Annotated in this window: 52 protein-coding genes, 2 tRNA genes, 1 pseudogene and 1 other annotated feature (1 of these 56 cut by a window edge); of the genes and pseudogenes, 33 read left to right on the top strand and 22 right to left on the bottom strand. The window is 61.1% G+C overall.

Annotated elements, in window-relative coordinates:
- The 4 genes from BW967_RS12170 to pdxH all read right to left on the bottom strand — a co-directional run.
- Positions 1-24 (bottom strand) — tRNA-Pro (locus tag BW967_RS12170) (it extends 53 nt beyond the left edge of the window).
- 48 nt (positions 25-72) lie between these two features.
- Positions 73-516, bottom strand: a complete 444-nt coding sequence (locus BW967_RS18395) for a DUF192 domain-containing protein (protein ID WP_083952200.1) — start codon at positions 514-516, stop codon at positions 73-75.
- Positions 517-539: 23 nt separating this feature from the next.
- Positions 540-1,070: a cold-shock protein gene (locus tag BW967_RS12160; RefSeq protein ID WP_076485510.1), complete on the bottom strand. Its 531-nt coding sequence runs from the start codon at positions 1,068-1,070 to the stop codon at positions 540-542.
- Between the two features lie 179 nt (positions 1,071-1,249).
- Entirely contained in the window at positions 1,250-1,873 is a 624-nt protein-coding gene (gene pdxH / locus BW967_RS12155; RefSeq protein ID WP_076485354.1) for a pyridoxamine 5'-phosphate oxidase, read from the bottom strand.
- A gap of 139 nt (positions 1,874-2,012) precedes the next feature.
- On the opposite strand from pdxH, the gene fabI reads away from it, so the two are divergent.
- From fabI to trpE, 6 genes are all read left to right on the top strand, one after another.
- Complete coding sequence (fabI, locus tag BW967_RS12150; RefSeq protein WP_076485353.1) at positions 2,013-2,834, top strand: enoyl-ACP reductase FabI; 822 nt, start codon at positions 2,013-2,015, stop codon at positions 2,832-2,834.
- A gap of 18 nt (positions 2,835-2,852) precedes the next feature.
- Positions 2,853-3,470, top strand: coding sequence for a LysE family translocator (locus BW967_RS12145; protein WP_076485352.1), 618 nt, complete (start codon positions 2,853-2,855; stop codon positions 3,468-3,470).
- Positions 3,471-3,480: 10 nt separating this feature from the next.
- Positions 3,481-3,987 carry a xanthine phosphoribosyltransferase gene (gene gpt / locus BW967_RS12140; RefSeq protein WP_076485351.1) on the top strand — a complete coding sequence of 169 codons (507 nt, stop codon included), beginning with the start codon at positions 3,481-3,483 and terminating at the stop codon, positions 3,985-3,987.
- Between the two features lie 184 nt (positions 3,988-4,171).
- On the top strand, positions 4,172-5,353 hold the full coding sequence (locus BW967_RS12135; protein ID WP_076485350.1) for an aminotransferase: 1,182 nt from the start codon (positions 4,172-4,174) through the stop codon (positions 5,351-5,353).
- 79 nt (positions 5,354-5,432) lie between these two features.
- Positions 5,433-7,286, top strand: coding sequence for a SurA N-terminal domain-containing protein (locus BW967_RS12130; protein WP_076485349.1), 1,854 nt, complete (start codon positions 5,433-5,435; stop codon positions 7,284-7,286).
- Between the two features lie 11 nt (positions 7,287-7,297).
- On the top strand, positions 7,298-8,806 hold the full coding sequence (gene trpE / locus BW967_RS12125) for an anthranilate synthase component I (protein ID WP_076485348.1): 1,509 nt from the start codon (positions 7,298-7,300) through the stop codon (positions 8,804-8,806).
- Between the two features lie 34 nt (positions 8,807-8,840).
- Here trpE and BW967_RS12120 read toward each other — a convergent pair whose 3' ends face one another.
- Positions 8,841-10,253, bottom strand: a complete 1,413-nt coding sequence (locus BW967_RS12120) for a divergent polysaccharide deacetylase family protein (RefSeq protein WP_076485347.1) — start codon at positions 10,251-10,253, stop codon at positions 8,841-8,843.
- Between the two features lie 142 nt (positions 10,254-10,395).
- Between BW967_RS12120 and BW967_RS12115 the strand changes: the two genes are divergently transcribed.
- The 6 genes from BW967_RS12115 to lexA all read left to right on the top strand — a co-directional run bounded on the left by BW967_RS12115 (position 10,396) and on the right by lexA (position 15,245).
- Complete coding sequence (locus BW967_RS12115) at positions 10,396-10,983, top strand: anthranilate synthase component II (RefSeq protein WP_076485346.1); 588 nt, start codon at positions 10,396-10,398, stop codon at positions 10,981-10,983.
- Positions 10,980-11,990, top strand: coding sequence for an anthranilate phosphoribosyltransferase (trpD, locus tag BW967_RS12110; RefSeq protein ID WP_076485345.1), 1,011 nt, complete (start codon positions 10,980-10,982; stop codon positions 11,988-11,990). Before BW967_RS12115 ends, trpD begins: the two co-directional genes overlap by 4 nt.
- Positions 11,987-12,781, top strand: a complete 795-nt coding sequence (gene trpC / locus BW967_RS12105; protein ID WP_076485344.1) for an indole-3-glycerol phosphate synthase TrpC — start codon at positions 11,987-11,989, stop codon at positions 12,779-12,781. Before trpD ends, trpC begins: the two co-directional genes overlap by 4 nt.
- On the top strand, positions 12,775-13,248 hold the full coding sequence (moaC, locus tag BW967_RS12100; RefSeq protein WP_076485343.1) for a cyclic pyranopterin monophosphate synthase MoaC: 474 nt from the start codon (positions 12,775-12,777) through the stop codon (positions 13,246-13,248). The genes trpC and moaC overlap by 7 nt, the downstream gene beginning before the upstream one ends.
- Positions 13,245-14,423, top strand: a complete 1,179-nt coding sequence (locus tag BW967_RS12095; RefSeq protein WP_076485342.1) for a molybdopterin molybdotransferase MoeA — start codon at positions 13,245-13,247, stop codon at positions 14,421-14,423. The genes moaC and BW967_RS12095 overlap by 4 nt, the downstream gene beginning before the upstream one ends.
- A gap of 105 nt (positions 14,424-14,528) precedes the next feature.
- Complete coding sequence (gene lexA / locus BW967_RS12090; RefSeq protein ID WP_076485341.1) at positions 14,529-15,245, top strand: transcriptional repressor LexA; 717 nt, start codon at positions 14,529-14,531, stop codon at positions 15,243-15,245.
- 46 nt (positions 15,246-15,291) lie between these two features.
- Here the strand turns inward: lexA and BW967_RS12085 are convergent, their stop codons facing one another.
- A complete protein-coding gene (locus BW967_RS12085) occupies positions 15,292-17,424 on the bottom strand; it encodes a ComEC/Rec2 family competence protein (protein ID WP_245826544.1) in 2,133 nt (710 codons plus the stop codon).
- 109 nt (positions 17,425-17,533) lie between these two features.
- Here BW967_RS12085 and gltX point away from each other — a divergent pair, with 109 nt between their 5' ends.
- From gltX to BW967_RS12040, 9 genes are all read left to right on the top strand, one after another.
- The gene (gene gltX, locus BW967_RS12080; RefSeq protein WP_076485340.1) at positions 17,534-18,934 is read left to right on the top strand and encodes a glutamate--tRNA ligase; all 1,401 of its coding nucleotides are present in this window, start codon (positions 17,534-17,536) and stop codon (positions 18,932-18,934) included.
- Positions 18,935-19,006: 72 nt separating this feature from the next.
- Positions 19,007-20,302 carry a citrate synthase gene (gene gltA, locus BW967_RS12075; protein WP_076485339.1) on the top strand — a complete coding sequence of 432 codons (1,296 nt, stop codon included), beginning with the start codon at positions 19,007-19,009 and terminating at the stop codon, positions 20,300-20,302.
- 144 nt (positions 20,303-20,446) lie between these two features.
- Positions 20,447-20,890 (top strand): SRPBCC family protein, encoded by a 444-nt coding sequence (locus BW967_RS12070; protein WP_076485338.1) that lies wholly within the window; start codon positions 20,447-20,449, stop codon positions 20,888-20,890.
- Positions 20,891-20,979: 89 nt separating this feature from the next.
- Positions 20,980-21,294, top strand: a complete 315-nt coding sequence (locus BW967_RS12065; protein WP_076485337.1) for a hypothetical protein — start codon at positions 20,980-20,982, stop codon at positions 21,292-21,294.
- 95 nt (positions 21,295-21,389) lie between these two features.
- Positions 21,390-22,049, top strand: coding sequence for an SDR family NAD(P)-dependent oxidoreductase (locus BW967_RS12060; RefSeq protein WP_076485336.1), 660 nt, complete (start codon positions 21,390-21,392; stop codon positions 22,047-22,049).
- 109 nt (positions 22,050-22,158) lie between these two features.
- Positions 22,159-22,947 carry a 5'/3'-nucleotidase SurE gene (gene surE / locus BW967_RS12055; protein ID WP_076485335.1) on the top strand — a complete coding sequence of 263 codons (789 nt, stop codon included), beginning with the start codon at positions 22,159-22,161 and terminating at the stop codon, positions 22,945-22,947.
- Entirely contained in the window at positions 22,944-23,594 is a 651-nt protein-coding gene (locus BW967_RS12050; RefSeq protein ID WP_076485334.1) for a protein-L-isoaspartate(D-aspartate) O-methyltransferase, read from the top strand. Before surE ends, BW967_RS12050 begins: the two co-directional genes overlap by 4 nt.
- A gap of 81 nt (positions 23,595-23,675) precedes the next feature.
- Complete coding sequence (locus tag BW967_RS12045; protein WP_083952196.1) at positions 23,676-24,851, top strand: peptidoglycan DD-metalloendopeptidase family protein; 1,176 nt, start codon at positions 23,676-23,678, stop codon at positions 24,849-24,851.
- Positions 24,852-25,031: 180 nt separating this feature from the next.
- Positions 25,032-26,711 (top strand): putative transporter, encoded by a 1,680-nt coding sequence (locus BW967_RS12040; protein WP_083952194.1) that lies wholly within the window; start codon positions 25,032-25,034, stop codon positions 26,709-26,711.
- Positions 26,712-26,875: 164 nt separating this feature from the next.
- Here the strand turns inward: BW967_RS12040 and BW967_RS12035 are convergent, their stop codons facing one another.
- From BW967_RS12035 to BW967_RS12020, 4 genes are read right to left on the bottom strand one after another with little or no spacing between them, the layout of a single operon-like run.
- Complete coding sequence (locus BW967_RS12035) at positions 26,876-27,715, bottom strand: ATP-binding protein (protein WP_076485333.1); 840 nt, start codon at positions 27,713-27,715, stop codon at positions 26,876-26,878.
- On the bottom strand, positions 27,712-28,533 hold the full coding sequence (gene tatC / locus BW967_RS12030; protein ID WP_076485332.1) for a twin-arginine translocase subunit TatC: 822 nt from the start codon (positions 28,531-28,533) through the stop codon (positions 27,712-27,714). Before tatC ends, BW967_RS12035 begins: the two co-directional genes overlap by 4 nt.
- The gene (tatB, locus tag BW967_RS12025; RefSeq protein WP_076485331.1) at positions 28,530-28,952 is read right to left on the bottom strand and encodes a Sec-independent protein translocase protein TatB; all 423 of its coding nucleotides are present in this window, start codon (positions 28,950-28,952) and stop codon (positions 28,530-28,532) included. The genes tatC and tatB overlap by 4 nt, the downstream gene beginning before the upstream one ends.
- A gap of 15 nt (positions 28,953-28,967) precedes the next feature.
- Entirely contained in the window at positions 28,968-29,180 is a 213-nt protein-coding gene (locus tag BW967_RS12020; protein WP_076485330.1) for a twin-arginine translocase TatA/TatE family subunit, read from the bottom strand.
- 170 nt (positions 29,181-29,350) lie between these two features.
- Between BW967_RS12020 and BW967_RS12010 the strand changes: the two genes are divergently transcribed.
- From BW967_RS12010 to BW967_RS12000, 3 genes are all read left to right on the top strand, one after another.
- Entirely contained in the window at positions 29,351-29,737 is a 387-nt protein-coding gene (locus BW967_RS12010) for a helix-turn-helix transcriptional regulator (RefSeq protein WP_076485328.1), read from the top strand.
- A 9-nt stretch (positions 29,738-29,746) separates the two neighbouring features.
- A complete protein-coding gene (locus BW967_RS12005) occupies positions 29,747-30,370 on the top strand; it encodes a MarC family protein (RefSeq protein WP_076485327.1) in 624 nt (207 codons plus the stop codon).
- Positions 30,371-30,453: 83 nt separating this feature from the next.
- Positions 30,454-31,029, top strand: a complete 576-nt coding sequence (locus tag BW967_RS12000) for a retropepsin-like aspartic protease family protein (protein WP_076485506.1) — start codon at positions 30,454-30,456, stop codon at positions 31,027-31,029.
- Between the two features lie 36 nt (positions 31,030-31,065).
- Here the strand turns inward: BW967_RS12000 and BW967_RS11995 are convergent, their stop codons facing one another.
- Complete coding sequence (locus BW967_RS11995; protein WP_076485505.1) at positions 31,066-32,034, bottom strand: magnesium transporter CorA family protein; 969 nt, start codon at positions 32,032-32,034, stop codon at positions 31,066-31,068.
- 158 nt (positions 32,035-32,192) lie between these two features.
- On the opposite strand from BW967_RS11995, the gene BW967_RS19035 reads away from it, so the two are divergent.
- Together BW967_RS19035 and BW967_RS11990 are read left to right on the top strand one after the other, a co-directional pair.
- On the top strand, positions 32,193-32,324 hold the full coding sequence (locus BW967_RS19035; RefSeq protein WP_258223572.1) for a hypothetical protein: 132 nt from the start codon (positions 32,193-32,195) through the stop codon (positions 32,322-32,324).
- A gap of 125 nt (positions 32,325-32,449) precedes the next feature.
- A complete protein-coding gene (locus BW967_RS11990) occupies positions 32,450-32,851 on the top strand; it encodes an ArsR/SmtB family transcription factor (protein WP_076485326.1) in 402 nt (133 codons plus the stop codon).
- Positions 32,852-32,923: 72 nt separating this feature from the next.
- Here BW967_RS11990 and BW967_RS11985 read toward each other — a convergent pair whose 3' ends face one another.
- From BW967_RS11985 to BW967_RS11975, 3 genes are all read right to left on the bottom strand, one after another.
- Entirely contained in the window at positions 32,924-34,177 is a 1,254-nt protein-coding gene (locus BW967_RS11985; RefSeq protein ID WP_076485325.1) for a calcium-binding protein, read from the bottom strand.
- Positions 34,178-34,345: 168 nt separating this feature from the next.
- Complete coding sequence (locus BW967_RS11980) at positions 34,346-37,552, bottom strand: efflux RND transporter permease subunit (RefSeq protein ID WP_076485324.1); 3,207 nt, start codon at positions 37,550-37,552, stop codon at positions 34,346-34,348.
- Positions 37,553-37,598: 46 nt separating this feature from the next.
- Positions 37,599-38,579: an efflux RND transporter periplasmic adaptor subunit gene (locus BW967_RS11975; RefSeq protein ID WP_076485323.1), complete on the bottom strand. Its 981-nt coding sequence runs from the start codon at positions 38,577-38,579 to the stop codon at positions 37,599-37,601.
- Positions 38,580-38,805: 226 nt separating this feature from the next.
- Here BW967_RS11975 and serS point away from each other — a divergent pair, with 226 nt between their 5' ends.
- Complete coding sequence (gene serS, locus BW967_RS11970) at positions 38,806-40,095, top strand: serine--tRNA ligase (RefSeq protein ID WP_076485322.1); 1,290 nt, start codon at positions 38,806-38,808, stop codon at positions 40,093-40,095.
- Between the two features lie 70 nt (positions 40,096-40,165).
- Here the strand turns inward: serS and BW967_RS11965 are convergent, their stop codons facing one another.
- Positions 40,166-41,218 (bottom strand): extracellular solute-binding protein, encoded by a 1,053-nt coding sequence (locus tag BW967_RS11965; RefSeq protein WP_076485321.1) that lies wholly within the window; start codon positions 41,216-41,218, stop codon positions 40,166-40,168.
- 158 nt (positions 41,219-41,376) lie between these two features.
- Between BW967_RS11965 and BW967_RS11960 the strand changes: the two genes are divergently transcribed.
- The 6 genes from BW967_RS11960 (at position 41,377) to BW967_RS11935 (ending at position 48,306) form a co-directional block, all read left to right on the top strand.
- Positions 41,377-42,792: a cryptochrome/photolyase family protein gene (locus BW967_RS11960; protein WP_076485504.1), complete on the top strand. Its 1,416-nt coding sequence runs from the start codon at positions 41,377-41,379 to the stop codon at positions 42,790-42,792.
- A gap of 114 nt (positions 42,793-42,906) precedes the next feature.
- Positions 42,907-43,383 (top strand): TrgA family protein, encoded by a 477-nt coding sequence (locus BW967_RS11955; RefSeq protein WP_076485320.1) that lies wholly within the window; start codon positions 42,907-42,909, stop codon positions 43,381-43,383.
- Positions 43,384-43,416: 33 nt separating this feature from the next.
- A complete protein-coding gene (locus BW967_RS11950; RefSeq protein ID WP_076485319.1) occupies positions 43,417-44,556 on the top strand; it encodes an NUDIX domain-containing protein in 1,140 nt (379 codons plus the stop codon).
- Positions 44,557-44,630: 74 nt separating this feature from the next.
- A complete protein-coding gene (locus BW967_RS11945) occupies positions 44,631-45,659 on the top strand; it encodes a cysteine synthase A (protein ID WP_076485318.1) in 1,029 nt (342 codons plus the stop codon).
- Positions 45,659-48,130 (top strand): DUF3772 domain-containing protein, encoded by a 2,472-nt coding sequence (locus BW967_RS11940; protein ID WP_076485317.1) that lies wholly within the window; start codon positions 45,659-45,661, stop codon positions 48,128-48,130. The genes BW967_RS11945 and BW967_RS11940 overlap by 1 nt, the downstream gene beginning before the upstream one ends.
- A gap of 86 nt (positions 48,131-48,216) precedes the next feature.
- Positions 48,217-48,306, top strand: a tRNA-Ser gene (locus tag BW967_RS11935).
- Between the two features lie 154 nt (positions 48,307-48,460).
- Here BW967_RS11935 and BW967_RS11930 read toward each other — a convergent pair.
- The 7 genes and pseudogenes from BW967_RS11930 to BW967_RS11900 form a co-directional block, all read right to left on the bottom strand.
- Complete coding sequence (locus BW967_RS11930) at positions 48,461-51,646, bottom strand: Eco57I restriction-modification methylase domain-containing protein (RefSeq protein ID WP_076485316.1); 3,186 nt, start codon at positions 51,644-51,646, stop codon at positions 48,461-48,463.
- A gap of 227 nt (positions 51,647-51,873) precedes the next feature.
- The gene (locus tag BW967_RS18730) at positions 51,874-52,371 is read right to left on the bottom strand and encodes a helix-turn-helix domain-containing protein (RefSeq protein ID WP_076485315.1); all 498 of its coding nucleotides are present in this window, start codon (positions 52,369-52,371) and stop codon (positions 51,874-51,876) included.
- A gap of 121 nt (positions 52,372-52,492) precedes the next feature.
- Positions 52,493-53,044, bottom strand: coding sequence for a helix-turn-helix domain-containing protein (locus tag BW967_RS18540; RefSeq protein WP_139327831.1), 552 nt, complete (start codon positions 53,042-53,044; stop codon positions 52,493-52,495).
- On the bottom strand, positions 53,044-53,274 hold the full coding sequence (locus tag BW967_RS11920) for a helix-turn-helix transcriptional regulator (RefSeq protein ID WP_217696381.1): 231 nt from the start codon (positions 53,272-53,274) through the stop codon (positions 53,044-53,046). Before BW967_RS11920 ends, BW967_RS18540 begins: the two co-directional genes overlap by 1 nt.
- Positions 53,275-53,304: 30 nt before the next feature.
- Positions 53,305-53,991 carry a hypothetical protein gene (locus BW967_RS18950; protein WP_076485314.1) on the bottom strand — a complete coding sequence of 229 codons (687 nt, stop codon included), beginning with the start codon at positions 53,989-53,991 and terminating at the stop codon, positions 53,305-53,307.
- A 1-nt stretch (position 53,992) separates the two neighbouring features.
- Positions 53,993-55,282 carry a tyrosine-type recombinase/integrase gene (locus BW967_RS11910; RefSeq protein WP_076485313.1) on the bottom strand — a complete coding sequence of 430 codons (1,290 nt, stop codon included), beginning with the start codon at positions 55,280-55,282 and terminating at the stop codon, positions 53,993-53,995.
- Between the two features lie 669 nt (positions 55,283-55,951).
- A pseudogene (locus BW967_RS11900) lies at positions 55,952-56,944 on the bottom strand (IS3 family transposase); the annotation flags it as partial.
- Positions 56,783-56,899 (bottom strand) — a sequence feature (AL1L pseudoknot). (Overlaps the previous pseudogene by 117 nt.)

The raw sequence follows: 56,944 nt of genomic DNA, 5'->3' as shown, positions 1-56,944 counted from the left end.
GCTACCAGGCTGCGCTACGCCCCGATGCGCCCTCTCTATATGTCGCGCGCGGCGCTGAAAAGAGGAAATGCCTCACGGCAGCGGTTGCAGCACCATCCCGGGCAGCAAACCAAGCCTGGCGGCCTGCCCGCCACCGATCTCAAGCACATATTGTGCGGGGCCGCGCGACGGGATCGGCGTTTCATCAAGCGGGCGCGCATTGGCATGCACATTGGTAATGCGCCCGGCGTCATCGACAAAAATCATATCAAGCGGAATGAGCGTGTTGTGCATCCAAAACGCCACTGGGCGCGGGGACGGATAGACAAAAAGCATCCCCGCCCCGGGCTTGAGCTGGGTGCGCCCCATCAGCCCCTGCGCCCGCTTCTCGTCCGTATCGGCAATCTCAACGCTGAAGCGCGCAACCAACCCACCTTCTGGCGACAACACACATAGCGGCACCGCATTTTCTTGCGCATGGACCGCATCAACATGCGAACAGCCCGCAGGCTGTGCTTGCACAAGCCCCGGGCTCATCAGAAGGCAAAGAACGAAAAGGATTAGGGGCGCAACGCCACTTCCCAGCTGATGACTTGCGCCGCCATGCGGCCACGCCGTCCCTCGATTACGCGCAGACATACGGCCTCCCCCGGCGCCAGATCGGCGAAACCAGACCGGCGCAACACCTCAACATGAATGAACACATCTTCAGGCCGGGCGAAGACATTTGCAAAGCCAAAACCTTTGGCCTTGTCGAACCATTTGACGCGCGCCGGTTCAAGCGGCAGTTCCGCCACCATCGCCGGGTCGGCATCGCCCAGATCCTCGATCGGGGCAAGACGTGTTTCCGGATCGGGTGGAGAGATTTCGAGCACTTCAATCGCCTGCGCGCCGCGCGGCGTCGCCTGCACGATCACGCGGATGCCAGCATTGTCAGCAACGGAGCCTTGACCAAAGTTCCGCAGAACATTGGCGTGAAGCAAGATATCCGGACCACCCTCACCATCGAGGATGAAACCGAAGCCCTTACCCGCATCGAACCATTTCACGCGCCCGCTGACTTCGCGGGAAGTGCTCTCTGTCTCGACCATATGCTGCCGTCCACTTGTTATGCGCTGGCCATGTTCGGTCTCTTGCGCTTGCAGGCCCACTTGTCACATCTCTTCGGGGAGATTCAAGCCGAAATCGCCTGTCCTTAAAGGCAATTAACCATTCACGAAGCGTGAACTGTGCGGCTTTGCAGGGTCGGGTGACGTTAACGGCACACGCTTTACGGGTTGAGCCGAACAACCTCCCAAGTATCGGTTGAATTTACCCGAGCCCACCGGAATCGGTCATGCAAACGGAAGGCACCATCCGCCCAAAACTCGATTTCGGTCGGAATCAGCCGATAACCACCCCAAAAAGGCGGTCGTTTCGGGTTCGGACCATGCTGAGCCGTCACTTTTGCAACTTCCGCCATCAGCGACCCACGCGAGCTAAGTGGTTGACTTTGCTTAGATGCCCAAGCACCCAGTCGCGATTTGAGAGACCGTGTTGCATAATAGGAATCCGCTTGCACCCCATCTTCACGGCTCACCTGTCCACGCACGCGGATCTGTCTGCGCAGGCTTTTCCAGTGCATCACAAATGCAGCTTTGCCCGCCTGATCGAGCTCACCCGCCTTAGTTGATCCATAATTGGTGTAAAACAGAAAGGCCCCACCCGAGGGGGCATCGGTGCCTTCGATCTCTTTTAGAAGCACCATTCGTGCATTTGGCATCCCTGATGCATCAACCGTCGAAAGCGCGATCGCATTCGGGTCGTTGAGCTCGGTTTTCTCGGCTTCCGTCAGCCAAGCCTGCGCCAAAACGAAAGGGTCCTCGCCCGCGAAGATTCCGGTTCTGTCACTCATCGCCTGCTCCTTCTTGCTGCAAAGCGCCCACAGGCTGCGACGACGCGGCCCCCCTACCCCAACGTCAAGCTGCCTTGATGCCGTTTCATTCTTCGCCTAATGCTTGCGCACTTACCAGAGGGAAGCGGGAGAAACCGATATGACGACGGGCCTGATGGCGGGAAAACGTGGTCTCATCATGGGGCTGGCCAATGACAAGTCGATCGCCTGGGGCATCGCGAAAGCGCTCTCCGATGCGGGGGCGGAACTGGCCTTCTCCTACCAAGGCGATGCGCTGAAAAAACGCGTCGAGCCGCTGGCGGCCTCCCTTGGCACGCCGCTTTTGTTTGAATGCGACGTGGCCAATGAAGACAGCCTCGATGCGCTGTTTACGGGTCTGAAAGACGCTTGGGGCACGGTGGATTTTGTGGTCCACGCGATTGGCTTCTCGGATAAGAACGAGTTGCGCGGCCGCTATGTGGACACCTCGCGCGGCAACTTCACCATGACGATGGACATCTCGGTCTATTCCTTCACCGCCGTTTGCGCCCGTGCGGCGGAGCTGATGCCCAACGGTGGCTCGCTGCTCACGCTCACCTATTACGGCGCCGAACAGGTGATGCCGCACTATAACGTGATGGGCGTCGCGAAAGCCGCGCTGGAGGCTTCTGTCAAATATATTGCCGAAGACCTTGGCAAAATCGGCATCCGCTGCAACGCGATTTCGGCCGGGCCGATCAAGACACTCGCCGCCTCGGGCATTGGCGACTTCCGCTACATCATGAAGTGGAACGAGCTGAACTCGCCGCTGCGCCGCAACGTGACGCAAGAAGAAGTCGGCAAAGCCGCGCTTTACCTGTGTTCGGATCTCGGCTCGGGCACCACCGGCGAAAACCTGCACGTGGATGCGGGCTATCACGTTGTCGGCATGAAAGCGGTGGATGCGCCCGACATTGATGTGGTAACGGGCCGCAAGGACTAAGCCCGGAGACCCAGAAAAATGACGCTCGCCGCCTTCGTTGCGATCTATTTCGTGCATTTGGCGGCGGCGATGAGCCCCGGCCCTGCCGTACTTTTGGGCGTGCGCACCAGCCTGCGAGAAGGCTTTGTGCGCGGCACATGGCTGGCGGTAGGGATCGGCCTTGGCGCTTGTGTTTGGGCGGCGGCAGCCATGTTTGGGCTGGCGATCTTGTTCAAGATCGCCCCCGCGCTGCTCACCACGCTCAAATTCGCGGGCGCGGCCTATCTGCTCTATCTGGCTTTCAAAATGTGGCGCCATGCCGCCGAGCCGATGACCACGGAGTTGGATGAGGTTGTCTCGGCACGCTCCAACCTTGGGCTGGTTTGGCAAGGCATTGCCACGCAGCTTGCCAACCCCAAACCCGCCGTTTTCTTTGGCACGATTTTCCTCACCTTCATTCCGCCCCATGCGCCTGTCTGGGCCTATGCAGTGATTTTGGGGATCGTGTTCTTCAATGATGCGGGCTGGAACGTGGTGATGGCGCGTATCTTTTCACTCGCGCGGTCGCGGGCGATTTATATCGGCCTGAAAACGCATATCGACCGCGTCTTTGGCGGGCTTTTGGGGCTGTTGGGCCTCAAGCTCGCGCTCACCTAAGGGGGCATCCATGGCCGAATTTCTGCCGCATGAAAAAGGCTTTCACGTAAGCTGGGACCAGTTGCACCGCGATGCGCGGGCGCTCGCGTGGCGGCTTGATGGCAAAGGCCCGGGCAACGGCCATTGGCGCGCGATCGTCGGCATCACCCGCGGCGGCATGGTGCCCGCCGCCATCGTTGCGCGCGAACTCAACATCCGGGTGATCGATACGATCTCGGTCAAAGGCTACAATCACCAAACCCAATCGGATCCGATGGTGATCAAAGCCCCGCAAGAAGATCTGATGGGCGATGGCGGCGAAGGCATTTTGATTGTCGATGATCTGGTCGACAGCGGCAAAACGCTGGAACTGGTGCGCAAACTCTACCCCAAAGCGCATTTCGCCACCGTCTACGCCAAACCCAAAGGCCGCGAACAGGTGGACACCTTCATCACCGAGGTGAGCCAAGACACGTGGATTTTCTTCCCCTGGGATATGGCGCTGCAATACGTTCAACCCTATCGCGGCACCGATTGAGGCGCAGCCTCCGGCGGAGGTATTTTTGCCAAGAAGAACCCGCACCGGCGCTCCGCAAAAGGCGCCGGTTTCATTTTGAATGCTTTGACTTTCATCTTGCCGCAAATATCCCCGCCGGAGGCGCCACCTCTTGCCAAGGACTTGGCCCAATGCTCATGTGGCGCAACATTTGCCAGAGGATGCCATGACCCTTTCGCCGCTCAACCCCGCGCTTGCAAACACCTTTGCCCCTCCGGTGATGGAGGCGCGGCGCTGGATTGAGGGGGTCACTTTTCCGCCCGAACGGCCCTTGCTCAATGTCAGCCAAGCCGCGCCGGTAGAGCCGCCGCCGCTTGCCCTGCGCCAAGCGATTGCCACCGCATCACTCGAAAACCCTGCCGCGCATCTTTATGGCCCGGTGCTGGGCCTTCCCGAATTGCGTGCAGAAGTCGCGGCGCAATGGTCGGCGGCCTATGGGGAAGAGGTGGCCGTGAACCAAGTTGCGATCACCCAAGGCTGCAACCAGGCCTTTTGCGCAGCACTCGCCACTTTGGCAGGCGCGGGGGATGAAGTCATTCTGCCAACGCCTTGGTATTTCAACCATAAAATGTGGCTCGATATGGCTGGTGTGCGCACAGTGCCGCTGCCCACCGGGGCCACGCTGTTGCCCGACCCAGAGGCCGCCGCAGCGCTGATCACGGACCGCACGCGAGCGATTGTGCTCGTCACCCCCAACAACCCCGGCGGGGTGGAATACCCGGCCGAATTGGTGCGCGCGTTTTTTGACCTCGCCCGCAAATACAAGATCGCGCTCATTGTCGATGAGACCTATCGCGATTTTGACGCCCGCAGCGGCGCGCCGCATGATCTGTTCACCGACCCGGATTGGGCGGATACGCTGATCCAGCTTTATTCTTTCTCCAAAGCCTATCGGCTTACCGGGCACCGCGTTGGCGCGATTGTGACCTCAAGCGAGCGCTTGGCGGAGGTGGAGAAATTCCTTGATACCGTCGCCATTTGCCCCAGCCAACTAGGCCAGATTGGCGCGCTTTGGGGGATGCAGAACCTCGCACAATGGGTGGCGGGCGAGCGGGCGGAAATTCTGGCCCGCCGCGCCACGATTTCTGACGGGTTCAATGCGCTTGAAGGCTGGCGATTGATGGGCGTCGGCGCCTATTTCGCCTATGTCGAACACCCCTCCCCGCTGCCTGCGCCCGATTTTGCCAAAAGCTTGGTGCATGAGGCGGGCGTTTTGCTGCTGCCCGGCACGATGTTCATGCCCGAAACCGACCCCGCCGGGCAGCGCCAATTGCGCATCGCTTTTGCCAATATCGACACCACACAAATCGCGGAATTGATGAGACGGCTTGCCGCCCTGCCGCTGTGAGCCTTGCGGGTCCGCGCCCAAAGCCCTAAACACCGCCAGAAGGCCCTCAAAACGGGCCCCCAAAGACCGGGAGGATGGGATGTCGACAAAGCTGCGCAGCCACGGCAAAAGCGTTGTGGTGTGGATCTTGCTTGCGATGCTGATCTTCGGCTTGGGCGGCTATGGGGTCTCCAACTTCTCGGGCGGGGTAAAATCCATCGGCACGGTGGGCGAAACCGAGATCACCGTGCAAGATTACGCCAATGCGCTGCGCCAAGAAATGAACGCCGCAGCCGCGCAATTTGGCCGCCCTCTGCGCATGGAGGAAGCCCGAGCGATTGGGCTTGATCGTGCCGTCCAGGGCCAGCTTTTTGGCGCAGCAGGGCTGAGCGAGCAGGCAAACCGGCTGCATCTGTCGGTTGGGGATGAAGAAGTGGGCCGCCAGATCACATCGGCCCAAGCCTTCCAAGGCCCGACGGGTCAGTTTGACCGGACCGCCTACCGCGACATGATCCGCCGTCAGGGCTATACTGAAGCTGCCTTTGAAGCGCGCCTGCGCGCTGATATTGCGCGCTCGATCTTGCAAGGCGCGGTGGCTGGTGGCGCGGTTGCCCCCGAGGTACTGGTGAACACCTACACCGCCTATTTGGGCGAAACCCGTGATATCGCCTTTGCCGAGATCACCGAAGACAGCCTGCCCGCCCCCGTCGGCACGCCCGATGACGCGGCGCTGCAAGCCTATTACGAGGCGCATATCTCCGATTTCACCAGCCCCGAGGCGCGTGAAATCACCTATGCGTGGCTCACGCCCGAAATGATGGCCGAAGCCGTCGAGATTGACGAGGCAACGCTGCGCGAGACCTATGACAGCCGCAAGGACGAGTTTGTTCAACCCGAGCGGCGCGATGTCTCCAAGCTGGTCTTCCCGACGCAAGAGGAAGCCGATGCCGGGATGGCCCGCATCGCGGCAGGCGAAGCGACTTTGGCGGATCTGGCCGAAGAGCGCGGCCTTTCGGCCACCGACATTTCCATGAGCGAACAAAGCGAAGCCGATATTGGCGGCACGGCAGGGGCTGCTGTTTTTGCGGCCACCGATCTGGGCGCTATCGGCCCGTTTGAAACGGACCTTGGCCCGGCGCTTTTCTCGGTTGATGCGATTTATCCCGGGGAAGAAACCAGCTTCGAAGATGCGCGCGGCGATATTGCGGCAGAGCTGGCCGCAGAACGCGGGCGGCGGATGATCTCCGACGTGACCTCCGATCTGGAAGACCGGCTCGCCTCGGGCGCCACGCTTGAGGAAATGGACAAAGAAACCGCGATGCAGCTTGGTCATATCGCGTTTAGCGCGGAAACGACCGATGGCATTGCCGGCTATGAAGCCTTCCGCGAGGCGGCGACGGCTGTGACCGCGCAAGACTTCCCTGAACTTGGCAATTTGGCCGATGGCGGCGTGTTCGCGCTGCGCCTTGATGGCATCACTCCCGCCACGCCGATCCCGTTTGATCAGGTCAGCGATCGGGTGAGTGAGGCTTGGGCGGCAGCCGAACTGATGCGGCTGAAGAAAGAGCAAGCCGATCAGGTTGTGGCCGCGCTCGAGGCTGGCACCAGCTTGGTCGACCAAGGGCTTGAGGTGCGCAGTGAAGATGCGCTGATCCGGGGGGCCTTTGTGGAAGGCGCACCGCAAGGCTTGGCCGAAACCGCCTTTGCGACGGAGCCGGACAAAGGCGCGGTGGTGAGCGATGCACAGACCGTCTTTGTCGTCACGCCCATGGCCGTACATGCCGCCGATATGAACAGCCCAGAGATGCAACAGCTTTCGCAGACCTTCTCGTCGCGACTGGGGCAGATGATCGGCAATGACCTGGTCGATTTTTACGCCGCTGCCGCGCAAAGCGAAGCGGGCATTACCCTTGATAGCGCTGCGATCAACGCGGTGCAGGCACAAATTCAATAACGGAGGCCAAAATGGTTGCCCTTTCTCCCAGTTACGAGGTGTTCGAGGCAGCCTGGGCCGAGGGCAAAAACCAACTGGTCTATGCGCGGCTTGCCGCCGATTTGGATACGCCTGTCTCGCTGATGCTGAAGCTCGCGGATGCGCAGAAGAACTCCTTCATGCTGGAATCCGTCACCGGCGGCGAGGTTCGCGGGCGCTATTCCATGATTGGCATGAAGCCCGATGTGATTTGGGAATGCCGGGGCAATCAGGCGCGCATCAACCGTCAAGCGCGGTTTGATGATGCCTTTGAAGACCTGCCCGGCCATCCGTTTGAAAGCCTGCGCGCGCTGATTGCCGAAAGCCGGATTGATATTCCCGATGATCTGCCTCCGGCGGCATCGGGGCTGTTTGGCTATTTGGGCTATGACACGATCCGCTTGGTTGAGCATCTACCCAATGTGAACCCCGACCCGCTTGGCGTGCCTGATGCGGTGCTGATGCGGCCTTCGGTCGTGGCGGTGCTCGATGGTGTGAAGGGCGATGTGATCTTGTGCGCGCCCGCCTTCCAAGGCTCGGGGCTCACCGCGCGCGCGGCCTATGCGCAAGCGGCAGAGCGGGTGATGGATGCGCTGCGCGATCTGGACCGTTCCCCCGCGCAAGGCCGCGAAATGGGCGAGGCGGCGCAAGTCGGCCCGATGCGGTCAAACTTCACGCCCGAGGGCTATAAAGCCGCCGTTGAAAAGGCGAAAGAATACATCCGTGCGGGCGATATTTTCCAAGTCGTGCCCGCGCAACGCTGGGCGGCCGATTTCCCGCTGCCGCCGTTTGCGCTTTACCGCTCTCTGCGCCGCACCAACCCCTCCCCCTTCATGTTCTTTTTGAACTTTGGCGGGTTCCAGATTGTGGGCGCGAGCCCCGAAATTTTGGTGCGCCTGCGCGAAAACGAAGTGACGATCCGCCCGATTGCCGGCACCCGCCCCCGTGGCGCCACGCCCGAAGAAGATAAGGCGCTGGAACTTGATCTGCTGGCCGACAAAAAGGAACTGGCCGAGCATTTGATGCTCTTGGACCTTGGCCGCAACGATGTGGGCCGGGTCGCGCAAATCGGCACCGTGCGCCCGACCGAGCAGTTTGTGATCGAGCGCTATTCGCATGTGATGCACATCGTCTCGAACGTGGTGGGCGAATTGGCCGAGGGCGAAGATGCCCTTTCGGCCCTGCTGGCTGGCCTGCCGGCTGGCACCGTTTCGGGCGCGCCCAAGGTCCGCGCGATGGAAATCATCGACGAGTTAGAGCCCGAAAAGCGCGGCATCTATGGCGGTGGCGTGGGTTACTTTGCGGCCAATGGCGAGATGGATATGTGCATCGCGCTGCGCACGGCGGTGGTGAAGGATGAGACGCTTTACATCCAAGCAGGCGGTGGCGTTGTCTATGACAGCGACCCAGAATCCGAGTTCCAAGAAACCGTGAACAAATCCAAAGCACTCCGCCGCGCGGCGGAGGATGCAGGCCTGTTCGTGCGGCGCGGCAATAGCTAAGTCAATGCGCCCGGGCCACAAGCCCGGGCCCCCCTTAGGGCCGGGCCATCGCTTGCACCGTCGCTGAAAGCGGCGCGAGGTTCAGGCCGTTTTCGGCTTCTGCGCGCCATTCTTGCAGCCCGGCCACCGATTCCGGCCAAGCGGACAGCATCACCACCACCGATCCATCGCGCTTGGCTTCAAAAGCCGCGCGCGACAGCGTGCGCGCGATCACCGTCGCCTTGTCACGCCGCGCATCCAGCACCCGCCAAATCGTGGCTTGCAAGCCCCCCTCGGTGCGCGCGCCCATGCCCACCGATTGCGTCACATAGGCCATCCCCTCGGCGGCAAGCGCCTTTTGCGCCTGTTCGGCCAAACGGCTTTGACCCTGCAACACCGGGCGTTCGGGCTCCACGAGCGCCAGCGCCTCCGGCACTGCGGCGCGCCAGCCCGCAAGGGCGATCTCCACATCTTTCGGTTCCGCCCCATCGGGCAAAGGATCGGCCAAGATCGCCACTTCCATCCCCGCCGCGCGATAATCGCGCGCCGCTTGCGCGGCATCCGGGGCAGCGGGATCAATGACCACCGTCACCCAAGAGCCAAGCGCCTTGATCGTCTCTCGATCCAAGCCCCCCACCGCTGCTCCCTGGTCCAAAAGCATCACAGAAAACCACGGCTGATCCGGTTTGGCGGTGTAACTCGCGGCAAAACGCTCAATCGCCGGAAGCGCGGCGGGCGCAGAGGCGGCAGTAACCGTCTCATCTTCTTGGGGCTCTGCAGTGGCTGTGGCCGGGGCCGCTTGCGGATCCGCGCCAACCTGCGGCAAGCGGTTCACCTTCGTGCCCTCGGCATCGGCAAATCCGCTCCCCTCACCGGGGTTCAGCATCCGCGGCAATGCCGGGCTCACCGGCACCAAGGCGCCATCGGGCATCAAGGTGATTTCCTGCCCCGGTTCGGGGATCACCTCCGCAGGCGGCAGATCGGGCGCAACCGCTTCACCGGGCGGCGGCACGGGCATCGACGGTTCCGCCGAAGGCGCGCTTTCCAGCGCTGCCTCGGGCGTTTGCGGCGCCACGGGGGCCACTGGTGGCGCAATATCGGGCTGCGGGCGCGCGGGCGGCGCGGTCACCGGATCGTCAAGCGCGGCAATCTCTGCCCCGGTCATCGCTTCGCTTGGCGGAGCTTTGGGCGGATTTTCAGGGCTATCGGGCGCCGGAATATCGCTTGTGGCGGCGGGCAATTGCTCCCCATCCGTGCGCGCGAATTCGGAACCCGCGGGCAGCGGCACGCCCTCTGCCGGACCTGCGCGAGAGGCCACCTCAGGGCGCGCAACCGGCTGTGCCCCTTGCCCCGGCACCGGGAGTACCGGCCCACGACCGGGCGGCGGCACCATCACCGCAGCCGTGGAAAGCCCCAATCCAGAGACAACCACCCCCGCAAAGATCCCCGCGATCATGCCACGTGCCATACTGCCACTCCTTGCCTGTGCGCGCGGGCCGCGCCTCGCTTTTACCTTGCGGGCTTGACCCGGGCCGCGCGCTCTGAACATCTATACCGCGACATCCGGCCCTGTTCACCCCCAGATTGCGCCGGACACGGAAGGAAAGCCCATGCTGCTGCTCATCGACAACTACGACAGCTTTACCTACAACCTTGTGCACTACTTTGGCGGCCTTGGGGCCGAGGTAAAAGTCGTGCGCAATGACGCGATGGATGTGCAAGAGGCGATGGGCCTTGGCGCAGAGGCGATTATCCTATCGCCCGGCCCCTGTGACCCTGCGCAAGCGGGCATTTGCATTCCGCTGACGCTGGCGGCGGCAGAGGCGGGCGTGCCCTTGATGGGCGTCTGTTTGGGTCACCAAACGATTGGTGAGGCTTTCGGCGGCAAAGTGGTGCGCGCGGGCGAGATCGTGCATGGCAAGATGGGCACAATCGAACATGCCGGCAAAGGCGTGTTTCGCGGCCTGCCCTCGCCCTTCCAAGCGACCCGCTATCACAGCTTGATCGTGGAACGCGAAAGCCTGCCCGATTGCCTAGAGGTCACGGCCTGGCTGGACGGAGGCATGATCATGGGGCTGCGGCACAAAGAAAAACTGATCGAAGGGGTGCAATTCCACCCGGAATCGATCGCCTCCGAGCACGGCCATCAGTTGCTGCGCAATTTCCTCGAAGAAGCAAAGGTGAAGGTGAGCGCATGAGCGAGTTGAAACCCCTGATCGGCCTTGCCGCCGACCGTGCCCTGACCCGTGCCGAGGCCGAAACCGCTTTTGAGATTTTCTTTGAAGGGGCGGCCACGCCCGCGCAAATGGGCGGGCTGTTGATGGCCTTGCGCACGCGTGGCGAAACGGTGGATGAAATCGCCGCCGCCACCTCGGTGATGCGCGCAAAAATGACCCGCGTGAACGCGCCTGAAGGTGCGATGGATATTGTCGGCACCGGGGGCGATGGCAAAGGCACGCTGAATATCTCGACCGCGACCGCCTTTGTCGTGGCCGGCGCGGGCGTTCCGGTTGCGAAGCACGGCAACCGCAACCTATCGTCCAAATCCGGCGCGGCAGATGCGCTGACCGCGCTGGGGCTTGATGTGATGAAAGGCCCGGCTTTGGCCGAGCAAGCGCTCAAAGATGTGGGCATCACCTTCCTGATGGCGCCGATGCACCACCCGGCGATGAAGCATATTGGCCCCGCGCGAGTTGAGCTTGGCACCCGCACCGTTTTCAACCTGCTCGGACCGCTGACCAACCCCGCAGGCGTGAAGCGCCAATTGACCGGCGCGTTTTCGCGCGATTGGATCCGCCCGATGGCCGAGGTGCTCAAGGCGCTCGGGTCCGAGTCCGCATGGCTTGTGCATGGCTCGGATGGCACAGATGAGCTGTCGATCTGTGGCGTAAGCTGGGTCGCGGCGCTGGTGAATGGCGAGATCACCGAATTTGAGGTGCATCCGGAAGAGGCTGGCCTGCCCGCGCATCCGTTCGAGGCGATCATCGGTGGCGAACCCTCTGAGAACGCCGCCGCGTTCCGCGCGCTTTTGGCGGGCGAACGCAATGCCTATCGCGACGCGGTGCTGCTGAACTCCGCTGCGGCGCTCGTTGTGGCGGGCAAAGCGGGCAATCTGAAAGAGGGCGCAGCGCTCGCGGCCGAAAGCATTGATAGCGGCGCGGCCTCAGCAAAGCTTGAAGCACTGAAAGCGGTGCTGAGCGCATGACCAATATCCTCGACCGGATCAAAGCCTATAAGCTAGAGGAAGTGGCCGCAGCCAAAGCCCGTGTGCCTTTTACGGAGGTTGAAGCCGCCGCCAAGGCCCAAGCCCCAACCCGCGGCTTTGCCGAAGCGCTTCGCACAAAAGCCGCGCAAGGCTATGGCTTGATTGCGGAAATCAAGAAAGCCTCGCCCTCCAAAGGGTTGATCCGGCCCGATTTTGACCCGCCCGCGCTCGCCAAAGCCTATGAAGAAGGCGGCGCGGCGTGTTTGTCGGTCTTGACCGATACGCCAAGCTTCCAAGGCGCGCCCGAGTTTCTGACGGCGGCGCGCGATGCCTGCACCCTGCCCGCTTTGCGCAAAGACTTCCTCTATGACACCTATCAGGTGGCCGAGGCACGCGCTTGGGGCGGTGATTGCATCTTGATCATCATGGCCTCGGTCGAGGACAGCTTGGCCGCGGAACTGGAAGACGCCGCCTTTGGCTGGGGCATGGATGTGCTGATTGAGGTGCATGACGGCGCCGAGCTTGATCGCGCGCTCAAAGTGCTGAAATCGCCGCTTTTGGGGGTGAACAACCGCAACCTCAAAACCTTTGAGGTGACGCTGGATGTCACCCGCGAACTGGCCCCCACGATCTTGGCGGAGGGGCGCGAGTTGGTCTGTGAAAGCGGGCTTTTCACACCGCAAGATTTGGCCGATATGGCCGAGGTCGGCGCGCGCCGCTTCCTCATTGGCGAAAGCCTGATGCGGCAAGCCGATGTCGCCGCCGCCACGAAAGCGCTGCTTACATGCTGAGCCACTTCGACGGCGCGGGCAAGGCGCATATGGTCGATGTTTCCGGCAAGCCGGTCACCGCGCGCGAAGCGGTGGCAGAGGGCTGCGTGGTGATGGCGGCGGAAACGCTTGCCCTTGTCACCCAAGGCACCGCCGAAAAAGGCGATGTGCTGGGCATTTCCCGCGTGGCGGGGATTATGGCGGCGAAAAAGACCGCCGAGATCATTCCGCTTTGCCATCCGCTGCCAATCACCAAAGTGGCGCTGGACCTCACCCCCGATGAAAGCCTGCCCGGCGTGCGCATTCGCGCCACCGTCAAAACCTCGGGCCAGACCGGGGTGGAGATGGAAGCGTTGACCGCCGTTTCCGGCGCGGCGCTCACGCTTTATGACATGCTCAAAGCCGCCGAAAAGGGGATGCAGATTGAAGGCATCCGTTTGGTGATGAAAGACGGCGGCAAATCGGGCCGCTATGAGGCTGCCCCGTGATTTCGGTTGAAGAGGCGCTTGCGCATGTCTTGGCGCTCGTTGCGCCTTTGCCGTGCGAAACCGAGCCTTTGCCACAAGCGGCAGGGCGCGTTTTGGCCGAACCTGCGGTAGCACAGCTGACCCAACCGCCCTTTGATGCCTCGGCGATGGATGGTTATTGGCTGGCCGAAAGCGATGCCCGACCGGGCGCCACGCTCATCGTGGCAGGCGAAGCGGCAGCGGGCCACGGCTTTAGTGACGAGATCCCCCCCGGCCATACGTTGCGCATTTTCACGGGCGCCCCCTGCCCCGCGCGCCCGGGCCGGGTGATCCCGCAAGAGGATGTGACACGCGCGGGCGACACAATCACGCTAAGCAAACTGCCCAAAACCACGCATATCCGCCCGCGTGGGCAGGACTTTGCGGAAGGAGCCGCGCATTTCCCACGTAGGCGACTGAATGCCCGCGACATCGGGCTTTTGGCGGCCATGAATGTGGCGCAGGTCGCGGTGCATCGCCGCCCCGTGGTGGCGATTATCGCCACAGGGGATGAATTGGTGGAACCGGGCGAAACGCCGGGCGCGGACCAAATCATCTGCTCGAACAATTATCTTTTGGCCGCCGAGGTGGCGCGCCACGGGGCCGAGGCGCGGATGCTGCCAATTGCGCGCGACAATGAGGCCAGCCTGCGCGCGGTGCTGGATCAGGCCGAAGGCGCCGATCTGGTGCTGACCTCGGGCGGGGCCTCGGTGGGGGACCATGACATTGTCGGGAAAGTGGCCGCGACGATGGGGCTGGAGCGGTCATTTTGGAAAGTGGCGATGAAGCCCGGCAAACCGCTGATGGCGGGGCGGCTTGGCAAGGCGGCGCTTTTGGGGCTGCCCGGCAACCCGGTCGCAGCGGCGGTTTGCGCCGATGTGTTCTTGCGCCCAATGCTTATGAAATTCCAAGGGCTTGAGACGCCGCTCACGCTTGCAAAGGCGGTTTTGGGCTGCGATCTGCCGCCCGAAGGCCCACGCCAGCATTACCAGCGCGCGCGCCTGACACCCGGCGAAAGCTTGCCCGTGATCACCCCCTTTTCCAGCCAAGATTCCGCGCTGTTGAGCGTGTTGGCCGAGTCTGAAGCGCTGCTTATTCGCCCGGCCCAAGATCGCCCGCGCCGCAGGGGCGAAACCGTCAGCTACTTGCCGCTTTAACGGATCGGCATGCAGGTTCCGCCTCGGATTCGTTGACACGAAACGAGAACAGGGTTAGAACAAGACAAGAACGCCCGAAGCGGCGGCCCCAGTGAGGATACAGGAATGCTGACACGCAAGCAGTTGGAGCTTTTGGATTTTATCCAAAAGCGGATGGCGCGCGACGGAGTGCCGCCTTCTTTTGACGAAATGAAAGATGCGCTGGATCTGCGCTCCAAATCCGGCATCCACCGGCTGATCACCGCTCTGGAAGAACGGGGCTTCATTCGGCGCATGGCGCATCGGGCGCGGGCGCTGGAGATCGTGAAGCTGCCCGAGTCGATGGAACGTGCCGCGCAACTGCAAGCCGAGGCCACGCAACCGCCCGGCTTTACGCCGAAAGTGATTGCGGGCGACAAGGTGGATCCGCCGCGCGGCGCGCTGGAGGTGACGGCAACCGCGATGGAACTGCCGGTGATGGGGCGCATTGCGGCGGGTGTGCCGATTGAAGCAATTGCCCAAGTCTCGCATCACGTGGCGGTACCGGGCTCGATGCTGTCGGGCAAGGGTGAGCATTATGCGCTTGAGGTCAAAGGGGATTCGATGATCGAGGCGGGCATCAACGATGGCGATATCGTGGTGATCCGCAGCCAAGGCACCGCCGACAACGGCGATATTGTCGTGGCTTTGGTCGAAGATCATGAAGCCACGTTGAAGAAATACTATCGCCGCGGCGGAATGATCGCGCTGGAAGCTGCGAACCCGGCCTATGAAACGCGAATGCTGCGCGAAGATCAGGTGAAGGTACAGGGGCGGCTTGTTGGGCTGATCCGCAGCTACTGAGTGGGAAAAGAAATGCAAAACCGCCGCCTCCTATGGGGCGGCGGTTTTACTTTGGCGGATCGGTCCATAGCCGGTGCCCTGCCAATTGCGCAACACTATGGCTGCGGCCCAGCGCATCAAAGGCAAGTGCCCCGCTGCGCGCTAAGCTGCGGGTATCGAGCACGGTGCAATCGCCTTGGAAGCCTTTGGGCGCGGGGGCTGCCAAAACCACCAAAGCCGCATTTTGGCAAGCCATCGGCAGCGCGTCCAATGCGCCTTTTCCGCTAAGATGCACCAGCGGGCGGCCTTGCCAGATCGCCTGCCGCTGCCCCTTTGGCCCGGTGAAGCCCGCGCGTTCTGCCGCCTGCTCGGGCGTGGCGGTATCTCCATCGGCCTCAAGCCAACGCTCTGCCGTGTAGCTTGGGGAGGCTTTGGAAAGCGCCCGGCCCGCAGGCGTCATCAGGCCGACCAGCGCGCCCTCTTGCGCGATCAACAACATCGGGCGCGGGGTGAGCGACCAGCCCAAAGTGGCAACCACGAGCGCGCCAAGCGAAAGCAGGCGCAAAATACCGCGCCCCAGCACCAAGCCCGCCGCCGCCAAAGCGAGCACCGGCAGCACCCATCCGGGCGGCGCAACCAGCGCGGTTTGCGCGCCGCCCAGCCCTGCGACCCAGTCGGCCACCCAAAGCACCCAGTCTGTGCCCTTGCCCATCGCCCAAAGCGCGGGGCCTGCAAGGCCAAAGGGGGCAAGACAGGCGGCGAGCACGCCAGCCGGCATCACCACAAGCCCCATCACCGGCACGGCCAAAAGGTTTGCCAAGATCCCGTAATGCGCCATGCGCCCAAAATGCGCCGCTGCAATGGGCGCGGTGACAAGCCCCGCCACGGCCGAGGTCAGCACCAGCAGCGCCACCGGGCGCAACAGCTGGGGGATGTGATTTTGCAGCCGGGGCCAAGGTTTGGCGATCAAAATGAGCGCCGTGGTGGCGGCAAAGCTCATTTGAAACCCCGGCCCCAGAAGCGAGTCTGGCCAAAGCGCCAGTAGCACCAGCGCCGCGAGCGCCACCGTTTGCAGCGAAAGTGCCCGCCGGTCCAACAGCACAGCCGTGAGCATGATCGCGATCATGATCCACGAGCGTTGCGTGGCGATATCAGCCCCCGAAATCCAGAGGTAAAGCGTGGCCGCCACAAGGGCGACAGCGGCGGCGATCTTTTTCGTGGGCAGGCGCAGCGCGCCCCAGCCCCAAAGCGCCAACCCATGTCGGATCGCGGCAAAAACAAAGCCCGCGAGCATCCCCATATGCAGCCCAGAGATCGAGACCATGTGATAGAGGTTTGAGGCCCGCATCATGTCATTCGTAGCCTCGGTGATCCCCGACCTATCTCCCGTCATCAGCGCGGCGGACACAGCGCCCGCCTGCCCCGCAATCCGCGCCTGCATCGCCGAGGAAAGCGCCATGCGCCAACGATGCGCGGCAAGCCCCCAATCATCTGGTTTTGGCGGGGCAATCAGCAAAACGGGGCTGCGCGTATAGCCCAAAGCACCAAGCTGCGCGAACCACGCATTGCGACGAAAATCCCACGCGCCGGGCTCGGTTGGGCCATTGGGCGGGCTCAGATGCGCCGTGGTCATTACGCGCTGACCCGGCTCCAACGGGTTGCGGGGCAGCGGCCCATGCAGGGCGATACGCAGTTTTACGGGTGTTGCATTGGCGGGTTTACCGAGCAGTCGGGCTTGATCGAGCGTGAGCCGCAGCACATCGCGCGAGGACCGATCAATCCGTATGATCCGCCCCTCAACCGGGCCGTAATAGCGAGAGCTTAGCACCGGCGCGGCGACGGAATGCGCTTGATGATTGGCCAGCAACAGCCCCAACGCCACGAACAGAAGAAACACCGCAGGCAGATGCGTATAGCCCGGGCCGCGCAGCCACAGCAAAAGCGCACCAATGCCCGCAGCCCCAAGGCCCCACAAGAGCGGGCCGGAAGGGTCAACAGGTAGTGCAAAATAAAACCCGATCCCCAGCCCCAAGGCAAAGGGCGCCCAAAGCACCCAGTTGATTTGGGCCCGATCCAGCGCCCCAAACGGGTCGTCAAGCCCTGCAAAACAAGCCTTTGAAACGGCGTAAAAAAAGGGAACCACCCGGCGCTGGGGCCGCTTGGGCAGGTCTTCGGGCTGTGCTGCGCTCCCCCGCGCCACTTGTCCCGGCCCCCTTTCGTGGATTAGAGAACCCCTCAAGAAAGCCTACGGGCATCATGGTTTCCAAAAGGTTAATGCAGCCCCATCGGGGCCTGCGAGAAAGGCCGCTATGTCGCAAAAAATCGTCACCCGCTTCGCCCCCTCGCCCACCGGTTATCTGCATATCGGCGGCGCGCGTACCGCACTTTTCAACTGGCTTTATGCCCGCGGCAACGGCGGCACCTTTTTGCTGCGTATCGAAGATACCGACCGGGCGCGCTCCACCCCCGAGGCGACGGCGGCGATCTTGAAGGGGCTGGAATGGCTCGGCCTGGATTACGACGGCGAACCGATCAGCCAGTTTGAACGCGCCGACCGCCATGCCGAAGTGGCGCATGAAATGCTCGCCAAAGGCATGGCTTATAAATGCTTCTCGACCCAAGACGAGATTGAAGCCTTCCGCGAAGCGGCGCGGGCTGAGGGCAAATCCACCCTGTTCCGTTCGCCTTGGCGTGATGCGGACCCTTCCACTCACCCCGATGCGCCCTATGTGGTGCGCCTGAAGGCCCCGAATGAGGGCGCGACGGTGATTGAGGATAAGGTGCAGGGCAATGTAACCTTCCGCAACGACCAGCTTGATGACATGGTCTGTTTACGTTCGGATGGCACACCGACCTATATGCTGGCGGTTGTCGTCGACGACCATGACATGGGTGTGACCCATGTGATCCGGGGGGATGATCACCTGACCAATGCCGCGCGCCAAGTGCAGGTCTATACCGCGATGGGCTGGGACGTGCCCACCTTCGCGCATATTCCGCTGATCCACGGGCCGGATGGCAAGAAACTCTCGAAACGCCACGGTGCTGTGGGGCTCGAGGAATATCAGGCGATGGGCTACCCGGCAGCGGGGATGCGCAACTACCTGACCCGCCTTGGCTGGAGCCACGGCGATGACGAGTTCTTCACCGATGCGCAGGCGCGCGAGTGGTTCAATCTTGAAGGAATCGGTCGTGCCCCCGCCCGGCTTGATTTCAAGAAGCTCGAAAACATCTGCGGCCAGCATATGGCGCAGATTGAAGATGACAGCCTGCTGACGCAGATCGAAGGTTACCTTGCGGCAGCTGCACAGGAGCCGTTGAGCGATGCACAGAAAGTGGCGCTGAAAGCGGCACTGCCTTTGGTGAAAACCGGCGCGAAAACCTTTGGGCAACTTCTTGAAAAAGCACGCTTCGCGCTAATCTCGCGCCCGGTGGACGTGGATGAGAAAGCGGCCAAAGCGCTTGACCCGGTATCCCGTGGTATACTGAAAGAATTGACGCAGCAGTTGCAAACTGCTAGCTGGACGCGGGAAGACCTCGAAAGTGTCGCAGGACAGATTGCCGCAGCGCATGATCTGGGCCTCGGTAAAATTGCCGCGCCCTTGCGTGCGGCGCTGGCCGGGCGCACCGCGACCCCTTCGGTGTTCGACATGATGGAATTGCTGGGCCGCGAAGAAGTGCTGGCCCGGCTGGCAGATCAGGTGGGCTAATTTTCAGCCCACCTCCCCCGGGAAACCGGATCAGATGCTCCGGCACGCTCGCCGGCTACAGGAGAGGGACATATGGCTGAAACCCAACGCGTTGCCACGCTTACGCTCGACGGCAAGACCTACGAACTGCCCGTGCTTTCGCCCAGTGTGGGGCCCGATGTGCTCGATATCCGCAAGCTTTATGGCCAAGCGGATGTGTTCACCTTTGACCCCGGCTTCACCTCGACTGCGGCTTGCGAGTCGGAAATCACCTATATCGACGGCGATAAAGGGGAACTCCTTTATCGTGGCTACCCGATCGAGCAACTGGCCGAGAAATCGCACTACCTCGAAGTTTGCTATCTGCTTTTGAACGGCGAATTGCCGAACGAAAAACAGATGAACGATTTCGAATACCGCATCACCCGCCACACGATGCTGCACGAACAAATCCACATGTTCTTCCGTGGGTTCCGTCGTGACAGCCACCCGATGGCCACGATGGTGGGCGTTGTGGGCGCGATGTCGGCCTTCTATCACGACAGCCTCGACATCAACGACCCGTGGCAGCGTGAAGTCGCCGCGATGCGGATGATCGCCAAACTGCCGACGATCGCCGCGATGGCCTATAAATATTCCATCGGTCAGCCGATGGTCTATCCGCGCAACGATCTGAACTACGCGGAAAACTTCCTGCACATGTGCTTCTCGGTCCCGGCCGAACCCTATGTGGTGAAACCGGAACTGGCGAAAGCCATGGATCGGATCATGATGCTGCACGCCGATCACGAGCAAAACGCCTCCACCTCGACGGTGCGTTTGGCGGGGTCCTCGGGGGCGAACCCGTTTGCCTGTATCGCGGCGGGGATTGCCTGCCTTTGGGGCCCGGCGCACGGCGGCGCGAACCAAGCCTGCTTGGAAATGCTGCGTGAAATCGGCTCGGTTGACCGGATCCCGGAATATATCGCCCGCGCGAAAGACAAGAACGATCCGTTCCGCCTGATGGGCTTTGGCCACCGCGTTTACAAAAACTTCGACCCGCGCGCCAAAGTGATGAAAGAATCGGCGGACGAGGTGCTGGAACTGCTCGGCGTCCACGACAACCCGATCCTGCAAGTCGCCAAAGAGCTTGAGAAAATCGCGCTTGAGGACGAATACTTCGTCTCCAAGAAGCTCTACCCGAACGTGGACTTCTACTCGGGCATCATCCTCGAAGCGATGGGCTTCCCCACCGCCATGTTCACGCCGATCTTCGCGCTTTCGCGGACCGTTGGCTGGATTTCGCAATGGAAAGAGATGCTTGGCGACCCGACGGGCAAAATTGGTCGCCCGCGCCAGCTCTATACCGGCAAGACGATGCGGGATTATCTGGAAGTGAAAGACCGCTAAAACCGAACCGCTGTTTCCGACAGACGGGGAAGAGACGAAAGGCCGGGGGATACCCGGCCTTTTGTATTTTATCGCGCGGATCGGTGCCCTTGACGGATGCTCAAAGCGGCTATCTTCTAAACGGGAAACCGACCGGAGGATCGCATGGGACAGCCGCACAGCATCGCCATTTCCGCCGCGCCGCAGGCCGTTTTCGCCCGCTATGAAGCGGTCGAAACTTGGCCGCGCTGGGACCCGGAGGTGCTTGAGGTGTATCTGCCCGAGGGGCTTCTGGCGGGGGCGCGCGGCTGGCTCAAACCGCGCAAAGGGCCAAAATCCACGATCATCGTCACCGAGGTCGATCATGGGCGCTCTTTCACCGTGGAAAGCCCGCTGCCCTTTGGCACGCTGCGGTTTCACCACCGGCTAGAAGCGACCGACACCGGCTGCACCACCACCCACTGGATCAGCTTTACCGGTCCGCTGGCGTTTTTGTTTGCGATGACGGCGGGGCGCTCGATTGAGGCGGGCTTGCCACAGACATTGGCCGGACTGAAGGCCGAATGCGAGGGCACCGAGCCCCCTGCCCCATCAAGCGCCCAAACGTGAAGAACCACGGCCCGCGCGCCGTTGCGCAACCGACGCCCCGGTGCTAGTTTTCTGCGGTGCCTATATTCGCGGCGCGAAGGAGTTTGATCATGGTCTGGCTGCTGACGATCTACACGCTGTTCTCGGTGGGGCTTTTGTTTGGCGCCGCAGAACTTGAGCGCCGCGCGATCAATGAACGCCGCTACGGGCCCAATGGGCGGGCGATGCTGCTGTCGCTTGTGATCTCCGTCGTCGTGTCGATTTTCGTGATCATTGGCGGCGCGATTTCCTCGGGCTGGATCTACATCCTGCACCTGCTTGGCGCCTCGATTGTTTATCACGGCTTCATGGGCATCTCGCTGGTGCATGGCCTGCAAGAGGTCTCCGCCCGCGTAGCGCGCCAACGCCTGCCTGCGCGCGTCTGAGCCGCAAATCGTACCATCTGCCCACCTGCGCCAAACCGACGCTTGCACGGCCCTGCTGCCCCGCCTAGAAACCGGGCAAATCCCGGAGGAATGCCATGACCGACCAGCCGAAAAAGAAACTCGCCCTTGTCACCGGCGCGTCGCGCGGCTTGGGCTTTGCCATCGCCGAAGAGCTTGGCAAACAAGGCTGGCATGTGATGGCCGTTGCGCGCACCGTGGGCGGGCTTGAGGCGCTTGATGACCGCATTCAAGCCGCAGGCGGCTCGGCCACGCTCGCACCGCTCGACATCACCAAGCCTGAAGAAATGCTCACGCTGGCGCAGGGCATTGCCACGCGCTGGGGTGGGGCCGATCTTTGGGTGCATGCCGCCATTCACGCCGCACCGCTTTGCCCGACCGGGCATATTGATGCCGAAGATGTCGAAAACTCGGTCAACACGAACTATGTCGCCGTTACCACGCTGATCCCACTGGTCGAACCGCTGCTGCGTGCGGTTGATGGCACGGCAGTCTTCTTTGACGATGACCACACCGGCCAGCCTTTCTGGGGGTCTTATGGCGCGACCAAAGCCGCGCAAATGTCGCTGGTGCGCGGCTGGCAGGCTGAAACCGCGAAAATCGGCCCGAAAGTGGTGATCGCGCAACCGCAACCGATGGAAACGGCGGTACGGGCCCGGTTTTACCCGGTCGAAGACCGCGACCCGCTGCATGATTGCCATGAAGAGGCCCGCCGGATTCTGGCCGAGGTGCTTTAAGCCGCAAACCGGGGCCACAAGGGCACACCTTGGCGCCAATTGTTTGGCTTTGCTTGTTACCCCTGCGGGGCCTTGCTAAGCAGAACCAAAGGGCGGCGAAGGGGCGGATATGCGCATTCTCATCACCAATGACGACGGGATCAACGCGCCGGGTCTGGCCGTGCTTGAAGAGATTGCACGCGGCTTGGCCGGGCCGGAGGGCGAGGTGATCACCGTCGCCCCTGCCTTTGAGCAATCGGGCGTGGGGCATGCCGTCAGCTACAATCGCCCGATGTCTTTTGCCGAACTCGGCCCGAACCGCTTTGCCGCCGAGGGCAGCCCTGCGGATTGTGTGCTCGCGGGCCTTTACGAGGTCATGCCCGATGCGCGACCCGATTTGGTGCTATCGGGCGTGAACCGCGGCAATAACTCTGCCGAAAATGCGCTTTATTCCGGCACCTTGGGCGGCGCAATGGAAGCAGCGCTGCAAGGCATCCCGGCGATTGCGATGAGCCAATTTCTTGGCCCCGCCTGCCTTGGACCGGGGCTGGACCCGTTTGAGGCCGCACGCGTGCATGGCCCCGAACTTGTGCGCAAAATCTGGAAAAACGGCATTTGGGACGATGGCCCCTATCGGGTGTTTTACAACGTGAACTTTCCGCCCGTGCCCGCCGCGCAAGTGAAGGGGCACCGCGTCGCCGCGCAGGGCTACCGCACTGACAGCTTCTTTTCCGTCGTACCCGCAAACTCGCCCAATGGGCGGCGGTTTTTGTGGATCAAGGGCGGCCCGCAGCATGGCGCAACAGCGCCGGGCACCGATGCAATGGTCAACCTTGAGGGCTATACCTCGGTCACCCCGATGCGCGCGGACCTTACCGCGCATGACCTGCTCACTGATCTGACGGGGCGGCTCGCATGACCGAAGCGGACGAGTTGGCCCAACGCAAGATGCAGTTTCTTTTCGCGTTGCGCTCCAAGGGCGTGACCGAAGCACGCGTGCTGGCCGCGATGGAACGCATCGACCGTGGCGCCTTTGTACGCGGCATCTTTGCCGAGCGCGCCTATGAAGATATGCCGCTGCCGATCGCTTGCGGGCAAACCATCTCCCAGCCCTCGGTCGTGGGGCTGATGACACAAGCGCTTGAGGTCGGCACGCGCGATACCGTGCTCGAGATCGGCACCGGTTCGGGCTATCAGGCGGCCATTCTGTCGGTATTGGCGCGGCGCGTTTACACCGTGGACCGTCACCGCCGCTTGGCGCGCGAGGCGCAGGCGGTGTTTGAAGCGCTTGATCTGGCCAATATCGTTTCGCTCGCCACCGATGGCTCGCGCGGTTTGCCCGATCAGGCGCCCTTTGATCGCATTCTCGTGACCGCTGCCGCCGAAGACCCGCCGGGGCCGCTGTTGTCGCAACTCAAGATCGGCGGTATCATGGTTTTGCCTGTTGGGCAGTCCGATACCGTGCAAAGCTTGATCCGCGTGACCCGGACCGAAGACGGGTTTGACTATGAAGAATTACGCCCGGTGCGCTTTGTGCCATTGATTGAAGGCATGGCGGGCGATTGAGTGATGGGCTGGCCAAGGCCGCACAGAAACCGCGATGGAGCAACGTCCCCGGGTAACGGGGCTAAGAACGAGGACCGAGCGATGCCAGCATTCCCCGGCAAGACGATGATCCGCATGACCCTATCCAGCATCGCTTTGCTGACGGTTGCGGGCTGCGTGGACGAGGATTTCCGCCGCTTTGGGGATTTGGGCTTCGACACTTCGAATGCCGCCCGCCAGGCCACCGTTGCGCGCCCCCAGCCTGATAGCCGCGGCGTGATCTCTTACCCGAATTACCAAGTTGCCGTGGCGCGCCAAGGCGACACCGTGGCCGATATTGCCAACCGGCTTGGCCTCGATGGGGCGCGGCTGGCGCGGTATAACGCGCTCAAACCGACCACCGTGCTGAACCGGGGCGAAGTGGTCTCGCTGCCGTTCCGCGTGGCCGATGCCCCGGCCGGGAGCGCGCCCGCGACCACAAGCGCAGGCACGGAACGGATTGATATCACCTCGCTGGCTTCGGGCGCGATTGACCGTGCCGAAGGCACGCAAACCGCCGCCGCAGCGCCCAGCACCCCGGCGCCGCCCGTGGGCGCCGAACCGATCCGCCATAAGGTGGCGCGCGGCGAAACCGCCTATTCGATTGCGCGCTATTACAATGTTTCCGCCAAAGCCTTGGCCGAATGGAACGGCCTGCCCTCTGATATGAGCGTGCGCGAAGGGCAATATCTGCTGATCCCCGTGGCAGCGGGCAAAGCCCCGGCCCCGGCCACAGCGGCAATTACCCAACCCGGACAAGGCTCGCCCACGCCCGAACCGCCGTCGGCCGCGCAACCGCTGCCGGAGGACCACACACCCGCCGCATCGACCCCGGTTGATAGATCCGCGGCCCCCAATTTGGGCACGAACCGTACTGCGGCCTCTGGTGGCGGCAAATTTGCCATGCCGGTTTCTGGGGCGATCTTGCGGCCTTATGTGAAGGGCAAAAACGACGGGGTGGATATTTCCGCCAGCGCAGGCACCCCGGTGAAAGCCGCCGATGCAGGCACCGTCGCCGCGATCACCAAAGACACCGAGCAAGTGCCGATCTTGGTGCTGCGTCACGAAGGTGGCTTGCTCACCGTTTATGCCAACATCGACGGCATCACGGTGAAGAAGGGCGACCGCGTCAGCCGTGGCCAAACCATTGCCAAGGTGCGCGCGGGCGACACCGGATTCGTCCATTTCGAGGTCCGCAAGGGCTACGATTCGGTCGATCCGATGCCCTATTTGCAATAATTCCCTCCGATCCTCCCCCGGATGATCTGGCGCAAGGCATAACCGGGCCTCTCACGCTAAGAGAGGCCTGAAAAGCGTCATATCTGCACCTTTTTTCATCGGGGAACAAAGGGTTGACCTGAACCTAGCAGTTCGGCACATTTTGTCGCAGGGAGGGCGCCACTCTGGAGGAGGGTGACCATGGCTCTATTGGAATTTCTACATTCCCTGTCAGAAGTGGCTCTGGCATCGGCTGCATTGATGCTCGCCGGGGCGCTGGGGCTTCTGCTGGGAGGGCTCAATTGGCGCGGCATTGGGCTTGGAATCGGCGGCGTGCTGTTTGCCGGGTTGTTTGTCGGCCATTTCACCTCGGCGGCGGGGCTACACCTGTCGCCCGAGATGCTGGAATTCGTGCGTGAATTTGGTCTGATCATCTTTGTGTTCACGATCGGGATTCAGGTCGGCCCCGGCTTTTTTGCGACGCTGCAAAAGGCAGGGCTGCAATTCAACCTGATCGCCGCCTCGATTGTGTTATTGGGCGTGACCACCACTGTCGCGCTGCATTTCATCGCCGATATTCCGGTGCCCGCGCTTGTGGGGCTCATGTCGGGGGCGGTGACCAATACGCCCGGCCTTGGGGCCGCCACGCAGGTGCTCAAAGACGCAGGTGTTCCCTCTGAGGTGATATCCGAGGCCTCGCTTGGCTATGCGGTGGCCTATCCCTTCGGGATCATCGGCATTTTGATCACCATGATCGCCGTGCGCACCGTGTTGCGCATCAAGATCGAAACGGAAGAAGAGCAGTTTGAAAACGCCCGCGCAAAAGGGGCGCAAGAACTGCCCGCAATCAACGTGGTCGTGCATAACGCCAACCTTGAGGGCCTGCCCTTGGGCGAGGTGCCCGATCTTTACGACCAAGGCGTTGTGGTCTCGCGGCTCAAACGTGGCGATCTGCTGATGCACCCGTCGCGCAAGATGGTGCTGCATCTGGGCGATGTGCTGCACCTTGTCGGCCCGGCAGATAAACTGCACGCGATGGTGCTGATCTTGGGCGAAGAGGTGGATGTGAGCCTTACCACCACCAAAGGATCGCAACTGACGTGGCAACGCATCGCCGTGACCACCAAGAAAGCCCTTGGCAAACGCATCCGCGATTTCGGGTTGGAAGAACGCGGCGTGTCAATCTCGCGCTGCACGCGCGCGGGGACGCAGTTGCCTGTCGAGGCGAGCCTGACGCTGCAATTTGGCGATATCCTTACCGTGGTGGGGCACCCCAATGACGTGGATGCCGTCAAACCGCTCTTTGGCAACCAAGCGAAAAGCCTTGAACTGGTGCAATTCGCGGGCGTGTTCTTTGGTATCTTGATCGGGATCGGCATCGGCTCCATCCCGATTGCCTTCCCCGGTCTTCCGGCACCCTTGAAACTTGGCCTTGCCGGTGGCCCGCTGGTGACCGCCATCGTGCTTTCGCGGATTGGGTTCTTGGGGCCGTTTGTGTTCTTTATGCCGCCGGTCGCCAACCATGCGTTGCGCGAATTGGGGATTGTGCTCTTTTTGGCCGCTGTTGGCCTCAAAGCGGGCGGGCAATTCGTCGATACGCTGATGAACGGCGACGGGTTTAGCTGGATGTTCTACGGCATGTTCATCACAGCGATCCCGCTGATGATCGTCGGCTTTGCCGCGCGGATCATTTGGAAGGTAAACTACCTCAGCCTGTCGGGCGTGTTGGCGGGGTCTATGACCGACCCACCGGCGCTCGCTTTTGCCACCAATATGTCCAGCACCTCTGCCGCAGCCATTGGCTATGCCTCGGTCTATCCGCTGGTGATGTGTATGCGGATCTTGGCGCCACAGATCATTGTGCTGACCTTAATGGTCTAGCGCGCGAAACTATAGCCAAACGAAAGGGGGCCACGCGCCCCCTTTTTCATCACACAAGCCCCTGCCCTTCGACTTTGTCCAAATGTCCCAGGGGTGAATTTTGGCGAAAGCAAAAGAGGGGGCAGCGCCCCCTCCCTTCTCATCCATGAAAACCGGACGCACCTTCAGACAGATTTGCCGTGCCGCCCAGCGAGGTCTGTGAAGAACTGCCACGCCACCCGGCCCGAGCGCGAGCCGCGTGTGCGATACCATTCTACCGCCTCGGCGCGCAAAACCTCCGGGTCGATCTCAAGCCCATAGGCCGCGCAATAGCCTTCGATCATCGCGAAATACGCGTCCTGATCGCAGGGGTGGAAGCCCAGCCACAGCCCGAACCGATCCGAGAGCGAAACCTTTTCCTCCACCGCTTCCGACGGGTTGATCGCGGTCGAGCGCTCGTTTTCGATCATGTCACGCGGCATCAGATGACGCCGGTTTGAGGTGGCATAAAAGAGCACATTGGCAGGTCGCCCTTCGATCCCGCCATCGAGCACCGCCTTGAGCGATTTGTAATGCTGATCGTCATGGCTAAAGCTCAGATCATCGCAAAAAAGCACAAAGCGGGTTTGCGGCGCGGCGCGCAACAGGTTCAACAGCCGCCCCACCGAGGGCAGATCTTCGCGCGCCAGTTCCACCAGCTTGAGCGAGAGCCCCTGCGCATTCACCGCCGCCTGCACGGCTTTGACGAGCGAGGATTTCCCCATCCCGCGCGCGCCCCACAAAAGCGCATTATTCGCCGCTGCCCCGCGCGCAAATTGCAACGTATTGGCCAACAGCGTATCGCGCGCCCGGTCGATGCCACGCAAAAGCGCAATATCCACCCGGCTCACTTGCGGCACGGGCACCAAACGGTCGGTGTCAGAATGCCACAAAAACGCCTCTGCCTGCGCGAAATCAGGCGCGGGTTCGGGCGCTGGGGCCATCCGCTCCAGCGCCGCCGCGATCCGCTCTAGGGGATCACTCATTCTTCGTCCTCATCCTCGAACCAGGTGCCCTCAGCCCGCATCCGCGCCTCGCGCTTTTTCTCGATGCGTTTGACGAGTTGGATCGACACTTCAAAGAGCGGATAGACCGCCGAGAAGAGCATGATCTGGCTGATCACATCGGGCGGCGTCGCAACCGAAGCCACGAGCAAAATCGCCACAATCGCGTATTTGCGCACGCCCGACAGAGAGGCCGCAGTGATCAACCCCGCCTTGCCCATCAGCGTCAGCAACACCGGCAGTTGGAAGCAAATCCCAAAGGCCAAGATGAACTTGACGGTGAGCGACAGGTATTCTTGCACCGAGCCTTGGAAGCCGATCGAGGCCAGTTCATTCGCGGCCGCCATATCCCCTTGCTGGAAGCTCAGGAAGAAGCGAAACGCCATCGGCAGCACGACGAAATAGGCAAAGGTCGCGCCGACAAAGAACATCGCAGGCGAGGCAAACAGAAACGGCAAGAAGGCGTTCTTTTCATTGCGATAAAGCCCCGGCGCCACGAAGCGCCACAGCTGCCAAGCAATGATCGGGAACGACAAAGCAAAGCCGCCCAAGAACGAGATATTCACCGCAACGAAGAAGCCTTCTTGCAGTTTGATCAGGTAAAGCCCGCATTGCTGGCCGCGATCCGCCAAAGCGTGGCAGATCGGTTGCGTCAGAAAGTTGAAGACCGGCTTCCAGACCGCGTAGCACGCCACCATCGCCACAACGAAAGCGCCAAGCGAAATCAGGATGCGCGTGCGCAGTTCCGCCAAATGCTCGATCAGCGGCGCGGCGGTATCGTCAGGGGTATCAAGGCTCATGCATCACCTTTCGGCGCGGGCTTGGGGGCCTCTTCCGGCTCTCCGGCCAGTTCAGCCGCGTCCAGTTCCGCCTGCAACTCCGGATCGGGCGTAAAGGCCGCCGCCCCCGCAGCCGCACCGGCCTTGGCGGCGGCAGACATTTTCGGCTCCCATTTTTCGAATTTTTCGGTGGCGCGTTCCAGCGCCGAAATCCCCGGCGCCTTGGCACGGGCAATGTCGCCCAAGCCTTTGGCCGCGTCATCCAGCCCCGTTTCCTTGGCCGCATCTTCCATCGCCCGGGTGAAGTCGCGCGCCATCGCGCGGGCTTTCGCCGTCATCCGCCCTAGGCTGCGGAACATCACCGGCAGGTCTTTGGGGCCCACCACGATCAGCGCCACAACGCCAATCACCAGAAGCTCGCTCCACCCGATATCGAACATGGTCCGCGCTCAGCCTCAGACCTTGTCTTTGCCTTCGGGGGTCGCATCTTTGCTCCCCTCGGCGGCGGCCTCTTCAATTTCTTTGGCGCCTTCGTTCATGCCTTTTTTGAACGAGGTGATGCCTTTGCCCACTTCGCCCATGAGCGAGCTGACCTTGCCCTTGCCAAAGAGCACCAGCACCACGACGGCGATCAGCAAAAGACCGGGCACACCAATATTGTTGAACATGTTTTCCACTCCTTACGCGCGCTGGCGCCTGTTGCGTTTGATCTGGTTTTACGAAGCCAGCGCGGCGGCGCAAAGCGCCATTTGGGCGCGCCCCCCGCTGCGCCGCCAGATAACTGACAGTTATTTGTCAGTTGCCCCCGGATCGGCTAGAAAGCAGGCGGAGGCAGACCATGACCCGCAATGAACGATTGGAACAGATCATGATGCTCTTGCGCGACGGGCAATTGGTGCGCGCGCAAGATATGGCGGCACGGCTCGGTGTGTCAGAACGCACGATCTGGCGCGATATGAAAACGCTCGTTGACTATGGCGTCCCGGTCGAGGGCGAGCGCGGCCTGGGTTATGTGCTGCGCCGCGCGGTGGCGCTGCCGCCCTTGGTGCTTTCCGCCGATGAAATGGCCGCGCTGAACCATGTTTTACGGCTGGCCGAGGCCCATGCCGATACCCGCATTGGCACCGGTGCGCGCAGCTTGGCCGCGAAAATCCGCGCGGTGATGCCGCCTGAGCCCGAAGAGGAAGACGAGAGCCCACTGGCGCCCCCGGGGGCGAGCGGCTAATCTGCCCCCATGGGAAGCGCCGAACTGATCACCGCCTTTGTCACGCTGTTTGTCGTGGTCGATCCGATCGGCCTCGTGCCGCTTTTCTTGGCGCTGACCCAAGGCATGGATGCCCGCATGCGCCGGGCCGTGGGGCTGCGCGCGCTTGCCATTGCCACGGTGCTACTCACGCTCTTTGGGCTTTTTGGCGATGCGCTTTTGCGCGGCATTGGCATTTCCATGCCCGCCTTCCGTATTGCGGGCGGGGTGCTTTTGTTCCTCACCGCGCTTGATATGCTTTTTGAACGCCGCACCCAGCGGCGGGAGGGGCAATCGGCCGAACCGCATGCGCCCGACCCGTCTGTTTTCCCGCTCGCCACACCACTTTTGGCGGGCCCGGGCGCGATGGCGACGATGATCCTTTTGGCGGGCTCCGGCACGGGAACGGTGCATTTGCTTGCGGTGCATGGGGTGATGCTCGCGGTTTTAGCCTGTGTCTTTGTGCTCTTTTTGCTTGCCACACCGCTGGAGCGCGCTTTGGGGCGCACCGGCACGATGGTTGTCACCCGGCTATTGGGGATGCTTTTGGCCGCGCTTGCCGTGCAATTCATTTTGGACGGGCTGATGGGCGCGGGGCTCCTCACCGCGCCGTGACGCACCGCCCCGGTGACATTGAAGCCGTGGCTGCCTACATCAAAGAAAAGCCCTGCCCCAAGCAAACCCTGCCCGGAGTGCCCATGATCGACGATCCTGAACGCCTTGTGTATTTGGTGCTGCTCCTTTTGGTGCTGGCGGGCTCGGTCATTGCCAAGCTGCGCCACCGCCCCGGCGAGACCGTACAGCAGATGATGATCTGGGCGCTGATCTTTTTGGGCGTGGTCGCGGTAGCGGGGCTTTGGCCCGAGTTTGAGCGCACGCTGCTCAATCGCCAAGCCGTGCATCAAGATGGGCGGATTGAAACGCCTGTGGCGATGGATGGGCATTATTACCTGACCGCCGAGGTGAACGGCACGCCGATCCGCTTTGTGGTGGATACCGGGGCGAGTTCCATCGTGCTGAGCCGCGCAGATGCCGCGCGCGTGGGGCTTGATACCGGCAGCCTTGCCTATATCGGGCAGGCGCAAACCGCCAATGGCACCGTGGCCACCGCGCCGGTGCGGCTAGACAGCGTGGCGATTGGCCCCTTTAGCGACAGCAATGTCCGCGCCGTGGTGAACCGGGGCGAGCTTACGGATTCGCTTTTGGGGATGAGCTACCTCACCCGTTTTGCCAAGGTCGAGTTTGACGGCAACCGGATGATCCTTACCCGCTGATCCACGCGCTGCCCCAAGCCCTGCGCGGGCGAAAGGCTAGAGCCACTTCTTCCACTTGAAAAACGCCCAAGTGCCCGCAGCAGAGGCGACCATCAGCACCAGAGCGAACGGGTAGCCCCAGCTTTGGTTCAGCTCGGGCATATTGGCGAAGTTCATCCCATAGGCCGAGGCAATCAGCGTCGGCGGCAAGAACAGCGCGGTCACGACCGACAAGATCCGCACCGTGTTGTTTTGGGCGAGGTTGATCATACCAAGCGTCGCATCAACGCTGAGCGACACGCGCGATGACAGAAAGTCATTATGCACCGAAAGCGCCGCAATATCGCGCATCAAGGCTTTGATAATCGGTCGCAATTCATGCGCCGCCCCCTGCGCGGCCCGCGTCTGATCAAAAAATGACAGCGCACGTTCAAGGGTCAGAAGCGCCAGCCGGATTTTGCCTAAAAGGTCGCCTTGCCGCCCCACCTCGCCAAGGCTCGCCTTGAGTTCCTCTGGCCCCGCATCGCCCAAAACCCGCGCGGACACCGCATCAAGCACTCGGCCCACACCTTCCAAAAGGTCCGCAAGCCGCGCCACAATCTCTTCCACCAACCCCAAAAATATCCGCTCTGGGGTGGCGCAGCCGGGCGTGGTGCGGGCGGCCCGGTCTGGGTAGGTGATAAAACTGCGCGGCGCATGGTGGCGCACCGTCACCAACCGCTCGGGCGTGAGGATAAAGCTCACCGGGCCCGCGACTTGCACGCCATCGGGCGTATGACCGGGGATCACCACCGTCATCACATCGGTGCCATCTTCGCGATAAAGTCGGTTCGAGATCTCAATCTCTTCCATATCCGCGAGCGTCGGCACCTCCAGCCCCAGCGCCTCCACTGCCGCGGACTGGCTGTCGAGCGGGCGATAAAGGTCGATCCAGATCGCGCGGCCCAGATCGGGGCGCGGGTCGGTCGGGCTCTGCTGGCCGAGCCGCGCAAGACCGGGAGACTGGGACACATAAGCGTGAAGCATGGAAGGGCTCACATTTGGGGTGCTGCCAAAAAGCGCGGGCGGCAGGCGAAGGTCAAGCCCCAGACCAAGAGCCGGCGCGGTTTTGCCCCGCCCCCGCCCTGCATCCGCCACATTTTCGGTTCACGCCTAGGGAAATAACGGTTCTGAAGGGGGGCGAAATGCCAATTCCCGGTTTCGATACGGTGGCACTTGTGGTCATCATTTTCGTCGCCCTGCGCGAGACAGTGGCCCGCTTCCGCCTGATCCGTGCTGCACGCCGCGCACCGAGCCAAGGCCCGGCCAGCGCCTAAACCCGCGTCAATTAGCGCGTTTACAGGTGACGAATTCGCCTCGCCCTCTCGATTCCCCTGCGTAACCGTGTTATTTCGTCAGTCAATAGACTGACGCGCTCAATCGAGGAACGGTTTCCGTGGAGATGGAATCGGGCGATAGCCCGCAACAAGAACATATGCTGGATGTGACCCCGCAGCCCGGTGCGACGCCGTCGCAAGAGGCGCCGGATGAGCGCTGCGCCGCGCTTGATGCCGAGGAGATGATCGGCCGTGCGCGCGCCGCCTCCAACCTGCTGAAAGCGCTCGCCCATGAGGGGCGGCTGATGATCATGTGCTATCTCGCCTCGGGCGAGAAATCGGTGACCGAGCTGGAAAACCGGCTTGAAACCCGGCAGGCGGCGGTCAGCCAACAATTGGCACGGCTTCGCCTTGAAGGGCTGGTGACCAGCCGCCGTGAAGGCAAGACGATCTATTATTCCCTATCTGACCCGCGTGCGGCCCAAGTGGTGCAAACGGTCTATGAGCAGTTCTGCTCTGCCTCGTAAGCTTGCCCCCCGCGCAAAGAAAAACCGGCCCCGGTTGCCCGTGGCCGGTTTCGTTTTGAGCAAGGATGACGGTTAGGACGTCATAAAGTCATTGCTTGCGGGCAGAAGGGTGCCGTTGAATTCGGCGAGCGTCAGATCTTGCAGCAAGATCGTGTCCCCCTCGGCCAGCGTGATCAACAGCCCTGCATCGGTGTCAAAGAGCGTGGTCGTGGGCGCGCCCTGCAGATAGGCGTCAAAGGCCACGCTTTCGATCAACAGGCTATCTACACCCACCTCAAAATCGGTGATTGTCACATCACCCTGTTTGTTGGTGAAATCTTTGAAGTCGAAAGTATCTGCCCCCGCACCGCCCGTGGCGGTGTGATCGCCGCCCGAGATCATGCGCAGCACCAGCAGGTCGTCCCCCTCCCCGCCATCCAGCAGCGAACTATGGTTGCCGGAGTGGATCGTGTCTTGCCCCTCGCCGCCCAGCAGCACGTTGTTGCCAACGCAGCCATAGATCAGGTCATCGCCCGACCCGCCATCAATCGAGTCATTCCCACGGAAGCCTTGGATCGTGTCATCGCCCGACCCGCCAAAGATCACGTCATCGCCAGCATTGGTGCGAATAAGATCGTTGCCTGCCCCGCCATTGATCGGCCCGTCAACGAACAAAAGCCGATCATCGCCCTCGGTGCCCTGCGCAACGCCGTCCACATCGGCCCCGGTCAAGTGCAGCGTGTCCCACAGGCTGAGCCCTTCAAAGGTGACGGTGGAGCCGGTGTCAAACCCGACCAAGGTGCCGGTGCCCGTCTCGACCACAGAGATGATAGCGGTGGGGGCAAAGTCAGATTTGCCCAAGCCGAAATCGATCGTGTCTTCGCTCGGATCAAAATCAGTGATCGTCAAATCAGTGATCATATGATGAACCGCATAGAGACCGCCCCATTCAAGCACGAAAGTATCCGCCCCTGCCCCGCCTGTGCCGACAGGGGCCCCTATACCGGTCAGGATAAAGCTCAGGACGTCATCCCCAGCCCCGCCATCAAGCACGCTTCCGTTTTGTCCCCGGAGGATATCATCCCCGTCATCGCCCCAAAGACTGTCGGAGCCACTACCTCCTATAAGCGTATCGTTCCCGTCGCCACCAAGCATGATGTCGGCACCTATGCCTCCGATGAGGAGATCATTCCCATCCCCACCATCAAGCAGGTTGTCTCCTCCGTAGAGGACACCAAGCGTGTCATCCCCGCCAAGGCCAATAAGTACGTTGAAGTCAAAGTTGGATCCGACAAGGGAGTCATCCCCTTCGGTGCCGATTTGATAAAGGGTTGCAGCGGTAACCATGAGACTCTCCAAAGTCTTTGAAATTCCGGCCAATTAAGAATGGTTAACGCGCGATTCGTCCAAAGATTTCGCCACGGTTTTGCCGCATTCCCGCCATGATTGCGCCGCAAATGGAAACGCCCCCCAAGCGGGGGGCGTTTTGTAACGCGGCCGGAAACGGTGCGCCGATCAGGTCTTAAAGATGCGGTAGATCGCCGGGATCACCAGCACGGTGAGCAGGGTCGAGCTCAGCAGACCAAACAAGAGCGAAATCGCCAGCCCTTGGAAGATCGGGTCCGCCAAGATCACCGCCGCGCCGATCATTGCCGCCACAGCGGTGAGCAAGATCGGTTTGAAGCGGATCGAGCCCGCCTCGATCAAAATGTCGATCTCGGTTTTGCCGGTGCGGTCTGCATGGCGGATGAAATCAACCAGCAAGATCGAGTTGCGCACAATGATCCCGGCAAGCGCGATGAAGCCAATCATCGACGTGGCGGAGAACGGCGCCGAGAACATCATATGCCCCAGCATGATGCCAAGGAAGGTCAGCGGCACAGGCGTCAGCACCACGAGCGGCAGGCGGAAGCTGCCAAACTGCGCCACCACAAGGATGTAAATCCCCACCAGCGCGATGCCAAAGGCCCCGCCCATGTCGCGGAAGGTCACCCAAGTGACTTCCCATTCGCCATCCCACAACAGCGTCACATGGCTTTCATCCTCGGGCTGGCCGTGCAGGCTAATCTCGGGCTTCATGCCATCGGCCCAATCCATCGCCTCGATCGCATCCCCCACGGCCAGCATGCCGTAAAGGGGCGCCTCGAAACTGCCCGCAAGTTCGGCAGTGACCATCTCCGCTTCGCGGCCATTGTGGCGGAAGATGGGGAAAGAGGCTTTTTCCTCCCGCACCTCGATCACATCGCCCAGTTCCACCACGCCGCGCGCGCCGGGCAGAACATTGGCTGGGATCGGGGTGGAGAGCGTTGCCTCATCCATCACCTTGGCGCCTTTGGCGCGCTCCATCACAATCGGCAGCGGCGCGCGTTCTTGGCCGCGATGCGAATAGCCAACCGTGGTGGCGCCATTGAGCAGACCCAGCGTGTCAAAGACATCGCTTTCCTGCACCGAATAGAACTCCAGATTGTCCGGGTTTACCGTCGCGCGCAGGCGGCGGGCTTCCGTACCAAAGCTGTTGTCCACATCCACAATGAAGGGCACCGAACGGAACGCCTCTTCAATCTGGCGCGCAGCGGCACGGCGGGTTTCGGCATCCGGGCCATAGACCTCGGCCAGAAGGGTCGAGATCACCGGGGGACCGGGCGGCGGCTCCACCGTTTTCAGCACCGTGCCTTCGGGCAGATCAAGCGCGGTGACGCGTTCGCGCACTTCGAGGGCGATTTCATGGCTGGTGCGGTCACGCCCATCCTTGCCCTTGAGGTTGATCTGAACATCGCCCTGCCACGGATATTCGCGCAGGTAATAGTGCCGTACGAGCCCGTTGAAGTTGAACGGCGAGGCCGCGCCCGCATGCGTTTGCACCGAGATCACCTCGGGCATTTCCGTCACCGCGGCGGCCACCATTTGCGCGACGGCATCCGTGGCCTCGACCGACGATCCCTCGGGCAAGTCAATCACCACGCCGAGTTCGGACTTGTTGTCAAACGGCAGGAGCTTCACCGTAACATGCTTGGTGTAAAGCAGCCCGAGCGAACCGAAAGAAAGCACAATCGTCGCCAAGAGGAACATCCAAGCGGTGCCCTTGGTCGCCAAGATCGGGCGTGCCACGGCGGCATAAATCGCGCCAAGCTTGCCGCCGTGATGATGCCCGCCATAGGCATCCTCCTCCGAATGCGCCGACATATCGGCCCGGCCCGCGATCTTCACCATCAGCCACGGCGTGATCATCACCGCGACGAAGAAAGAGAAAATCATCGCCGCTGAGGCGACCGAGGGAATGGGCGACATGTATGGCCCCATCAGCCCCGACACGGCGAGCATCGGCAAGAGCGCAGCCACCACGGTGAGCGTGGCGACGATGGTGGGGTTGCCCACCTCGGCCACTGCTTCAATGGCCTTTTTGACCCGTGAACCGGGGGTTTTCATCGCCCAATGTCGCGCGATGTTCTCGATCACCACGATCGCGTCATCGACCAAGATCCCGATCGAAAAGATCAGCGCGAACAAGCTCACCCGGTTGAGCGTGAAGCCCATGGTGTTGGCGGCAAAAAGCGTAAGCAGGATGGTGACAGGAATAACAATCGCCACCACGATGCTTTCGCGCCAGCCAATCGAAAAGAGCACCAGCGCGATGATCGAGATCGTCGCCAGCCCCAAGTGGAACAGCAGTTCATTGGCCTTTTCATTGGCGGTTTCGCCATAGTCGCGGGTGACCTGCACCTCGACACTGTCGGGGATCAGGCTCCCTTCCAGTTCGTGCACCCGCTCCAAGATCGCCTCGCCCACCACCACGGCATTCGCGCCGGCGCGCTTGGCAATGGCGAGCGTGACAGCCGGGGCACGATGCAGGGTGTCGCCCTCCCGGGTGACATTGGCGACGATATGGTCCGAGGTGTCGCCCACGTAAGAAATATCGGCCACATCGGCGACATAGACCGGGCGTCCATCGCGCGCGGTCAGCAACAGCCCTGCAATTTCAGAAGGCGCCACCAGCGTTTTGCCCGCGACAAGGTCGATTTCCTCGCCGCCATCACGCAGCTTGCCGGTGTTGAAGCTACGGTTGGCCTGTTCGACCTTGTAGGAAAGCTGCTGCAGCGTGATCCCGTACAGCGCGAGCTTTTCCGGGTCCGGCGCAATGCGGATCGCCTCGGTCGCCTCGCCCACCAGATAGGTTAGGCCGACGTTTTCGATTTTGGTGACTTCGGTCTGCAATTCGCGGGTGATGCGGGTCAGGTCATTCGCCCCGATTTCCGAGCCCGGTTTACCCGACAGCGTCAGCGAGACAATCGCCACATCATCAATGCCACGCCCGACAATAATCGGCTCATCAATGCCCTTGGGGATGCGGTCAGCATTGGCGCGCACCTTCTCATGCACCCGCAAAATCGCCGCATCGGACGAGGTGCCCACGATGAACCGCGCCATAACGAGCGAATAATCATCCATCGTCTGGCTGTAGACGTGTTCCACCTCATTGATTGAGGTGATGATCGTCTCCATCGGCTCGGTGACGAGCTTCATCGCATCTTCCGCCTTCAGCCCGGGGGCTTGCAGGTGGATATCGACCATCGGCACCGAAATCTGCGGCTCTTCCTCGCGCGGCAGATTGACCAGCGCAACAAGCCCCACCGCCAAAGCGGCCAGAATGAACAGCGGGGTAAGCGCCGAGCCAATGAAGCTTTGCGTCAACCGCCCGGCAATGCCGAGTTTCGCATCGCCCATGTCGGGTGCGTCTTCGGAAAATTCATCGCCCGTCGAGGGGGGAGGATTAGTGCTCATGCGCCAAGACCTCTTCGCCGCCGGTCAGACCGGACAGGATTTCCATCATCGGCTGGCCGTTCACTTTGGTCATCGGCCCCGGCACCACGGCACGCTCCATCGGGCCTTGCGCGGTCGCCACGATCACGAAATCAAGCCCGGAATGGGTTTTGACCATCTCTGCGGGCACCAAGATCGCGTCGCGCGCGGCGAGCGGCAGCTTCACCAGCACACGGGCGCCGACAAATTCGGAATTGAGATCAGCCACTTCCACATCGGCATTCACCCGACCGCCTTCGATCAGCGGGTAGATTTTGGCAAGCTTGCCCGAGATCTCGCCCGCAGCCGTGTCGATGCTGATCGCATCGCCTTCTTTCATCGTACCGGCAAAACGCTCGGGCACGGAAAGCCGCAAGAAGAAGCCACCGCCTGCAATGGTCGCAATGCTTTCACCCGCCATCACCACGGCCCCTTTGGCGACCGGCACTTCCAGCACGCGGCCCGCGACGGGGGCGAGCACGGCGCCCTCGGTCGCTTGTTGCTCGGTCACTTGGCGGCTCGCGCGCTGCGCCTCAAGCTGCTGGCTGACCACTTCGGCTTGGGTACGCAGGGCATCGAGCTGTTGGGTGGTGATCACGCCACGGGATTTGAGTTCTTCGCCACGGGTCAATTCACGCTCGGCATTTGCCATCTGGCTTTCAAGCGCTGCAATTTGCGCGTCGATCGCATTGATCTGAAAGGCAATCTTTGCATCGACCACGCGGCCGAGCTCTTGCCCAGCCTCGACCAGATCGCCCTCGGTCACGCTCAGTTCCACCAAGGTGCCCCCAAGCCGCGCCCGCGCTGGGATCGAATCCTTTGCCTCGACTTGGCCGTAGACGGTTTTCCAATCGGTCAGCATCGAGGGTTCAACCTTGAAGCCCCCCTCGGCCCGCGCGATCTGCGGCCCCAAGACCGCAAGCGCTACCAACGTCACGACGAAAGCTTTCATGGCGTCATCCCTTCCCTGTGGCGGCCAGACCGGAAGCCCTGACATTCCGGTTTTTGAATATCTGCGCATGTAAGCTAGTATAGGCCCGACCCGCAAGCCCCGCCAATGACTTCCGTCGCTCTTTTCACCATGTTTTCGCATGACAGGGGCCGCGTTTTGCCCGCGCGCGGGGCTTTTCTGCCCCGGCAATTGTGCTAAACGCTTCGCAACAGTTTCGGAGGCTTCCATGCACGATATCCGCGCCATTCGCGAAAACCCCGCCCAGTTCGATGCTGACCTTGCGCGCCGGGGGGCCGATGCGCTTTCGGGCCCGGTGCTCGCGCTTGATGAAAAGCGCCGCGCCGCGATTTTGGCGGCCGAAACCGCGCAAGCCGCACAAAACGCCGCCGCCAAGCAAGTGGGCGCCGCGAAAGCCAAGGGGGATGAGGCGGAATTTGAGCGCCTGCGCGCGCTGGTTGCTGAAAAGAAATCCGAAGTGGCAGCCCTTCAGGCGGAGGCCGCAGCGCTCGACGCCGAACTTCGCGATCTGCTGCTGACGATCCCGAACAACCCGCTCGCCGAAGTGCCCGAGGGCGCGGATGAAGATCAAAACGTCGAAGTGCACCGCTGGGGCACGCCCAAGACGTTCGCCTTCACGCCGAAAGAGCATTATGAGCTCCCCGCTGTCGGCGGGAACATGGATTTTGAAACCGCCGCCAAACTTTCGGGCGCGCGGTTTGTGGTGCTGAAATCAGGCGTCGCGCGGGTGCACCGGGCGCTGGCGCAGTTCATGCTTGATCTGCACACCGAAGAACACGGGCTGCAAGAAACCATCACCCCGGTTTTGGTGCGTTCCGAAGCGATGCTTGGCACCGGACAATTGCCGAAATTTGCCGAAGACAGCTATGAAACCACCAATGGCTGGTGGCTGATCCCCACCTCGGAAGTGACGCTGACCAATGTGATCGCGGGCGAGGTTTGGGAGGAAAGCGCCCTGCCCTGCCGGATGACCGCGCATACCAATTGCTTCCGCTCGGAAGCGGGCTCTGCGGGCAAAGACACGGCGGGCATGCTGCGCCAACACCAGTTTGAAAAGGTGGAGATGGTCACGATCTGCCACCCCGATGAGGCGCTGGCCGAGCATGAGCGCATGACCAAATGCGCCGAAGCGGTGCTGGAACGGCTCAACCTGCCCTATCGCCGGATTGTGCTGTGCACCGGCGACATGGGCTTTGGCGCACAAAAGACGCATGACCTGGAAGTTTGGCTGCCCGGCCAAAACACCTATCGCGAGATTTCCTCGGTCTCGACCTGTGGGCAATTCCAAGCGCGTCGGATGAATGGCCGCTTCAAACCCACGGCGGGCGGCAAGCCAGAATTTGTGGCCACGCTAAACGGCTCCGGCCTCGCGGTGGGCCGCTGCTTGATTGCGGTTTTGGAGAACGGGCAAGAGGAAGACGGCTCCGTCACCCTGCCTGCCGCGCTGCACCCCTACCTTGGCGGCAAAACCCGGTTGGTGGACGGCAAGCTCGTCTAAGACGCCGCTCTTGAAAAGAAAAACCCCGGACAAGACCTCTTGTCCGGGGCTTCTTTTTGCTCAATCGGGATCAGAAGCCCGCTTTGATCTTTTCAAACTCGGCCAGTTGGCGCTCGCGCAGTTCCGGGTCGTTCGGCACTTGCGGCAAGATCGGCGCATCAATCGGGCCGATACCGGCTGCGACTTGTTCTTCCATCGGGATGGATTCCATCGCCGTCAGGCTGGAGTGACCATAGCCAATCGCTTCCAAAAGCGCGGGCGCCGATTCCGGGCGCAGCCACGAATTCATGAAGTCGTAGGCTTTTTCTTCCGCGCCGGGACCATCTTTCAGGTTCACATAGCCGCAGATGAACGTCGAAGAGCCTTCCGCCGCCTCCCGCTGGAACTCCACCGGGTAATTGTCGGCGCGCAGATAGGCCACGCCGTCGTTCCAAGACCACGAAATCAGCACCTCGCCCGAAGCCATCGTCTGGGCTTGTTCGGACGGGTCATTCCAGTAGCTCAGCACATTCGGGTGCACTTCGCGCAGCCACGCGGCGGCAGCTTCAAATTGCTCTTCGGTGACCTCGGTCCAATCGGTCACGCCGGTCGCCAAATAGGCAAGCGCCCAAACATCATCCGACGAGTTCGGCAGCGACATCCGGCCCGCATATTTCGGGTTGGTAAAGACCTGAAGCGAGGCCACATCCTCGGCGGGCACTTCTTCGGGGTTGTAAGCAATCGCGCTCGCGCCCCAATCGGTCGGGATAAACCAGACCCCTTCGTCATCCGCAAAGATCTTCGACTTCAGGAATTTCGGGTCGATGGTGGCATAGGCCGGGATTTTCGACACATCCCACGGCTCGATCAGGCCGGCATCGCGGTATTTGGAAACCATTTGCGAACAGGGGTGAGCCACATCGGCTTTAAAGCCCGAGGCAAGCTTTTGATAGGCCTCGTCATCATCGCCATAGAACGAATAGCTCGGGCGATCGCCGTTTTTGTCGATGAAGCCTTGCAAGATGCCTTCGACCTCAAACCCGGCCCAGTCAAAGACCAGAAAATCTGGATCGCCCGCTTGAACGGGGGCAGAAAGCGCCGTGGCCAAGGCGGCAGAGGCCAGCAAAACAGAGGTTTTTTTCATGCGGAGGGGTTCCCTGTTGAAGTTGTTTTGCCGCACGCTAGACCGCGCCAAAGGCGGCGACAAGGGAAAGTTTGAACGCTTGGTCGCAGGCAATAGGCACGGCTCGATTTGCCCATTTGCCCTTGCCGAATGCCCTCCCCGCCCCCAATTTGGCGCGCATGAGTGACGCAAAACCGATCTTGTTGTGGCTGCGCCGTGATCTGCGGCTGGCGGACCATCCGATGCTAACCGCGGCGGAAACTTCCGGCCGGCCGGTGCTGGCGCTGTTTATCTTGGACGATCTCGCCGCGCGCTATGGCGCCGCGCCGCGCTGGCGTTTGGGAGAAGCTTTGGCCGATTTCCTGCCCCGGTTGGAGGCACTTGGCTGCCCGGTGGTGATCCGCCGCGGCCCAGCGCTAGAGACCCTGCGCGCGGTTGCCAAGGAAGCGGGTGCCGCAGCGGTTTGGTGGAGCCGCGATCTGGACCCGGCGGCGATCAAGCGTGACACCGAGATCAAATCTGCCTTGAAAGCCGAAGGGATCGAGGCGCGCTCTTTTGCCGGGCAAGTGATGTTCCCGCCGTGGGAGGTGCAAACCGGCCAAGGCGGGCCATACCGCGTTTACACCCCATTTTGGAAAGCGGTGCGCGGCCTTCCCGTGGCCCCCCCCCTCGCAGCGGTGAAATCGCTGCGCCCCGGCCCAGCCCTGCGCGGCGAAACATTGGAAGACTTGGCGCTTGGGCGCGATATGCGGCGCGGCGCGGCGGTGGTGGCGAAACACGCCCGCGTCGGCGAGGCAGCCGCTCAGGCACGGCTCACACGTTTCCTTGAGGGCCCGATCGAAGACTATAAGATCCGGCGCGATTTCATGGGCGAGGCGGCGACCTCCGAGCTTTCGGAAAACCTTGCTTGGGGCGAGATTTCGCCCGGCCAAATCTGGCACGCGGGTCAACGCGCGCTGCACGAGGGCGCGGCGGGCGCCGAGCATTTCCTCAAAGAACTCGTCTGGCGGGAGTTTGCTTGGCATCTGATGTTCCATTTCCCGAATTTAGCGCAAGAAAACTGGCGTTCGGAATGGAATGCCTTCCCCTGGCGCGGCGACAATGACGATGCAGAACGCTGGCGGCGCGGCATGACGGGTGAGCCTTTGGTCGATGCCGCGATGCGCGAATTGTACGTGACAGGCCGGATGCACAATCGCGCGCGGATGATTGCCGCCTCTTACCTCACCAAACATCTGATGACCGATTGGCGCGTGGGGCTGAAATGGTTTGAAGATTGCCTGATTGACCATGACCCGGCGGCCAATGCGATGGGCTGGCAATGGGTGGCAGGCTGTGGCCCGGATGCGGCGCCCTATTTTCGCGTTTTCAACCCGGCCTCGCAGGCGGAAAAATTCGACAAAGACGGTGCCTATCGCCGCCGCTGGATTGCCGAGGGCAACCGCCACGCCCCCGATACCGCGCGAGATTTCTTTGCCGCTGTGCCCAAAAGCTGGGGCCTCACGCCGGGCGCGCGGCTGCCCGACCCTGTGGTTGATTTGGCCGAAGGGCGTGCCCGCGCGCTCGATGCTTATGCGGCGCGCGAAAAAAACTGAACGCTGAACACGGATCGTTTACCAACCTGCCACGATTGCGTCCCGATTCACGCCACAATCTGCCCGCAAGCTCAGGCTTCAACGCGCATTTTGTTGGGTCGGCCGGGGTAAGACATGCAGAAAGTTGTTCTACGCGATTCGCAGATCAAGCTGCCCACCACAGCGAAGCTGTTTGGTGGCTTAGGTCTTGCGGCTACGGGCTTTTTCGGGGCCGAGTTGATGGCGCGCAACTTGCCCATCAGCGCTGCGGTGAATGGCTTTGCGGGCATTGCCGCCTCGATCGGGCTGATGGTCGGCTGGCGAGTGATCGGCCTACGCCCGGGACGTGGCGTTGTCCGGGCGCTCGAACGGGGTCTGCATGCCGTCATTTACCTTGTGTTCTGGACCATGCTGTTTCTTGGCGCGGTGCAGGTCATGCACAATATGGTGCGTGGCCGCTATGACATGCCCAACGAAGCGCTGGTTGATGTGCTCTCCCAAGGCATGACAATGGCTGGGGCCGTGCTACGCTTTGACACGATCGCGGTGCTCTTTCTCGGCGGCATGGTTTCGGCTATCTTGGCCGAATGGGCGTGGAAACGCTGGCACTAAGCCCGCGCCCGAGGCAGAACAGGGCGCAAAACATTGACCGAGCTTTATTTCTTTTACGGCACCTTGTGCCATGAACCGCTTCTTGCCGCCGTGCTTGGCGCGCCCAAGCCCTTGCAACCCGCGCGCCTTGATGGCCACGAGGTCCGACACGCGCTTGATGCTGACGGCACCGATCTGGGCTACCCGCTGCTGGTGGAAGGTCCTGCGGGGACCACGGGCGGCATCGCCCAGATTAGCGAAGCCGAGGCCGAACTTCTGGATTGGTACGAGATCGGCTACCGCAAGGAACAGCGCAGCGTGACCGATGCGGAAGGAGCGGCACATCAAGCTTGGGTCTACATCCCCGACACCGCGCGCTGGGGCGTGGGCGATTTGTGGACGCTTGAGGCTTGGGCCGCAGAGAAAGGCCCGCTCGCCACCTTGGCCGTGGCCGAGGTGATCGCTTTGCGTGGGCAAGTGCCGATGGAGCAAGCCTTGGCGCGCTATCCGATGATCCGCGTGCGCGCGGCATCCCGCCTGCGTGCGACCGAAGCACCTCGCCCCGCGCAACTGCGTTTCCAACCCGGCCCTGCGGATATCGAGATTGAAAGCTTGCGCACGCCCTATGCGAAGTTTTTTGCGGTTGAAGATTACCGCCTGCGCCATCGCCGCTTTGACGGCACAATGACCCAACCGCTTGAACGCGCGGCGTTCGTCTCGGGCGATGCGACGGTGGTTTTGCCCTATGATCCGATCCGCGACCGGGTGCTTTTGGTCGAACAATTCCGCACCGGCCCCTTGGCGCGCGGGGATGTGAACCCTTGGTCTTTGGAGGCGATCGCAGGCCGCGTCGATGCCGGTGAAACACCCGAAGAGGCCGCAAGGCGCGAAGCGGGCGAGGAAGCAGGCATCACGCTTGGGCGGTTGATTGCGGCACCGAACCACTATCCCTCCCCCGGCGCCAAATCTGAATATATCTATTGTTTCATTGGCTTGTGTGACATTCCTGACAGCGCGCCGGGGCTTGGCGGGCTGGAAGCAGAGGGCGAAGATATCCGCTCCCACCGAATTTCCTTTGCTGATCTGATGGCGCTGATCGAAAGCGGTGAGGTGGAAAACGGCCCGCTTCTCGTGCTGGCGCTTTGGCTGGAGCGGATACGCGAACCGCTCCGCGCCGATGCATTGGGCGGATGAACAGCCTCTGCCCTTGAGAGAGGCGGAGTTGCGCCCTACTCTTCCCCGCGACCCTTTACGAGCCGAGGAAGACCATGACCTTCTCCCCCGACCTTGCCGCGATGATCGGCAACACGCCGTTGATCCGCCTGCGCAAGGCCTCCGAAGCCACCGGCTGCACGATCCTTGGCAAAGCCGAATTCATGAACCCCGGCCAATCGGTGAAAGACCGGGCCGCGCTTTACATCATCCGCGATGCGGTGGCGCGCGGCGCACTGGCGCCCGGTGGCACGATTGTCGAGGGGACGGCAGGCAATACCGGGATCGGGCTGGCGCTGGTGGGGGCCTCGATGGGCTTTCGCACGGTGATCGTGATCCCGAAGACGCAAAGCCAAGAAAAGAAAGATATGCTGCGTCTAGCGGGGGCGGAACTGGTCGAAGTGCCCGCGGCCCCCTTTTCAAATCCCAACAATTATGTCCACTACTCGCGCCGTTTGGCTGAAGAACTTGCACAAACCGAACCTAACGGCGCGATCTGGGCCAATCAGTTCGACAACACCGCAAACCGCCAAGCCCATATCGAAACAACGGGGCCAGAGATCTGGGCGCAGACCCAAGGCGGGGTGCATGGCTTTGTCGCCGCCGTAGGCTCGGGCGGCACTTTGGCAGGCACCGGTATGGCGCTGCAACCGAAGGGCGTGAAAATCGCGCTGGCTGACCCCGAAGGCGCCGCGCTGCACAGCTTCTACACCACCGGCACCCTGAAATCCGAGGGTTCCTCGATCACCGAGGGGATCGGCCAAGGCCGGATCACCGCAAACCTTGAGGGGTTCACGCCGGATATGAGCTTTTGCATTCCCGACACCGAGGCCCTGCCGATCATCTTTGATTTGCTTGCCGAAGAGGGGCTATGCGTCGGCGGGTCTGCGGGGATCAACATCGCAGGTGCGATCCGCATGGCGCGCGAAATGGGTCCGGGCCACACGATTGTCACCGTGCTATGCGATTACGGCACTCGCTATCAGTCAAAACTCTTCAACCCGGCGTTCTTGGCAGAGAAAGGCTTGCCCGTTCCCGGCTGGATGTCGGCCCCCGCGCGCCGCCTGCCGGAGGTCTTTGCCTGATGCGGATTTGGCTCCAGACCTTTCTTTTGCTTTTGGTTTTGGCGCTGCCGGTCGCGGCGCAAGACGAAGTCGCACCAGATTATAAAGCTTTCGACAAGCTTTCCACGCAGGTGGAAAAGGCCGTTTCCGAAGCCACGATGAGCGATGCAAAGCTCAACGAATTGCGCGCTGAAATGGTCAAATGGCGCGCGACCCTGACCGAAGCCCAAAGCGCCAATACCGATCAGATCACCACGGTCAAAAACCAATTGGCCGCCCTTGGCCCCGCCCCCGAAGAAGGGGCAACGGAAGACGAGGCCATTGCGAAACGCCGCACAGAGCTCAGCGAGCAACTGGCGAAACTGCAAGCCCCCGGCATCACCGCGACCGAGGCTGCGAGCCGCGCAGACAGCACGATCCGCGCAATTGATAAATTGATCCGCGAACGTCAGGCCGATAAAATGCTGCGGCTTTCGCCCTCGGCTGCGAACCCGGTGAACTGGCCTGCTGCCGCCTCGCTTCTGCGCTGGATGGGCGAATGGATCTATGACGAGACCCGCTGGCGCTTCACCCAGCCGATCAATTTTGATGAGCTGCGCAACAATGCCCCGGTGATCTTGGGCCTCGTGCTGATGGCGCTGGTGCTTTTAGCCCGCGGTCGGCGCTGGATGGTACGGCTGACGGACTTTTTGCTGAGCAAAACCGCGATGCGCGGGCGCGGCGTGATTTCCGCCTTGGTTTCCCTCGGCCAAGTGATCTTGCCGACCTTTGGCGCAATTTTGCTGACCATAGCCCTCAAGCAGACCTCCCTTTTCGGGCCGATCCTGACCGAGCTTTTTGAAATTGCGCCCACGCTTCTTTTCACAGTGATGATGGCTTGGTGGCTTGGCACCCGCATCTTCCCGATGCGGGGCGGTGTGGAAAGCGCGCTCAAATTGGGCGAGGAAGGCCGCGCCGAGGGGCGCATTCACGCGCTGTCGCTTGGGCTTGCCCTTGCCACGCATCAATTGGTGTTGCTGTGGGTGGCCCCCCGTGCTGAAAATTTCCTTGGTGGCGCGGGCAATGTGGCCGCAGACAAAGCGCAAGCGGTGGCCGAACGCGCGGATGCCGCGCTTTCTGTCCTGCAAGCACCGTTGCAAATCTTTGCCGCAATTGCACTTTTTCGGATGGCGCAACTCCTGCGGCGGCAAAGCCGCAATACCTCCGAGAACGAAGAAGGCGTTTTCCGCCGCAAACTCCTCAGCTGGCTGGGCACCGCGCTGATCTTGATTGCGCTCGCGGCCCCGGTGCTGGGCACGATCGGCTATATCAGTGCGGCCGATGCGCTGATTTGGCCCGCCGTGCTGACGCTTGGCCTTTTCGCGACAGTCGCGATCTTGCAACGCTTCATCGCCGAGCTTTACGTCACCATCGCACGGGGCGAAGATGTGCGCCGTGACGCGCTGATCCCGGTTCTGGGCGGCTTCCTGATCTCGCTCGCCTCGCTGCCGGTTCTGGCCTTGGTCTGGGGCGCCCGCGTCGAAGACCTGATCGAGCTTTGGACCGCTTTCAAAAACGGGGTTTCGGTCGGCGGGGTGCGGATTTCGCCCACCTCGTTCATCACCTTCGCGGTGGTCTTTGGGATCGGCTATGCGCTCACCCGTGCGTTTCAAGGCGCGCTCAAAACCACGATCTTGCCAAAGACAAAGCTCGACAAAGGCGGCCAAAACGCCATCACCTCGGGCATTGGCTATCTGGGCCTGTTCTTGGCCGCACTGATCGCCATTTCTACCGCCGGGATTGACCTTTCCTCGCTTGCCATCGTCGCTGGTGCGCTCTCTGTCGGCATTGGTTTTGGCCTGCAAACCATCGTGCAGAACTTTGTTTCGGGCATCATCTTGCTGATCGAACGCCCGATTTCCGAAGGCGACTGGATTGAGGTCGGCGGCCAGCATGGGATTGTGAAAAACATCTCGGTCCGCTCCACCGTGGTGGAAACCTTCGACCGCACCGATGTAATTGTGCCCAACGCGGACCTGATTTCCGGCACGGTGACAAACTGGACCCGTGGCAACAAAACCGGGCGTTTGATCGTGCCGGTGGGCGTGGCCTATGGCACCGATACCCGCAAGGTCGAGAAAATCCTGACCGAGATCGCACAAGCGCATCCGCTGGTGATGATGACGCCTGCGCCCTATGCGCTGTTCCGGGGCTTTGGCGCCGATAGCATGGATTTTGAAATTCGCGCGATCCTGTCGGATGTGAATTTCAAGTTGAGTGTCATGTCGGAGATGAACCACCAGATCGCCGAACGCTTCGCCGAACATGGCATCGAAATCCCCTTCGCGCAGCGCGATATCTGGATCAAAAATCCCGAAACGCTTCTGGGGCAAGCGCCCGAGGCCAAGCCCCCTGCCCCAGTTGCAGCAAGCCCCAACAAAACGCCCACAGAACTTGGGCCGATGGCGCGGCTTTCCGATAACGACGGCACAGAGGATGGAGACGGCCGCTAAGGCAATGTGCAAACCGCAGGCGGGCAATCGAAAATGGGGTGCAAATCCCCTTGCGAGCGCCCGCCTTTGCCGTTAAACCCGCCGGCGGACGGGTGGCCGAGTGGTCGAAGGCGCACGCCTGGAAAGTGTGTAGGCGGGGAACCGTCTCGAGGGTTCGAATCCCTTCCCGTCCGCCACTTAGCATTGAAATAATTGGATAAAATCGCAATTTTTTGACGATACCCGCCAAAGCACCCGCCTTTAATTTTGCGCTTGGGTGCAAGGATAATTTTCAGGCCAATCGGCTCTGTGATTCACCTTGTCTGTGGCCTAGGCTTAGATCGTTGCACACTACACCGCGCTTTCGAGCAGCGCGATTTCGTCGGGGGTCAGATCGAACAGGGTGTAGACGATAGCGTCGATCTGAGCTTCGGCCTTGGCAATCTCGGCGGACAGACGGGCGATTTCGGCGCGGTCGCGGGTGATCCAGTCTTCCCACTCGGAACGCTCGGCCAGCGGAATATCGGCTTTGAACACCTTCTTCACCTCGGCCCGGAAGGCGGCGAAGTCGGGCAAGGTCCACCATTCCTGAAGCCGCGTTGTCAGCTTGGGGGCGCGGCCAGGTGGGCAGAGATCGGGAATGCGGCGAGTTAGGGCGGTTTGCAGGGTCAAGCGTTCCTGTGCCGCTTCGCTGGCAGCTTTCGCCAGCCATTCTAGTTCTGATTTGGCGCTCGCAGCTATTGTAGGCATAGGTAAGGGTTCAATATGCTGCGCGGTAGCTTCGCGCCACCCACCCCGAACAGCCGTCGTTCTGGAACAGAAATCAAACCAGATCACTTTTGAATTTAGGACGGCAAGCAAATCCCACCCACCATTCGGGACAAAGTAGGTTTTGTTGTTTGAGAAGGCCCCAGTAGTTTCCATTGAGTAGATCGGCTGATCTTGGAAGTGACCATAGGCAATTTTTGGCGGTTGGAAGAAGGGCGAATATGCTTCCTGCGCTTGCTGAAGCTCGAACCATTCCTGTTTCGTAGCACGGCCTTCCAGCTTCTTTTTGAATGGCAAAAGCCAATCCCGGATGGCCGGATATTCGTCAATATTGACGCGGCGTTGCGGAACGTAAATAAGCCAAAGGCCGCGCGGTTCGGCCCGCCAGCGTTTCAGGTCCTTGCCTTCGAGGAAGGGCTTCAGCAGCTCGGCAGACCGTGGGTCTTGGGCGCAGAGGCGTTCCTTGGTGGCGCTGTCGATCACAAAAGCTGCGTTCAAGCCCGTCTTGATGCCGTAGAGCGGCGAGCCGTAGACCTCCTTCAGGGTTTTCTTGCCCGTCCTGATCTTGTCGCGCAGGGCGCGCAGGGCGGGGTTTTCCAGCTCCCATGACCCGGCCCCGAGGGCGGCTTGCGGATATGGTCCTGCGACCTTCCCCCAAGTGGCCTGAAAGTTGGTTTCGGGCAGGGCATCCACCTTCCAGAAGCGCAGTTCATGCTCCTTTGGCGCAGCCCCGCGTTTCAGGGTCAGGATGGCCGGATAGGTGGTCACGCCTTCGAAGATTTGCAGGTCGCCAAAATCGACCACGCCTTCGAGTGTCGCTTCGCGCCGCAGGTAGTCGCGCAGTGGTTTGCCCGATCCGGTCTTGAAGAAGGTGTTCGAGGAAATGAACCCCAGCCGCCCGCCCGGTTTCAGCAGGCGCAGGCCGCGTTCGTAGAAGTAGCAGTAAAGGTCGGCGCGGTCGGAGGCCACCTCATACCGCTTTTCGAGGTAGGGCTTCAGAGTCTTCAGAAATTCCATGCGGACATAGGGCGGGTTGCCCAGAACCACGTCGAAGCCGCCTTCGGCAAAGATGCTTGGGAAAGCGGTTTCCCAAGTGAAAGCGTGATCGAGATAGGCGAAGTTGCTGTCTTCGATCAGGCTATCCCCCACACGCAAATTGCCGTCGAGGCTGTCGAGCACCTTGCCGCGTCGCGCGGTCTTGATCCAGAGCGACAGCTTGGCGATTTCGACGCTTTCGACGTTCACGTCTACCCCGAACAGGTTGTTCGTCAGGATTTCGCTGTCGGGGTCCAGAAGGTCTTGGATGTGCTGATCTTTGCCTTGCAGCTCGGCAATCTTGTCATTCACGCGCGACAGTTCGGCCTTCAGGAAGTCAAAGGCCATGATCAGGAAAACCCCCGATCCGCAGGCGGGATCGACAATGCGCAGGGTCTTCAGCCGGTCGCGATAGGCTTGCCACGCTTCCAGCTCTGCCGATTTTCTGCGCCACGGGATCGCAGCATAGTCGGACAGATCGGCCCCGGCTTTGGCATGGGCGCGCAGAATCTCGGTGAAGGCTTCTTCGAGGTGCGCGCCAAGGGTTTCCGCCACGATGAAGCGGGCGACGTAATCCGGGGTGTAGACTACCCCGTCACGCTTGCGCCGCCCGGTCGTGCCGGTGGCCCGTTCTTCTTCGACCTCTTCGCCGCGCGCCTGTTTTTGAAGGCGTTCAACGTCAGCGATGGATTGTTCGAAGATATGGCCCAGAACGGTGACGGATACTTCGGACGCGAAGTCATATTCGCCCAGGGTCTTGAAGCCTTCGCAGACGTCATCGGGCAGCGTGAGCGAGTCGATAACGGCATCCGGGCGGAACAGGCCCCCATTGTAGCGGGGGATTTTAAGGGCATCGCTGCCCTTGTCGATGGCGTTGAACAGGCCCCGGAAGTTCTCCCAGACCGGGCGGGGGTTGTAGAGGTCTCGGGTGACAAAGGCTTGAGAAAGGGTGTTGTCGGGTAGCAGGCCGGTATCTTCGGCAAAGGCGATGAACAGCACGCGGTCGAGGATCTTCTGGGCGGTGGCGATTGCGTCCAGTGGCGCGATGCTGGCGTCAGCCGCTTGCACGGCCCTTATCAGTTTCAGGCGCAGCGCCTTGTAGTCAAAATAGAGGGCGTCGGTAATGTCGCGGTCTTCGGCGCGGCTTTGCTTCAGCAGATCGAGGGTGCGGCCAGAAAGCAGGCTTTCGGCAGACAGAAGCAGCATGAACCGTGCGTATTCGGTGGGATCGGTCAGCCGGTCGAGCTGGAAGGTTTCATAGGCGCTCGTGCCCTCACCAAAGCCATACAGGCGCAGCTCGATCATGTTCGAGACAAGCACCCATTTCACCCCGCGCGCGTTCATGGCGTATTCCCACGCCTGTTGAACCGGGGTCTTGTTGCGCCCCGGCATGATCGCGTCGAGGTCTCTGGTTTTTGCGCCCTTCAGTTCGAACGGGGCAAGGATTTCAGGCTTTGCCCCACCAAACCGGCCAAGCGCCAGATCAACACTGCCCTGCAAGATCGCCTGTTCGGTGGCGACGGTGTATTCGGCCCCGCCCGCAGGCCCATGGTAGCCAAGAACGCCCTCGATAATCTTGGCCGCGAATTGGCCGTGAAGGGCGGTTTCCTTCAAGGAGTAGATGCGCCCGGAGCTGATCATTTCCGCCCAAGCTTCCAGCGCGGCGAGATGGTCGCCCGGAATAGGGGCGGGTTTGATGTGCCGTAGCAGGGTTTTGCGGTTGAAAAGGTTCATTTTCTCAATCGAAAGACAATGTGTGTTTTGCGGACTTTATGGGAGAACATGTGCCAAGGCAAACAGCGCCTTAGTGTGTCAATCTTCCTCGTGTGTGACCCAAGATTAACCGGCAACGCCTAACACCCCTTGCCCGCGTGCGCGCGTAATGGTCTCAGAAACCGACATTCGCATTTCTGTTTCCGGGATGTAGTTTTTGATTTTGGCTATCACCCCACCCCGCGAGGCTAGGCTTGATAGTTATTCAATCGTTCGGCGCGCCACTTAGCCCAGCGCTGTCTCTGCGCCATACCGATACGCTCACGCCCCTCGGGAGTTTTAGCGCCGGTGCTCTTGCCGCCATGAAATTTACATCGACGCTTGCCGGGTTCACTCTTGCAGCGGCACGGGGTGCCCTTGCGCGTCTTCGCTTCGCAGATCACTCTGCGCTTTGCCGCTGCCGCCTCAGTGCGCGCCCTAAGGCGTATCACGCGAGCAATGAATGCCGCCTCAACCTGCGCTTCCAAATCGCGCTCCCAAGTTGAACGCAAACGCCAACCTAGCGCGGGAGGCTTCGGCAGTTCGAGCACCTTTGCCATACGCGAAATGGCCCATGCGCGAAGATCAACGGATGGCCTGTTTTCCCAGTAGCTCACCGCATGGCGACCAATGCCTGCGCGTTGGGCCAGTTCGGCTTGCGAAAGGCCCGCAGTTTTGCGGATTGCGGCCAACTCTGGGCCAGTCATGGCACGTCCTCACATTGCGAACCGCAAGAGCATATCACATGGCGATTAGATATATGACCGAATAGGGCACATTCGCTAGCTTGATGCCATGCAATTCCGTGACCGATTAGGGCCCAGCAGGTCATTTTATCGCTTTCAACTGTGTCCGTTTCGGTTGCACCACTGTGCCCGAATGGGGGGGTGGGTTTTGTTTTCTCGACAAGTTCTCCAATCGTCTTGATCGCGGCTTTGGCAAATAGCTTGCGTAAACAAGAACAGGATAGTCGTGCCCTAGGCTCCAGCGTTCCGGTTCTTTTGTCGCGGTGCGCCCCGGCATGGGCATCATGGTAAGCCTAAAAGTCGCAGTCTTTCCTTTTCCATCAAGGCCGCGCTCCCATTCGTTGGTGCAGACGATCCAGCCTTTCGCCTGTAAATCTGCTAGCGCCGCGCCTGCCGTTTTTACGCTGCAACCCATGTCGTCGGCTAGGGAGCGCAACGAGCGATAGAGCGCGCCATTGTTGTTGGTCGCGTTTCGTCTTTTCTCGGCTGTCTCGGCGAAGCAACGCACCGCCAAATGAAAGTAGGCGTCTCTTGCAGGAAAGGTTAGGCTTTTCCACGCGGGTAACAATCGGTGCGGATATATCCACTTTGCGAATTGCTCGGTGCGGTTTTCATTTTGTCGATGCCGACCCATTACTTCGTGCCCGCGCGCGCAGCTTCCCATGCTTCGATTTCGGAGAGCTTCCAACGGGTGCAGCCGGGTGTGAGACTCACCGGCTTCGGGAATTTACCTGTTTGCGCCCAGCGCCAAGGGGTTGCTCGATGCACCCCATAGCGGGTGGCAAGTTGAAGGTCGGAAAGATAGGTGTCAGCCATTGCGATGCGCTCCAATCGTAAGGTTTCGCGATTGGCAGCAGTCTGCATGGCGTTCATACGCCTAAATAGGTGTCGCGATTAAGTTTCCGTTTCGATACATTGGCGTTGGGTTTTCTGTTTTTTCCTGCCCGGCCTAGAGATTTCGGGCGCTTGCTCACGAGCAAGCTCCCACGCAAGTTGAAACTTTCGCACCGAATGATTGGGAGCAACTAAAGCTCTGATCGTTTCCCGTGTTGCTGCCTCGCCGTTTCTCCAAGCCTTCAATATTTTTTCGCAAGTCGCTCTAGGTGAAAGATCAATTTGATCAATTTCAGGCAAAGAATTTTCATGCTGATCACTGCTGTTATGATCAGCCTCTAGATCATCAAGGTAATCCAAAAAATCAGACCTACGAAAAATCACTGGAAGATCAAGAAATGGCCCGTAGGTCGTCTTAAGATATTCGGTCAAGACGGAATAATTTCCGGGGAACACCTCCAAACCTCTTATGCTGCCACTGCCAACGGTTCCAAGATGCAGATCAATGTGTTCGTTTTCGTGATCGAAATAATTTTCGGTTGTGACTAAGCTTCTAGAAACTGGCAGGGCGTTTCCATCGGCTGTGCAAACTGCGACTTCTTCGGCCTCAAACGCGAAGAACCATGTCAATTGAAAGCACTCGTCGCCCGTGAATGGAAAGTCGCCGATTTTATCTTTTTGTGAATATGCCGATACGAAGTATTCATAGACCTCTCGTAGGGAAATCCATCCTTTAGGCGCAAACATTTTAGCTCAGCCTCACCACTTTACCGCCCTTGCGCTTGCCGCCCAGCGCCTCGGCCCAATCGTGCATCATGCGGCGGCGTTTTTCGATCATATCGCCCCGACGATACGCCGCCTCCACCGCGTTGCTGATGCGGTGTGCCAGCGCAACCTCAGCCATTTCGCCGGGATAGCTTGTCGCCTCGGCCACCCAATCGCGGAAGGTCGAGCGCAGCCCATGCGGCACAGCGGGGCGCTTGTTGCGGGGATCAAGGAAGCCGGGGCGCTGCGCGGCAACTTCGCTTTCGTGCATTCGCCGCATGGTCGCGCTCAAGGTCATGTCACTAAGCGGCTTGCCCTTGGTTGAGGGGAACACAAGCGCGCAGCCTTCAAGGCGCGGAAGGGCCTCCAGCAACGCCACAGCGGCGGGGGCCAGCGGAACGCGGTGTTCCCGCTTCATCTTCATGCGCTCGGCAGGGATCACCCACAGCGCGCGCTCTAGGTCGATTTCCTCCCATGTCGCGCCCCGCACCTCACCCGACCGGGCAGCGGTCAGCGCGGCAAATTCGAGCGCCCGCGCCCCAAAGCCTTCTCGCTTGCGCAATTCGGCCATCCAGCGGGGCACATCATCCAGCGAAAGCGCCGGTTGATTTCCCTTTTCGGCCACCTTGTCGGGCGGCGGCAAAAGTTCTTTCAGATTGCCCGCCCACCGCGCCGGGTTGTCGCCCGTGCGATGCCCCGCCACCGTGGCCCAACTCAACACCGCCTCGATACGCCCGCGCAGCCGCGATGCGGTTTCCGTTTTGGCTTGCCAGATGGGTTGCAGAACGCGCAGCACGTCTTGCACCGTGATCTGGTCCACCATCATCCCGCCCAGCACCGGCACGGCGTAACTGTCCAGCGTGTTGCGCCACTGATCGCGGTGTTTAGCGTTCTTGAAGCCATCCAGCTTAGAGGCAAGGCAACGATCAACCGCGTCTTGAAACAAAAGCCCCCGCCGCTGCGCCGCAATCAGCGATGCCCGCGCGGCTTTGCGTTCTTCCACCGGGTCGATACCGCGCCGGATTTGGTCCTTCACCTCCCGCGCGCGCTCGCGTGCCTGTGCCAGCGTCACATCGGGGAAACCGCCCAAGCCAATCTCGCGCCGCTTCGCCCCCACCTTGACGCGCAACAGCCATGTGCGGCCACCGTTGCGGGTGATCTGGAGCATAAGGCCAGCAACGCCCCCCACCGCAAAAACAGCGTTTTGCCCGTTGCCGGTGTGGCGCAGGTTCTTAACTTCGAGGGGGGAAAGTTCCTTGGCAATCTTCGGCATATCGCGCACCCATACTCTTACCCTCCATAAAATCTACGCATGGTCGCGATTCATTGCAACAGCTTGCGACAGGAAAACCGATAAGGCATTGGCCTGGAAACACTAAATGCGACAAGCCGCGAAGCCTCGCACCTCCTTCATGGCGGGCTTCCCGTCCGCCACTTGCCCTGACGAAAGCGTTCTCCCGATCCGGCTGCGGCCGGATTTTTCCGTTGTTTTCGAGGGTTATGCGGGCGGGGCAGAGCACCGGCTCCCGCGCCAGGAGGCTCGCAAGCGCTCTCTCAGGGCCGATATTCTCCAGACCTCATGACTGCGCCGATTTGGTGAATAGCTTGTAACTACCAGAAATTTCGTGTTTTTCCTGACGCCCCACCTGAACACTTCGATGTCAGAGGCGTTTGCGAAAGGGAACACACATCTAACTCTGGCTTGGGTAGGTGTGGCTCAAGGCTAGTCCATGTTGCCAAAGCTAGAAGCTGAGCCGTGCTGGCACTTATGCCTACCGGAGCAGCGTACTACGGATTCTTCTTCAAGCTCCCAGAACCTGGGCGATCAAGTTTGCTGTCGAGCGCAAGCGTTTGCTTATGGTGCAGTTCCCTAGATCGTTGCTATAATGGAGATCTGACCTTCTGAACCGCCCCGGGTTTGCCGGAGGCTTATTTGGGTTAGTTACGCGGCCATGGCTTCAGCTTCCAGAGCTTCGTAGAAATTGGCCTCTGCTTCTGCCGGCGGGATGTTCCCAATTGGTTCAAGCAGGCGACGGTTGTTGAACCAATCCACCCATTCGAGCGTTGCGTATTCCACGGCTTCGAAGTTGCGCCAAGGGCCGCGGCGGTGAATGACCTCGGCTTTGAACAAACCGTTGATCGTCTCGGCCAAGGCATTGTCGTAACTGTCTCCGACGCTGCCCACAGAGGGCTCGATGCCAGCTTCTCCCAACCGCTCTGTGTATTTGATCGAAAGGTATTGGCTGCCGCGGTCGGAGTGATGAACAAGCCCCATCGCCTTTGTCGGCCGCCGCTCGTGAACAGCCTGTTCCAGAGCATCGAGAACGAACCCGGCATGCGCCGAGGTGCTGACACGCCAACCAACGATCTTGCGGGCATAGGCATCGATAACGAAGGCGACATAGGCGAACCCTTTCCATGTGGCAACATAGGTGAAATCGCTGACCCATAGCATGTTCGGCGCAGGCACGCGGAACTGGCGGTTCACCTTGTCCAGTGGACACGGTTGTTTCTTGTCCGGGATGGTCGTCTTGTGCGGCTTGCCCCGAATAATGCCTTGAATACCCATGCTCTTCATCAGCCTTGCCACCGTGCATCGGGCGACATCGAAACCCTCCCGGCGCAGCTGCCGCCAGATCTTGCGTGCGCCGTAGACCTGCCAGTTGGCATCGAAAACACGCTGGATCTCGGGCCGAAGCGCCTCGTCGCGCTTGGCGCGATCCGACAGACGCGCCGGATCGGAACGCTTCGCCAGATGAGCGTAATAGGTGGACGGGGCGATCGGCAGCATCTCGCAGATCGGCTCGACCCCGTGCGCATTCCGATGCGCATCGATGAAACCCACCATCACTTCGACCGGCGGTCGAGCTCCGCCATCGCAAAATACGCGCTGGCCTTGCGAAGGATCTCGTTCGCTTGGCGCAACTCCCGGTTC

The sequence above is a fragment of the Rhodobacter aestuarii genome (genome assembly GCF_900156655.1).
Classification (GTDB): domain Bacteria; phylum Pseudomonadota; class Alphaproteobacteria; order Rhodobacterales; family Rhodobacteraceae; genus Rhodobacter; species Rhodobacter aestuarii.
Note: the sequence above shows the minus strand (reverse complement) of the source record. Positions and strands in the feature narration are given on the sequence as shown.

Bases quoted from the DNA above. Each gene is read 5' to 3' on its own strand.
- BW967_RS12065 (WP_076485337.1), top strand. From the start codon at position 20,980: ATGGTCTGGCTGCTGACGATCTACACGCTGTTCTCGGTGGGGCTTTTG.
- BW967_RS18730 (WP_076485315.1), bottom strand. From the start codon at position 52,371: ATGACTGGCCCAGAGTTGGCCGCAATCCGCAAAACTGCGGGCCTTTCG.
- BW967_RS12060 (WP_076485336.1), top strand. From the start codon at position 21,390: ATGACCGACCAGCCGAAAAAGAAACTCGCCCTTGTCACCGGCGCGTCG.
- BW967_RS12120 (WP_076485347.1), bottom strand. From the start codon at position 10,253: ATGGCACGTGGCATGATCGCGGGGATCTTTGCGGGGGTGGTTGTCTCT.
- trpC (WP_076485344.1), top strand. From the start codon at position 11,987: ATGACCAATATCCTCGACCGGATCAAAGCCTATAAGCTAGAGGAAGTG.
- lexA (WP_076485341.1), top strand. From the start codon at position 14,529: ATGCTGACACGCAAGCAGTTGGAGCTTTTGGATTTTATCCAAAAGCGG.
- gltX (WP_076485340.1), top strand. From the start codon at position 17,534: ATGTCGCAAAAAATCGTCACCCGCTTCGCCCCCTCGCCCACCGGTTAT.
- BW967_RS12145 (WP_076485352.1), top strand. From the start codon at position 2,853: ATGACGCTCGCCGCCTTCGTTGCGATCTATTTCGTGCATTTGGCGGCG.
- BW967_RS11955 (WP_076485320.1), top strand. From the start codon at position 42,907: ATGCAGAAAGTTGTTCTACGCGATTCGCAGATCAAGCTGCCCACCACA.
- BW967_RS12005 (WP_076485327.1), top strand. From the start codon at position 29,747: ATGGGAAGCGCCGAACTGATCACCGCCTTTGTCACGCTGTTTGTCGTG.
- BW967_RS12135 (WP_076485350.1), top strand. From the start codon at position 4,172: ATGACCCTTTCGCCGCTCAACCCCGCGCTTGCAAACACCTTTGCCCCT.
- pdxH (WP_076485354.1), bottom strand. From the start codon at position 1,873: ATGAGTGACAGAACCGGAATCTTCGCGGGCGAGGACCCTTTCGTTTTG.
- BW967_RS12035 (WP_076485333.1), bottom strand. From the start codon at position 27,715: ATGAGTGATCCCCTAGAGCGGATCGCGGCGGCGCTGGAGCGGATGGCC.
- BW967_RS11975 (WP_076485323.1), bottom strand. From the start codon at position 38,579: ATGAAAGCTTTCGTCGTGACGTTGGTAGCGCTTGCGGTCTTGGGGCCG.
- surE (WP_076485335.1), top strand. From the start codon at position 22,159: ATGCGCATTCTCATCACCAATGACGACGGGATCAACGCGCCGGGTCTG.
- BW967_RS12070 (WP_076485338.1), top strand. From the start codon at position 20,447: ATGGGACAGCCGCACAGCATCGCCATTTCCGCCGCGCCGCAGGCCGTT.
- BW967_RS11940 (WP_076485317.1), top strand. From the start codon at position 45,659: ATGCGGATTTGGCTCCAGACCTTTCTTTTGCTTTTGGTTTTGGCGCTG.
- BW967_RS12040 (WP_083952194.1), top strand. From the start codon at position 25,032: ATGGCTCTATTGGAATTTCTACATTCCCTGTCAGAAGTGGCTCTGGCA.
- BW967_RS11960 (WP_076485504.1), top strand. From the start codon at position 41,377: ATGAGTGACGCAAAACCGATCTTGTTGTGGCTGCGCCGTGATCTGCGG.
- BW967_RS11995 (WP_076485505.1), bottom strand. From the start codon at position 32,034: ATGCTTCACGCTTATGTGTCCCAGTCTCCCGGTCTTGCGCGGCTCGGC.
- gltA (WP_076485339.1), top strand. From the start codon at position 19,007: ATGGCTGAAACCCAACGCGTTGCCACGCTTACGCTCGACGGCAAGACC.
- BW967_RS11945 (WP_076485318.1), top strand. From the start codon at position 44,631: ATGACCTTCTCCCCCGACCTTGCCGCGATGATCGGCAACACGCCGTTG.
- BW967_RS12130 (WP_076485349.1), top strand. From the start codon at position 5,433: ATGTCGACAAAGCTGCGCAGCCACGGCAAAAGCGTTGTGGTGTGGATC.
- BW967_RS11930 (WP_076485316.1), bottom strand. From the start codon at position 51,646: ATGAACCTTTTCAACCGCAAAACCCTGCTACGGCACATCAAACCCGCC.
- BW967_RS11980 (WP_076485324.1), bottom strand. From the start codon at position 37,552: ATGGGCGATGCGAAACTCGGCATTGCCGGGCGGTTGACGCAAAGCTTC.
- BW967_RS12020 (WP_076485330.1), bottom strand. From the start codon at position 29,180: ATGTTCAACAATATTGGTGTGCCCGGTCTTTTGCTGATCGCCGTCGTG.
- BW967_RS19035 (WP_258223572.1), top strand. From the start codon at position 32,193: ATGCCAATTCCCGGTTTCGATACGGTGGCACTTGTGGTCATCATTTTC.
- BW967_RS11990 (WP_076485326.1), top strand. From the start codon at position 32,450: ATGGAATCGGGCGATAGCCCGCAACAAGAACATATGCTGGATGTGACC.
- tatB (WP_076485331.1), bottom strand. From the start codon at position 28,952: ATGTTCGATATCGGGTGGAGCGAGCTTCTGGTGATTGGCGTTGTGGCG.
- BW967_RS11910 (WP_076485313.1), bottom strand. From the start codon at position 55,282: ATGCCGAAGATTGCCAAGGAACTTTCCCCCCTCGAAGTTAAGAACCTG.
- BW967_RS12045 (WP_083952196.1), top strand. From the start codon at position 23,676: ATGCCAGCATTCCCCGGCAAGACGATGATCCGCATGACCCTATCCAGC.
- BW967_RS11920 (WP_217696381.1), bottom strand. From the start codon at position 53,274: ATGCAGACTGCTGCCAATCGCGAAACCTTACGATTGGAGCGCATCGCA.
- BW967_RS18950 (WP_076485314.1), bottom strand. From the start codon at position 53,991: ATGTTTGCGCCTAAAGGATGGATTTCCCTACGAGAGGTCTATGAATAC.
- BW967_RS11985 (WP_076485325.1), bottom strand. From the start codon at position 34,177: ATGGTTACCGCTGCAACCCTTTATCAAATCGGCACCGAAGGGGATGAC.
- BW967_RS12000 (WP_076485506.1), top strand. From the start codon at position 30,454: ATGATCGACGATCCTGAACGCCTTGTGTATTTGGTGCTGCTCCTTTTG.
- BW967_RS12010 (WP_076485328.1), top strand. From the start codon at position 29,351: ATGACCCGCAATGAACGATTGGAACAGATCATGATGCTCTTGCGCGAC.
- BW967_RS12160 (WP_076485510.1), bottom strand. From the start codon at position 1,070: ATGGTCGAGACAGAGAGCACTTCCCGCGAAGTCAGCGGGCGCGTGAAA.
- BW967_RS11965 (WP_076485321.1), bottom strand. From the start codon at position 41,218: ATGAAAAAAACCTCTGTTTTGCTGGCCTCTGCCGCCTTGGCCACGGCG.
- serS (WP_076485322.1), top strand. From the start codon at position 38,806: ATGCACGATATCCGCGCCATTCGCGAAAACCCCGCCCAGTTCGATGCT.
- BW967_RS12050 (WP_076485334.1), top strand. From the start codon at position 22,944: ATGACCGAAGCGGACGAGTTGGCCCAACGCAAGATGCAGTTTCTTTTC.
- trpE (WP_076485348.1), top strand. From the start codon at position 7,298: ATGGTTGCCCTTTCTCCCAGTTACGAGGTGTTCGAGGCAGCCTGGGCC.
- trpD (WP_076485345.1), top strand. From the start codon at position 10,980: ATGAGCGAGTTGAAACCCCTGATCGGCCTTGCCGCCGACCGTGCCCTG.
- BW967_RS18540 (WP_139327831.1), bottom strand. From the start codon at position 53,044: ATGGGTCGGCATCGACAAAATGAAAACCGCACCGAGCAATTCGCAAAG.
- tatC (WP_076485332.1), bottom strand. From the start codon at position 28,533: ATGAGCCTTGATACCCCTGACGATACCGCCGCGCCGCTGATCGAGCAT.
- moaC (WP_076485343.1), top strand. From the start codon at position 12,775: ATGCTGAGCCACTTCGACGGCGCGGGCAAGGCGCATATGGTCGATGTT.
- BW967_RS12115 (WP_076485346.1), top strand. From the start codon at position 10,396: ATGCTGCTGCTCATCGACAACTACGACAGCTTTACCTACAACCTTGTG.
- BW967_RS18395 (WP_083952200.1), bottom strand. From the start codon at position 516: ATGAGCCCGGGGCTTGTGCAAGCACAGCCTGCGGGCTGTTCGCATGTT.
- gpt (WP_076485351.1), top strand. From the start codon at position 3,481: ATGGCCGAATTTCTGCCGCATGAAAAAGGCTTTCACGTAAGCTGGGAC.
- fabI (WP_076485353.1), top strand. From the start codon at position 2,013: ATGACGACGGGCCTGATGGCGGGAAAACGTGGTCTCATCATGGGGCTG.